This window comes from Variovorax sp. S12S4 (assembly GCF_023195515.1).
Taxonomy (GTDB): Bacteria; Pseudomonadota; Gammaproteobacteria; order Burkholderiales; family Burkholderiaceae_C; genus Variovorax.
Window position 1 is genome coordinate 3,071,392 of the sequence record NZ_JALPKR020000002.1, and the last position, 56,148, is coordinate 3,127,539.

Genomic DNA, 56,148 nt, shown 5'->3' on the forward strand with positions numbered 1-56,148 from the left:
TCGAGAACGGCGGCACGGTCGTCATCGGTGGTATCTTCGAACTCACCGAAACCAATGACGAATCGCGCGTGCCGGTGCTGGGTGAAGTGCCCTACCTTGGGGCACTGTTCCGCAAGCGCGAACGCGTTGCCAACAAGACCGAAATGCTCGTCTTTATCACTCCGAAGATGATTACCGACCGCAACGCCGCGCGCTGACGCGCGGGCGTAGCAGCCACCGCGTGGCGGTCGCACTCGTCGGGTTGCCCGGCGCCGGTAAATCCGCAGTGGGGCGGCGCCTGGGCGCCCGCCTCAATCTTCCGTTCGTCGATACCGACCACGTGATCGAGCAGCGCATCGGCTGCTCGATTCGCGATTACTTCGAGCGGGAAGGCGAAATCGCTTTCCGGGACCTCGAGCAAACGGTAATAGCCGACCTTTGCGCACAGCCTCACGGCGTGCTTGCCACGGGAGGCGGAGCGGTTTTGCGGGAGGTCAATCGCAAGCAGTTGCGGGACCACTTCCACGTGATCTACCTGCGCTCTTCCCCCGAAGACCTGTTTCGCCGCTTGCGGCATGACGTCAAGCGGCCTCTCTTGCAGGTGGCCGATCCGCTTGGACGCCTGCGCGAACTGCACGATGCGCGCGACCCGTTCTACAGGGAAACGGCCCACGACGTGGTCGACACGGGCCGCCCGTCGATCGCCATGCTGGTGAACATCATCGTCATGCAACTGGAGCTCGCCGGCATCGTGGCGCCGGGCGCCCACCCGGAAGAACCCGCCGCCTGAGCAACCGGTCCGCAGCGCCTAAACTCGCTGCATGCCATTGCCCGCACCTTCCGCACCGCCAGAACGCGTCGATATCCAGCTCGGCGAGCGCAGCTACCCCATCCTGATCGGCGCCGGCCTGCTCGGCGAATCTTCGAGCTTTGCCGCGGCGCCCGACGCTGCGAGCGCGCTGATCGTCAGCAACACCACGGTGGCACCGCTCTATGCCAAGGCGCTGCACGCGGCCCTGGCCGACCGTTTCCGCACGGTGCACCTTCTCGAATTGCCCGACGGCGAGGCGCACAAGAACCTGCAGACGCTGAACCTGATCTTCGATGCGCTGCTCGGCCATGGCAGCGACCGGAAAACCGTGCTGTTCGCCCTGGGCGGCGGCGTGGTGGGCGACATGACAGGCTTTGCCGCCGCCAGCTACATGCGCGGCGTGCCGTTCGTCCAGGTGCCGACCACGCTGCTGGCGCAGGTCGACTCGTCGGTGGGGGGCAAGACCGCCATCAACCACCCGCTGGGCAAGAACATGATCGGCGCGTTCTATCAGCCGCAGCTCGTGGTTTGCGACCTGGGCACGTTGCAGACGCTGCCGCCGCGGGAGCTGAGCGCGGGCCTGGCCGAAGTCATCAAATACGGGCCCATCCACGACATGGCGTTCTTCGACTGGATCGAAGCGAACATCGATGCGCTGGTGGCCCGCGACCCCGCCGCGCTGGCCTACGCCGTCAAGCGCAGCTGCGAGATCAAGGCGCTGGTCGTGGGGCAGGACGAGCGCGAAACGGGCCTCCGCGCCATTCTCAACTTCGGCCATACCTTCGGGCACGCCATCGAATCGGGCCTGGGCTACGGCGAATGGCTGCACGGCGAAGCGGTCGGCTGTGGCATGGTCATGGCTGCGCACCTGTCACAGCGGCTTGGCGGCGTCGATGCCGCCTTTGTCGAGCGGCTCACGCGGTTGATCGAACGCGCCGGCCTGCCGACGGTCGGCCCGGCACTGGGGGCCGACCGGTACCTTGAACTGATGCGGGTCGACAAGAAGTCCGAAGCCGGCGAGATCCGCTTCGTGGTCATCGACAAGCCGGGCTCCGCCGCGGTCAGCAGCGCGCCAGATGCGCTGGTGCGCGAGGTGCTCGCGCAGTGCTGCAGCGCCGGATGAGCGCAGCGCCAAGGGTGCGCCGATGAGTCTTGCGGCCTATGCCTGCCACCCCGCGCGCTCGCGCGGGCGCCGCCATGCCGAGCCGCCCGCGCCGACGCGTGATGCCTTTCAGCGCGACCGCGACCGCATCGTGCACTCCACCGCGTTCCGGCGCCTGGTCTACAAGACGCAGGTGTTCCTGAACCATGAGGGCGACCTGTTTCGTACCCGGCTCACGCATTCGCTCGAGGTGGCGCAGCTTGGCCGTTCCATCGCGCGTGCCTTGCGCCTCAACGAAGACCTGGTGGAGGCAATTGCCCTGGCGCACGATCTCGGTCACACGCCGTTCGGCCACGCGGGGCAGGATGCGCTCAACGCCTGCATGGAAAGCCACGGCGGCTTCGAGCACAACCTGCAGAGCCTGCGCGTGGTCGATGCGCTGGAGCACCGCTACCCGCAATACGACGGCCTGAATCTCAGCTTCGAGACCCGCGAGGGCATTCTCAAGCACTGTTCGCGCGCCAATGCCGAACGCCTGGAGGCCGCCGAACCCAACGGCGTGGCCCGGCGCTTCCTCGACCGCACCCAGCCGGCGCTCGAGGCGCAGCTGTGCAACCTGGCGGACGCCATTGCCTACAACGCGCACGACATCGATGACGGCGTGCGCTCGGGGCTCATCAGCGTCGAGCAGCTCGGCGAGGTGGAGCTGTTCGAGCGCTACCGCCGTGAGGCACTCGCCGAGTACCCCGGGCTGGAAGGGCGGCGCGTGCTCTACGAGACGATCCGGCGCATGCTGAGCGCCCAGGTCTATGACGTGATCGACGCCACCCGTGCGGCGGTCGAAAGTGCAGCTCCGGTCGATGCCGACGGCGTCCGCAACTCACCGCCGCTCGTCGCTTTCAGCGAAACCATGCAGTCCCAATCCAGCGAGCTCAAGAGCTTCCTGTTCCGCAACCTCTATCGGCATCCGCAGGTGACGCAGACCACCGACCAGGCGCAGCAGGTCGTGCGGGAGCTGTTCGACGCGTACCTCGAGCGGAGTGCCGAGATGCCCGCTTCCTACGCCGACCGGCGCGACCGGCATCGCGCCGTGGCCGACTACATCGCCGGCATGACCGATCGGTTCGCCATGCGCGAGCACGAAAGGCTCACCGGCCGGCGGGGCATCGGGTGAGTTCGGTGGCCGCCGTCTCCGCGCGCGTTCCAGCCGCCGCCTTCGCCGTCCTTTTCGGCGGCGTGAGCGCTGCGCTGCACCTGGGCAAGCTGCCGCCCGCCGTGCCGGCCCTGCAGGCGTCGCTCGGCATCAGCCTGGTCGAAGCCGGTTTTCTGCTGTCGCTGGTGCAAGTGGCCAGCATGACTCTCGGGCTGGTGATCGGGCTTGCGGCCGACACCATTGGCCTTCGGCGCAGCATGCTCACGGGGCTGCTTGTGCTGGTTGTTGCCAGCCTGCTCGGCGGCGCCGTCGGCACCGGCCTCTTCGGCGATGCGCACGCGGTGCGGTGGCTGCTGGTTCTGCGCGCCGCCGAAGGCATTGGCTTTCTGCTGGCGGTCATGCCGGGGCCAGGGTTGATCCGCGCGCTCACGCCGGCCGGAGCGGACAAGGCCGCGCTCGGACTGTGGGGTGCGTACATGCCGCTTGGCGTCGCGCTTGCGCTGCTGCTCGGTCCGGCGTTGATCGCCTGGGGCGGTTGGTCCGACTGGTGGTGGGCACTGTCCGCCGTTTCAGCCGGCGTGGCGCTCTGGCTGTGGCTGGCCGTACCTTCTGACAAGGTTCGTTCTACCGCTGCGGGCGGCGCAACGGCGGGGTGGTCGTCGCGGCTGCGCACGACAGTGGGTGCGCGCGCACCCTGGATGATCGCGCTGACCTTTGCCGTGTATTCCGCCCAGTGGATGGCGGTGATCGGCTTCCTTCCGGCCATTTATGCCGGCGCGGGTGTCCCGCCAGGCTGGAATGCGGTGCTCACCGCGATTGCGGCCGCGATGAACATCGTCGGCAACGTGGCGGGCGGGCGCTGGCTGCAACGCGGCGTTGTGCCCGAGCGCCTGCTGCAGCTGGGCTTCGGGGCCATGGCGCTGGGAGGCGTGGCAGCTTTTGCGCAAATGGGGCAGGGCGCCGACGCGCTCGGCCTGCCGCCAGCGCTTCGCTATGCCGCTGTCTGCCTCTTTTCGTTGGGCGGCGGCATGGTGCCGGCAACGCTGTTCCTGCTCGGGGTCCGCATGGCGCCGGGGCCCAGCACCGTCTCGACCACGGTCGGTCTCATGCAGCAGGCCTCTTCCCTGGGGCAGTTCCTGGCGCCGCCCGCGGTGGCATGGGTGGCTCACCGCGTCGGCGGCTGGCACTGGACATGGACCGCCACACTGGCATGTTCGCTGGCCGGCATGGCCATGGCGCGGCACCTTGGACGAATACGCCTTGCGGCGGCAGTGGCATGACGGGCGCGGCGACAATCGAGGCCATGCAGGCCGAGGCCGATACCCGCCGCTGGCTCGAACGTGCGGTGATCGGACTCAACCTGTGTCCCTTTGCCAAGGCGGTTCATGTCAAGGCGCAGATTCACTTCGCCGTGTACATGCCGGCCGACGACACCGCGCTGATCGAAATGCTTCTTGCCGAGGCCAATGAACTCGCCGCGCTCGATGCCTCCGTGCGCGACACCACCTTGCTGATAGCACCCAACACCTTGGCGGATTTTCTGGACTTCAACGATTTCACCGCACGCGCCGAACGCAAGCTTGCCCGCGCGGGCTTCGACGGCGTGTTCCAACTGGCGAGCTTCCATCCGCAGTTCCAGTTCGGCGGCACCAAGCCCGACGACATTTCGAACGCAACCAACCGTGCGCCTTACCCTACGCTGCATCTGTTGCGCGAAGACAGCGTGAGCCGGGCAGTCGAGGCGTTCCCGGAGGCCGAGACCATTTTCGAACGCAACATCGAAACGCTCGCAGCACTGGGCCCCGAAGGCTGGGCCGCGCTCGACGTGGGCCCCGGGAGCGCCAGGCGATGAATGCACACGCAACCAAGACTGTGAAGACCGCAAAGACCGCCAAGGCCGAAGCCGAGTTGTCCGAGGTTCTGCGCCCGGGCCAATCCGTCGAGCTCTTGAAGGAGCTGCACATCCTTACGCGTGAGGGCCGGCTCAACCAGGATTCGCGGCGCAAGCTCAAGCAGGTGTACCACCTGTTCCAGTTCATCGAGCAACTGCTGCGTGAGCTGCCGGGCGGCGGCGCCGAGGCCACGCTGGCCGACCACGGCGCGGGCAAGTCGTACCTCGGGTTCATCATCTACGACCTGTTCTTCCGTTCGCGCGAAGGCGGGCACGTCTACGGCATTGAGACGCGCAGCGAACTGGTGGAAAAATCGCGCGCGCTGGCAAGGCAGCTCGGATTCGACCGCATGTCGTTCCTGAATCTCACCGTCGCCGAATCGGCGAACGCGAGCGAATTGCCCGAGCGGATCGACGTGGTCACCGCGCTGCACGCCTGCGATACGGCCACCGACGATGCCATTGCCTTCGGCCTCGCGAAGAAGGCGCGCTGCATGGTGCTGGTGCCTTGCTGCCAGGCCGAGGTGGCCGCCTGCCTGCGCGAAACCAAGGCGCTCGCGCTGTCGCGCACGCCATTGGCCGAACTGTGGCGCCACCCGCTGCACACCCGCGAAATCGGCAGCCAGCTCACCAATGTGCTGCGTTGCCTGTATCTCGAAGCCAACGGCTACAGCGTCACCGTGACCGAACTGGTGGGCTGGGAGCACAGCATGAAGAACGAGCTGATCCTGGCGCGCCACACCGGGCAGCGCAAGGCCGCAGCAGCCGCCCGGCTGGGGAGTTGCTGGCGCAGTTCGGCCTCGATGCCTTGGGCGAGACGCGCTTTCGCCTGAGCTGAATCCGCGAGCACGCGCCGCCTTCAAGCCATGGCCCGTCTCCCCCGCCTCACGCTGGCCGACATGCCGCACCACGTGATCCAGCGCGGAAACAACCGCCAGGCAATCTTTGTCGACCGTGCGGATCACGAGCGGCTGCTCGCCCTGCTGGCCGACAACGCCGTGCGCTTCGGCATCGCGCTGCACGCCTATGTGCTGATGGACAACCACTTCCACCTGCTGGCAACGCCCAGCACCGCCACCGGACTGCCGCAGTTCATGCAGTCGGTGGGGCGCAGCTATGTGCGCTACTTCAATGACCGCCACGGCCGCAGCGGCACCTTGTGGGAGGGGCGCTACAGGTCGACGCTGATCCAGAGCGATCGCTATCTGCTGACCTGCATGGCGTACATCGACCTCAACCCCGTGCGGGCCGGCATGGTCGCGGACGCGCGCGACTTTCCATGGTCCAGCCACGGCCACTATGCCGGCCTGCGGCACGACAAACTGCTCACGCCGCATCCGCTCTACTGGGAGCTTGGCAACACGCCCTTTGCCCGCGAGGCTGCATATGTCGAATTGGTGCGCGCGGGCGTGCGTTCCGCCGATCAGGGCACTCTGACCGAAGCCACTTTGCGCGGGTGGGCGGCCGGCGACGCGGATTTTCTTGCTTCGCTTCAAAAATCGACCGAGCGGCGGGTGGCCAAGGCGAAGGCCGGTCGGCCCCCATCTATCGCCAACTCCTGAGCCTAAAGCGCGGTGAACGGCGCAATGTTGGAGCTACCCTGCTCCTCCTTTTAATATGTCCCCAATTTAATTCTGACAAGAATACTCGGAATTTAATAAGAATCTGACCCCTATTAAAGTGTTTGGCATTCTTTGTGCATCGCAATATCCTTCTCTTCCCTGCGAAAAACTGAAGGAGTGCGCCATGACGACGGCTGCCGAGATCGAACATCTCCAACAACACGGTCTGTATTCGGGTGCCGACGAGCACGATGCCTGCGGCGTCGGCTTCGTGGCGCACATCAAAGGCGAGAAAAGCCATGCGATCGTGCTGCAGGGCCTGAAGATCCTCGAAAATCTCGACCATCGCGGCGCAGTGGGCGCTGACAAGCTCATGGGCGACGGCGCGGGCATCCTGATCCAGCTGCCCGACCATCTGTACCGCGAAGAAATGGCCAAGCAGGGCGTCACGCTGCCGCCCCCCGGCGAATACGGCGTCGGCATGATCTTCCTGCCCAAGGAACACGCGTCGCGCGAAGCCTGCGAGCAGGAAATGGAGCGCGCCATCAAGGCCGAAGGCCAGGTGCTGCTCGGCTGGCGCGACGTGCCGGTCAACCGCGACATGCCGATGTCGCCCACCGTGCGCGCCAAGGAGCCGCTGCTGCGCCAGGTGTTCATCGGCCGTGGCAACGACGTGATCGTGCAGGACGCGCTCGAGCGCAAGCTCTACGTCATCCGCAAGACGGCCAGCGCCAACATCCAGCGTTTGAAGCTCAAGCACAGCAAGGAATACTACGTTCCCAGCATGTCGAGCCGCACCGTGGTCTACAAGGGCCTGCTGCTGGCCGACCAGGTGGGTACCTATTACCTCGACCTGCAGGACAAGCGCTGCATCTCGGCCCTTGGCCTCGTGCACCAGCGCTTCTCGACCAACACTTTCCCTGAATGGCCGCTGGCCCACCCGTACCGCTATGTCGCCCACAACGGCGAAATCAACACGGTCAAGGGCAACTACAACTGGATGAAGGCGCGCGAAGGCGTGATGTCTTCGCCCGTGCTCGGCGCCGACCTCCAGAAGCTGTACCCCATCAGCTTTGCCGGCCAGTCCGACACCGCCACGTTCGACAACTGCCTCGAGCTGCTGACGATGGCGGGCTACCCCATCAGCCAGGCGGTGATGATGATGATTCCCGAGCCCTGGGAGCAGCACGCCACCATGGACCCGCGCCGCCGCGCTTTCTATGAGTACCACGCCGCCATGCTCGAGCCGTGGGACGGCCCGGCCTCCATCGTGTTCACCGACGGCCGCCAGATCGGCGCCACGCTCGACCGCAACGGCCTGCGTCCCTCGCGCTACTGCGTGACTGACGACGACCTGGTCATCATGGCTTCGGAATCGGGCGTGCTGCCCGTGCCCGAGCAGAAGATCGTGCGCAAGTGGCGCCTGCAGCCCGGCAAGATGTTCCTGATCGACCTGGAGCAGGGCCGCATGATCGACGACGAGGAGGTCAAGGCCACCCTCGCCAACAGCAAGCCCTACAAGCAGTGGATCGAAAACCTGCGCATCAAGCTCGACAGCGTGAAGGCCGAACCGGTCTCCGCTCCCGTCAGCCAGGTCGCGCTGCTCGACCGCCAGCAGGCCTTCGGCTACACCCAGGAAGACATCAAGTTCCTGATGAGCCCGATGGCGCAGGCCGGCGAAGAAGGTATCGGCTCCATGGGTAACGACAGCCCGCTGGCCGTGCTCTCCAGCAAGAACAAGCCGCTCTACAACTACTTCAAGCAGTTGTTCGCGCAAGTGACCAACCCGCCGATCGACCCGATCCGCGAAGCGATCGTGATGTCGCTGGTGTCGTTCATCGGCCCCAAGCCCAACCTGCTGGACATCAACCAGGTCAACCCGCCGATGCGGCTCGAAGTGAGCCAGCCGATTCTCGACTTTGCCGACATGGCCAAGCTGCGCGACATCGGCAAGTACACGCAGGGCAAGTTCAAGAGCTACGTGCTCGACATCACCTATCCGCTCGCCTGGGGCGACGAGGGCGTGGAGGCCAAGCTGGCCTCGCTGTGCGCCGAGGCGGTCGACGCCATCAAGGGCGGCCACAACATCCTCATCGTGAGCGACCGCGGCGTGAGCCCGACGCAAGTCGCGATTCCCGCCGTGCTGGCGCTGTCGGCCGTGCACCAGTACCTGGTTCGCGAGGGCCTGCGCACCACGGCCGGCCTGGTGGTCGAGACCGGTTCGGCGCGTGAAGTGCATCACTTCGGCGTGCTGGCGGGCTACGGCGCGGAAGCCGTGCACCCCTACCTGGCCATGGAAACGCTCGCGGCCATGCATGCCGACCTGCCGGGCGACATGAGCGCCGAGAAGGCGGTCTACAACTACGTCAAGGCCATCGGCAAGGGTCTGTCGAAGATCATGTCGAAGATGGGTGTCAGCACCTACATGAGCTACTGCGGCGCGCAGCTGTTCGAGGCCATCGGCCTGAATACCGCCACCGTCAACAAGTACTTCACCGGCACGGCCAGCCGCGTCGAGGGCATCGGTGTGTTCGAGATTGCCGAGGAAGCCATCCGCATGCACAAGGCGGCTTTCGGCGACGATCCGATTCTTTCCAACATGCTCGACGCCGGCGGTGAATATGCCTGGCGCACGCGCGGCGAAGAGCACATGTGGACGCCCGACGCCATTGCCAAGCTGCAGCACAGCACGCGCTCGAACAACTGGAACACGTACAAGGAATACGCGCAGCTCATCAACGACCAGAACCGCCGCCACCTCACACTGCGCGGCCTGTTCGAGTTCAAGCTGGATCCGGCCAAGGCCATTCCGGTCGACGAGGTCGAGCCCGCGGCCGAAATCGTCAAGCGCTTTGCCACCGGCGCGATGTCGCTCGGTTCGATCAGCACCGAAGCGCACTCCACGCTCGCCATTGCCATGAACCGCATCGGCGGCAAGAGCAACACGGGCGAGGGCGGCGAAGATCCGGCGCGCTACCGCAACGAACTCAAGGGCATTCCGATCAAGCAGGGCGACACGCTCAAGAGCGTGATCGGCGCGGCCAACGTCGAGGTCGACCTGCCGCTGAAGGACGGCGACTCGCTGCGCTCGCGCATCAAGCAGGTGGCTTCGGGCCGCTTCGGCGTTACGGCCGAGTACCTGCATTCGGCCGACCAGATCCAGATCAAGATGGCGCAGGGCGCCAAGCCGGGCGAGGGCGGTCAGCTGCCCGGCGGCAAGGTCACCGAGTACATCGGCAAGCAGCGTTACGCGGTGCCGGGCGTGGGTCTGATCTCGCCGCCGCCGCACCATGACATCTACTCGATCGAAGATCTGGCACAACTGATTCACGACCTGAAGAATGCTGCGCCGCACGCAAGCATCAGCGTCAAGCTGGTGAGCGAAATCGGCGTGGGCACCATCGCGGCCGGCGTTGCCAAGTGCAAGAGCGACCACGTGGTGATCGCGGGCCATGACGGCGGCACGGGCGCATCGCCTTGGTCGTCTATCAAGCACGCGGGCAGCCCATGGGAAATCGGTCTGGCCGAAACGCAGCAGACGCTGGTGCTCAACCGCCTGCGCAGCCGCATCCGCGTGCAGGCCGACGGCCAGATGAAGACCGGCCGCGACGTCGCCATCGGCGCGCTGCTGGGCGCCGACGAGTTCGGCTTTGCCACCGCGCCGCTGGTGGTCGAAGGCTGCATCATGATGCGCAAGTGCCACCTGAACACCTGCCCGGTGGGCGTGGCCACGCAAGACCCGATCCTGCGCAAGAAGTTCTCGGGCAAGCCCGAGCACGTCGTCAACTACTTCTTCTTCGTTGCGGAAGAAGTGCGCCAGATCATGGCCCAGCTCGGTATCCGCAAGTTCGACGACCTGATCGGCCGCGCCGACCTGCTCGACATGCGCAAGGGCATCGAGCACTGGAAGGCCTCCGGCCTGGACTTCAGCCGCCTGTTCGCGCTGCCGACGGTGCCGGCGGAAGTGCCGCGCTACCACGTCGAAAACCAGGACCACGGCCTGGACAAGGCGCTGGACGTCAAGCTCATCGAAAAGTCGCGTCCCGCCATCGAGCGCGGCGAGAAGGTGCAGTTCATCGAGGTGGCGCGCAACGTCAACCGCTCGGTGGGCGCCATGCTGTCGGGCGCGCTGACGAAGGTGCATCCGCAGGGCCTGCCCGACGATTCGATCCGCATCCAGCTCGAAGGCACGGGCGGCCAGTCGTTCGGCGCCTTCCTGGCGCGCGGCATCACGCTGTACCTGATCGGCGATGCCAACGACTACACCGGCAAGGGCCTTTCGGGCGGCCGCGTGGTGGTGCGCCCCAGCCTCGACTTCCGCGGCGAAGCCATCCGCAACACCATCGTCGGCAACACCGCGCTCTACGGCGCGACCACCGGCGAAGCCTATCTGTGCGGCGTGGCCGGCGAGCGTTTCGCGGTGCGCCTCTCGGGTGCCACGGCGGTCGTCGAAGGCACGGGCGACCACGGCTGCGAATACATGACCGGCGGCACGGTCGCGGTGCTCGGCAAGACCGGCCGCAACTTCGCGGCTGGCATGAGCGGCGGCGTGGCTTTCGTCTATGACGAAGACGGCCAGTTCGCCACGCGCTGCAATCTCTCGATGGTGTCGCTCGACAAGGTGCTGACCTCGGCCGAGCAGACCGCGAGCGTGCATCGCAAGATCTGGCACGGCGGCGAGACCGACGAGGCCCAGCTCAAGAAGCTGCTCGAAGAGCACCACCGCTGGACCGGCAGCAAGCGTGCGCGCGAACTGCTCGACAACTGGGCCGTGGCCCGCACCAAGTTCGTCAAGGTGTTCCCGAACGAATACAAGCGTGCGCTCGCCGAGCTGCACGACCGCAAGGTCGAGCTCACGAGCAGCGGCAACAACGCGCACATCGGCCTCGAGCCGCACGCGATCGCCGCCGCACCGCAGGCCACCCCGGCCGCAGTTTGAAGATCAACCAAAAACAGAACTAGCTCCCACACGGCATGCAGCACGTGAAACTGTCACAGCCCCTTCGGGGAACACCGCGGAACCGGCTTTGCCGGGCCGCAGGTGTTGACCCCTTGAGGGGGGAGGCGGCTACACGCAGTGAGCAAGCAACGGGGGTGTAAAAGGAATCGCGATGGGAAAGATCACCGGCTTCATGGAGCATGAGCGCATCGAAGAGGGCTACAAGCCTGTCGAAGAGCGCGTCAAGCATTACAAGGAATTCGTCGTCGGCCTGACGAACGAGCAGGCCAAGGTACAGGGCGCACGCTGCATGGACTGCGGCACGCCGTTCTGCAACAGCGGCTGCCCGGTCAACAACATCATTCCGGACTTCAACGACCTCGTGTACCGCAACGATTGGCAGAACGCCTTCGCGGTGCTCGACTCGACCAACAACTTTCCGGAGTTCACCGGCCGCATCTGCCCCGCCCCTTGCGAGGCCGCCTGCGTGCTCAACGTGAACGACGACCCGGTCGGCATCAAGTCGCTGGAGCACGCCATCATCGACCGCGCCTGGGACGAAGGCTGGGTGGCGCCGCGCGTCGCCAAGCACAAGACGGGCAAGAAGGTGGCCGTGGTGGGTTCGGGCCCGGCTGGCATGGCCGCGGCGCAGCAGCTCGCGCGCGCCGGCCATGACGTGACGCTGTTCGAGAAGAACGACCGCATCGGCGGCCTGCTGCGCTACGGCATCCCCGACTTCAAGATGGAGAAGACGCACATCGATCGCCGCGTCGATCAGATGAAGGCCGAGGGCGTGACCTTCCGCACCGGCGTGATCGTCGGCGCCGCGAAAGACCCGCTGGGCAAGGGCTCCAAGGTGACCAACCTCGCCAAGGAAACCGTCACGCCCGAGCAGCTGGACAAGGAGTTCGACGCCGTACTGCTCACCGGCGGGGCCGAGCAATCGCGCGACCTGCCGGTGCCGGGCCGCGACCTGGACGGCATTCACTTCGCGATGGAGTTCCTGCCCCAGCAGAACCGCGTCAACGCCGGCGACAAGGTCAAGAGCCAGCTGCGCGCCGAAGGCAAGCATGTCATCGTCATCGGCGGTGGCGACACCGGCTCCGACTGCGTGGGCACCAGCAACCGCCATGGCGCAGCCAGCGTCACGCAGTTCGAGCTGATGCCCCAGCCGCCCGAAGAAGAAAACCGCCCGCTGACTTGGCCCTACTGGCCGATCAAGCTGCGCACCAGCTCCAGCCACGAAGAAGGCTGCGAGCGCGAGTTCGCCATCTCCACCAAGGAGTTCATCGGCGAAAAGGGCAAGGTCACCGGCCTCAAGACCGTCCGCGTTGAGTGGAAGGACGGCAAGATGCAGGAAGTGGCCGGCAGCGAGCAGATCCTCAAGGCCGACCTCGTGCTGCTGGCGATGGGTTTCATCAGCCCCGTGGCCACCGTGCTGGATGCCTTCGGCGTCGAGAAGGATGCACGCGGCAATGCCAAGGCCACCGTCGATTTCATCGGTGGCTACGCCACCAACGTGCCCAAGGTGTTCGCGGCAGGCGATATCCGCCGCGGCCAGTCGCTCGTGGTGTGGGCGATTCGCGAGGGGCGGCAGGCTGCCCGCTCGGTGGACGAGTTTTTGATGGGATTTAGCGACTTACCTCGCTGATTTTTGTTTCAGTTTTGCGGGGCCCGTCACGGCCCCGCTATCATTTGCGGAAACCGCATGCCGGGATGCCTGTCAAGGCGCCCGGCTTTTTTATTGAGATGGACCCAGCCGCACTGCCACACCCCTTTGTAGAGTTCCGCGACGTTACGTTCGGCTATGGCGCACGTGCGATTCTCGACGGGGTGTCCTTTTCCGTCCCGCGCGGCAAGGTCACCGCGCTCATGGGGGCCTCGGGCGGCGGCAAGACCACCGTGCTGCGGCTCGTCGGCGGACAGCAACGGGCCCAGCGCGGCGAGGTGCTGTTCGACGGTCAGGACGTCGGCAAGTTCGATGCCGCGGCTCTCTATAAAGCGCGGCGGCGCATGGGCATGCTCTTTCAGTTCGGTGCCTTGTTCACCGACATGAGCGTGTTCGACAACGTGGCTTTTCCCTTGCGCGAGCACACGCAGCTGTCGGAAGCGCTGGTGCGCGACATTGTCCTCATGAAGCTCGACGCGGTGGGCTTGCGCGGCGCGCGCGACCTCATGCCCAGCGAAGTGTCCGGCGGCATGGCCCGGCGTGTGGCCTTGGCGCGTGCCATTGCGCTCGACCCCGACCTCGTGATGTACGACGAGCCTTTTGCCGGCCTCGACCCGATTTCGCTCGGCACGGCGGCGCGGCTGATCCGCCAGCTCAACGACACGCTGGGGCTGACCAGCATCGTTGTCTCGCACGATCTCGAAGAAACATTCCGCATCGCCGACCACGTGATCATCCTCGCCAACGGCGCCATCGCGGCGCAGGGCACGCCCGACGAAGTGCGGCAAAGCGCCGATCCGCTGGTTCACCAGTTCGTCAATGCGCTGCCCGACGGGCCCGTGCATTTTCATTACCCTGGCGTTGGAATCGAAGCAGATTTCGGCAACGAAGGGGAGCGCGCATGACCTGGTGGAAGCCGGCGGACGTGGGCTTTGCCGTGCGCAGCAAGCTCGCCGATATGGGCTATGGCGCCAAGCTGTTCGTGCGCCTGGCGTTCCAAGGCGCGCAGAGCCTGCGGCGCTTCAGCCTGGTGCGCGACCAGATTCACTTTCTCGGCAACTACTCGCTCGCCATCATTGCGGTGTCCGGCCTTTTCGTGGGCTTTGTGCTGGGCCTGCAGATGTATTACGCGCTGCAGCGCTACGGTTCTTCCGAGGCGCTCGGCCTGCTGGTTGCCCTGAGCCTGGTGCGTGAGCTCGGCCCCGTGGTGGCTGCCTTGCTTTTCACCGGGCGTGCCGGTACCTCGCTGACTGCGGAAATCGGCCTCATGAAGGCCGGCGAACAGCTCAGCGCCATGGAAATGATGGCGGTCGACCCAGTGCGGCGCATTCTGGCCCCGCGTTTCTGGGCCGGCGTCATCACCATGCCGCTGCTCGCGGCCGTGTTCAGCGCGGTCGGCATCATGGGCGGCTACGTGGTGGGCGTGCTGATGCTGGGTGTCGACCCCGGCGCGTTCTGGGGCCAGATGCAGGGCGGCGTCGATGTCTGGCGCGACGTGGGCAACGGCGTGATCAAGAGCATCGTCTTCGGTTTTACCGTGACCTTCATTGCGCTGCTGCAGGGCTACGAGGCCCAGCCCACGCCTGAAGGCGTCTCGCGCGCGACCACGCGCACGGTGGTGATGGCGTCGCTGTCGGTGCTCGGCCTCGACTTCCTGCTGACCGCCATGATGTTCAGTATTTGAAGGGGCCTTGGCTCCAATCGTTCTAGAGAGTGCAAACCATGCAACGTTCCACTAACGACATCTGGGTCGGCCTGTTCGTCCTGATCGGCGGCGCGGCGCTTCTGTTTCTCGCGCTGCAATCGGCCAACCTGCTGAGCCTGAATTTCCAGAAGACGTACAACGTCACCGCGCGCTTCGACAACATCGGCGGTCTCAAGCCGCAAACCGCGGTCAAGAGCGCGGGGGTGGTGGTCGGCCGTGTGGAATCCATCTCATTCGACGACAAGTCCTTTCAGGCCAGCGTGACGCTGGCATTGCAAAACCGTTACAGTTTTCCCAAGGACAGCTCGCTCAAGATCCTGACCAGTGGCCTGCTCGGCGAGCAGTACATCGGAATCGAAGCGGGTGCCGAGGAGAAGAACCTGCAAGCCGGCGACACCATTACCGCGACCCAGTCGGCCGTGGTGCTGGAAAACCTGATCAGCCAGTTCCTCTACAGCAAGGCGGCCGAAGGAAATACTTCGACGCCGGGAACAGCCAACAAGAAATGAAAACAAGCCCTTTTTCCTCAAATGCTATGAATAACATAGCGAATTACGCCCGCTGGATGAGCGTGGCAACGGTCTTTGCGGTACTTGCAGGCTGCGCGAGCGGCCCCCGCGCCAATCCGGCCGACCCTTTCGAGCCCTTCAATCGCGGCGTCACCAGTTTCAATGACAAGGTCGACGAAGCGGTGCTGGTGCCCGTGGCCACGGCTTACCAGCGCGTGCTGCCCTCGATGGTGCGTACCGGCGTGAGCAATTTCTTCGGCAACCTGGGTGACGTCTGGAGCTTTGCCAACAGCGTGGCCCAGCTCAAGCTGCAGAACAGCGCCGAAACCTTCATGCGGGTCAACGTCAACACTTTCTTCGGGCTCGGCGGCCTGCTGGACATTGCCACCGAAGCGGGCATCGACCGCCACGAAGAAGACTTCGGCCAGACGCTCGGCCGCTGGGGCGTGGGCGCAGGCCCGTACGTCGTGCTGCCGCTGCTCGGCCCTTCGACCCTGCGCGATACCGCAGCCTTGCCTGTCGACCGGGCCGGGAGCGTGCTCGGGAACATGAACGACGTCGCGTGGCGCAATTCGCTCTCCGTGCTGGAAGTCGTCGACACGCGGGCCAAGTACCTGCGTGCCGGCCGCCTGCTCGATGATGCGGCGCTCGACAAGTACACGTTCACGCGCGACGCCTTCCTGCAGCACCGCCGCAACGACGTCTACGACGGCAATCCGCCGGACGACGAAGGCGGAAAGTAAGAGCCATTAGCGGGCGGAAAAGAAGCTGTTTGCCGCCGGATGAAGCCTTTTCTGCTTGCATCCGGTTTCAAGGCTTCACCTGCGCTTCAGGGAACCCGGTCGGCTCCAGACCCGTCGAACACGTTCTTTCCAGGAGGCGCGCCTTTAGTGCTCGCCTTGCGGATTTTCAAACTTGAGGGAATTGCCATGAACAACAATATCTTGCAACGACGCAGCCTTGGCCGCCTGGTACTCGCGAGCGCGCTGCTATTCGGCGCTGCCGCTGCTTTCGTGCGCCCCGCGCAGGCCGCCGACGAAGCGCCAGATGCGCTGGTCAAGCGGCTGTCGACCGATGTGCTCGAAACCATCAAGGCCGACACCTCCATCAAGGCAGGCGACATCAGCAAGATCATGCTGCTGGTCGACAGCAAGATCATGCCCAACGTCAATTTCCAGCGCATGACGGCCTCCGCCGTGGGCCCGGCATGGCGCCAGGCCACGCCCGAGCAGCAAAAGCGCCTGCAGGAAGAATTCAAGACTTTGCTGGTGCGCACTTACGCCGGCGCGCTCGACCAGGTGAGCGACCAGACCGTCACGGTCCGTCCGTTCCGTGGTTCGCCCGACGACACCGAAGTGCTGGTGCGCACCGAGGTCAAGGGCCGCGGCGACCCGGTGCAACTCGACTACCGGCTCGAGAAAACGCCCGGCCAGGGCGGCGGCTGGAAGGTCTACAACCTCAATGTGCTGGGCGTCTGGCTCGTTGATACCTACCGCACCCAGTTCTCGCAGGAAATCAACGCCCGCGGCATCGATGGCCTGATTGCAGCGCTGGCCGCGCGCAACAAGGGCAACAGCGGCAAGAGCTGACGCCATGCTGGTGCTGCCGACCAAACTCACCCACGACGAGGCCCCCGCCTGCATGCGCATGCTGCAGCAGGGGCTGGCGGGGCAGACCGACACCTCCACAGTGGTCGACGCCGGCGCGCTGACGCAGTTCGATTCGTCGGCGCTGGCCGTGCTGCTGGAATGCCGGCGTGAATCGAGTGCGCTCGGCCGCGGCTTTGCCGTGAAGGGCCTTTCGCCTCGGCTGCGCGAGTTGGCCGCCTTGTACGGCATTGCGGGTCTTTTGCCCGCAGCGCCCTGAGCGCGGGGCAGCCGGACTGTAGCCGCGTCAGGGCATCTGGCCGCGGCGCAGCAGCTTGCGGGGCGGGCCCGTAAAATCGCCGGCTCCCATGCCCGCGATCTCATTCCAATCGGTCTCCAAGACCTATCCCCCCTCCAGACAGCAACGGGCCCAAGGCAAACAAGGGCTGCGCGCCGTCGACGAGGTCAGCTTCCAGATCGAACCGGGCGAGTTCTTCGGCCTGCTCGGCCCCAACGGCGCAGGCAAGACCACGCTCATCAGCATGCTGGCCGGCTTGTCTCGCCCCACCGCCGGGGCCATCAGCGTGCATGGCTTCGACGTGCAGCGCGACTATGCCGAGGCCCGGCGCCAGCTCGGCATCGTGCCGCAGGAGCTGGTGTTCGATCCCTTCTTCAATGTGCGGGAGTCGCTGCGCATCCAGTCGGGCTACTTCGGCATCAAGAACAACGAGGCCTGGATTGACGAGTTGCTGCAAAGCCTCGGCCTGGCGGACAAGGCGACGGCCAACATGCGCCAGCTCTCGGGCGGCATGAAGCGCCGGGTGCTGGTGGCGCAGGCACTGGTACACAAGCCGCCCGTGATCGTGCTCGACGAGCCCACCGCCGGGGTCGACGTGGAACTGCGCCAGACGCTCTGGCAGTTTGTCGCCAGGCTCAACAAGGAGGGCAGCACCGTGCTGCTCACCACGCACTACCTCGAGGAAGCCGAGGCCCTGTGCAGCCGCATTGCCATGCTCAAGTTGGGCCGCGTGATTGCGCTCGACCGCACCAGCGAACTCCTGAAGTCCGCCGCCAGCAACGTGCTGCGCTTCAAGACCGATGCCATGCTGCCCTGGGCCATTGCCCAGCACGCGCGCATTACCGGGCGCATCGTGCAGCTGCCGGCGCAGAACGCGCATGAAGTCGAACAACTGCTGGCCGCCATCCGCGAAGCCGGCGTCGTGGTGGAAGACGTGGAAATGCGCAAGGCCGATCTTGAAGACGTGTTCATCGACCTGATGGCGGGTGAGCAAACGCCGCTGGAGGTCTCGCGATGATGGCAGTGACAGGTTGGCGCGCGCTGCTTTATAAAGAAACGCTGCGCTTCTGGAAGGTCGGCTTCCAGACCGTCGGCGCGCCGGTGCTCACCGCGCTGCTCTATCTCATGGTGTTCGGCCATGTGCTCGAAGACCACGTGAAGGTCTACGGCTCGGTCGGCTACACCGCCTTCCTGGTGCCGGGCCTGGTGATGATGAGCGTGCTGCAGAACGCCTTCGCCAACAGCTCGTCGTCCATCATCCAGAGCAAGATCATGGGCAACCTGGTCTTCGTGCTGCTCACGCCGCTGTCGCACTGGGGCTGGTTCTTCGCCTATGTGGGCTCTTCGGTGATCCGCGGGCTGGCCGTGGGCCTCGGCGTGTTCGTGGTGACCATGTTCTTCGCCATGCCGAGCTTCGTTGCGCCGCTCTGGATCCTGGTGTTCGCGCTGCTGGGCTCCGCAATGCTGGGCACGCTGGGGCTCATTGCCGGGCTCTGGGCCGAAAAGTTCGACCAGATGGCCGTGTTCCAGAACTTCCTGATCATGCCCATGACCTTTCTCTCGGGCGTGTTCTATTCGATTGGCTCGCTGCCGCCGTTCTGGCAGTCGGTGAGCCACCTCAACCCGTTCTTCTACATGATCGACGGCTTCCGCTACGGCTTCTTCGGGGTCAGCGACGCTTCGCCCTGGCTCAGCCTGGGGATCGTTGGCGGCGCCTGGCTGGTGGTGAGCGCCATTGCCGTCCACTTGCTGCGAATCGGCTACAAAATCCGAGGCTGACCGCCTTTTTCCAGAATTCCATGACCGCCGAACAACTCCAGGCCCTGATCCAGTCCCACCTCCCTTGCGAGCACATCACGCTCGAAGGGGACGGCCGCCACTGGTACGCCACCATCGTCTCGGCCGAATTCGAGGGCAAGCGCGCCATTCAGCGGCATCAGCGGGTCTACGCCACCCTCGGTGCGAAAATGCATACCGACGAGGTGCATGCGCTCTCCATGAAGACCTACACGCCGGCCGAATGGGCGGCGTTGGAAAAATAACTCTCCGGCCCCGCGGGGCCTGATTTCGCTGGAAATTCGATGGACAAACTTCTGATTCGCGGCGGGCGCCAGCTTCGCGGCGAGGTACTCATTTCCGGCGCCAAGAACGCAGCCTTGCCGGAGCTTTGCGCCGCGCTGCTGACCGACCAGCCCGTGACGCTGCACAACGTGCCGCGCCTGCAGGACGTGTCGACCATGCTCAAGCTGGTGCGCAACATGGGCGTGGTCGCCGAGCGTGACGACAACGGCACGGTGCAGCTCAATGCGGGCGACCTCGCCAACCCCGAGGCGCCCTACGAACTGGTGAAGACGATGCGGGCCTCGGTGCTGGCACTCGGCCCGCTGCTGGCCCGCTTCGGCCGTGCCAAGGTGTCGCTGCCGGGCGGCTGCGCCATCGGTTCGCGGCCCGTCGACCAGCACATCAAGGGCCTGCAGGCCATGGGTGCCGAGATCGTGGTCGAGCACGGCTACATGATCGCCAGCCTGCCGGCCGGCCGCACCCGCCTGAAGGGCGCGCGCATCCTGACCGACATGGTTACCGTGACCGGCACCGAGAACTTCCTCATGGCCGCCGCGTTGGCCGAGGGCGAAACGCTGCTCGAAAACGCCGCGCAAGAGCCCGAAATCGTCGACCTGGCCGAAATGCTGATCCGCATGGGCGCGAAGATCCAGGGCCACGGCACCAGCCACATCCGCATCCAGGGCGTCGAAAAGCTGCACGGCTGCGAACACGCCGTGGTGGCCGACCGTATCGAGGCCGGCACCTTCCTGTGCGCCGTTGCGGCCACCGGCGGGGACGTGTTTTTGCGCCACGCCCGCGCCGACCACATGGACGCGGTGATCGACAAGCTGCGCGACGCCGGCTGCACCGTGGCCGCGGAAGAGGGTGGCGTGCGCATCAGCTCCAAGGCCCCGGCCAGCGAACACCTCAAGGCGCAGAGCTTCAGCACCACCGAATACCCGGGCTTCCCGACAGACATGCAGGCCCAGTTCATGGCCCTGAACGTGATTGCGCGCGGCGCCTCGATGGTCACCGAGACCATCTTCGAGAACCGCTTCATGCATGTGAACGAAATGGTGCGCCTGGGCGCGACGATCCACGTGGAGGGCAAGGTCGCCATGGTCGAGGGCGTGCCCCAGCTTTCGGGCGCCACCGTGATGGCCACCGACCTGCGCGCCTCGGCCAGCCTGGTCATTGCCGGCCTGGTGGCCGACGGCGAGACATTGGTCGACCGCATCTATCACCTGGACCGCGGCTACGACCGCATGGAAGCCAAGCTGCGCGGCATCGGGGCCGACATCGAGCGCGTGGCGGGAGCCGCCGCATGATCACGCTGCGCATCACGGGAGTCGCAATCGTGATCACGCTTGCATCACAGGAGTCGCAATCGTGATCACGCTTGCTCTGTCCAAAGGCCGCATCTTCGAAGAGACGATGCCCCTGCTGGCCGCCGCCGGCATCGAGGTCACGGAAGACCCGGAAAAATCGCGCAAGCTGATTCTTGCCACCACGCGGTCCGATGTGCGCGTGGTGCTGGTGCGCGCCTCCGACGTGCCCACCTACGTGCAGTACGGCGGTGCCGACCTGGGCGTGACCGGCTCCGACGTGCTGCTCGAGCACGGCAACCAGGGCCTGTACCAGCCGCTCGACCTGCGCATTGCGGCCTGCCGCCTCAGCGTGGCCGTGCGCGCCGACTACGACTACGCCTCCGCCGTGAAGCAGGGCTCGCGCCTGCGCGTGGCCACCAAGTACGTGGGCCTGGCGCGCGACTTCTTCGCCAGCAAGGGCGTGCACGTCGACCTGATCAAGCTCTACGGCAGCATGGAACTCGCGCCGCTCACGGGCCTGGCCGACGCCATCGTCGACCTGGTCTCGACCGGCAACACGCTGCGGGCCAATCACCTGGTCGAGGTCGAACGCATCATGGACATCAGCGCGCGCCTCGTGGTCAACCAGGCCGCGCTCAAGCTCAAGCGCGAGCCGATCCGCCGCATCATCGACGCCTTTGCTTCCGCCATTCCGGCGGCAGCCATGCCCTGACAAGTTTCATACCCAGCCTCATGACACTGAAAGCAGCCCCCGCCCGTCTCTCCACGACTTCAGCCAGCTTCGACGCTGAATTCAAGGCGCGGCTGCATTGGTCCGCCGACGCGGACGCGGCCATCGAGAAGGTGGTGGCCGACATCCTGGCCGACGTGCAGAAGCGGGGCGACGATGCGGTGCTGGAGTACACCAACCGCTTCGACAAGCTCGGTGCCAAGACACTGCCCGAACTGGAGTTGACGCAAGCTGAGCTGAAGGCCGCCTTCGAATCGCTGCCCGCCGCGCAGCGGAACGCGCTTGAAGCCGCCGCGCGCCGTGTGCGCAGCTACCACGAGGCCCAGAAGAAGGCGAGCGGCGAAAGCTGGAGCTATCGCGATGCCGACGGCACGCTGCTCGGCCAGAAGGTCACGCCGCTCGATCGCGTCGGCATCTATGTGCCGGGCGGCAAGGCAGCCTATCCGTCGAGCGTGCTGATGAACGCGATTCCGGCGCACGTGGCCGGCGTGGCCGAAATCATCATGGTGGTTCCGACGCCGCGTGGCGAGAAGAACCCGCTCGTGCTTGCCGCCGCCTACGTGGCCGGCGTGACGCGCGGCTTCACCATCGGCGGCGCGCAAGCCGTGGCCGCGCTGGCCTACGGCACTGCCACCATTCCCGCGGTCGACAAGATCACCGGCCCGGGCAACGCCTATGTGGCGGCCGCCAAGCGCCGCGTGTTCGGCACCGTGGGCATCGACATGATCGCGGGGCCGAGTGAAATTCTCGTTCTGGCCGACGGCACCACGCCGCCCGACTGGGTGGCCATGGACCTGTTCAGCCAGGCCGAGCACGACGAGCTCGCACAGAGCATCCTGCTGTGCCCCGACGCAGCGTATATCGACCGCGTGCAGGCCGAAATCGATCGCCTGCTGCCCGCCATGCCGCGCGCCGAAATCATTGCCGCCTCGCTCAGTGGCCGCGGCGCGCTCATCCATACGAAGAGCATGGAAGAGGCCTGCGAGATCAGCAACCGCATCGCCCCCGAACACCTGGAAGTCAGCAGCAGCGAGCCGAACCGCTGGGAGCCGCTGCTGCGCCATGCCGGCGCGATCTTCCTTGGCTCCTTCACCAGCGAAAGCCTCGGCGACTACTGCGCCGGCCCGAACCACGTGCTGCCGACCAGCGGCACGGCACGTTTTTCGAGCCCGCTCGGCGTCTACGATTTTCAGAAGCGTTCGAGCCTCATCGAAGTGAGCGAAGCCGGGGCCCAGGTGCTCGGCCCTATTGCGGTGACGCTGGCTGAAGGCGAGGGTCTGCAGGCGCACGCCGAAGCTGCGCGGATGCGCCTGCGCAAGATTTGAAGTTTCATAAATAGAAAACCGCTCGGGAGGAGCAAGCCAGATGATTCATCGTCTTCATAGGTCGCGTTTTTTCAGATTTACCGCAGGCCTGGTGGCAGGCGCGGCTTTGCTCGGCGCCTGCAGCCAGATGCCGCAGGCGCCGCGCAACGAGTCGGCCGCCCTGTCCGCAACGCCCAGTGCCGCCGCCGCTGCCGCGCCGGCACAGCTTGGCACCCAGTGGGGCGAGGGCATCGAATCGAAGACCCGCACGGTCAATGCGAAGCGGATCTCGGCGCAGCCCGACGAAGTGGCCTTGCTGGGCTACAACGAGGCCTCCACCGTGCGGCGCGAGGCCGGCAACAACCCCGAGCGCCGGCTCAACCTGCAGCTGGCGCAGGGCGATGTCGAATGGTCGGTGCTGGATGAGAACGGCCGGCCCTTGCCGATGCAGCGTGCACGCCGCAGCAGCAGCGAGATGTTCCGACTCGCGGGCATCGAAGGCGCGCGCTATACGCTGCGCTTTCGCAACCTCAGCGACCGAAGCTACGAAGTGATCGCCACCGTCGACGGCCTGGACGTGCTGAACGGCAAGCCCGGCAGCCTGCGCAACGGCGGCTATGTGCTGGGCCCGCAGCAGGTGCTCGACATCGAGGGCTTCCGCAAGAGCCAGAGCGAGGTCGCGGCCTTCCGTTTTGCCGCTCCGGGCCGCGCCTATGCGGCGAACACCGAGGCAGGCGACGTGCGCAACATCGGCGTGATCGGCGCTGCGCTGTTCGAGCTCGAGTTGCCCGAGGCACAACGCCGTCCGCGTCGCAATGCCGCGCCAGTGCAGCCTAGCGCCTTCCCGGCCGACGAGGCGTTTGCGCCGCCGCCGCGCTACCGCAAGTAACGACATGAGCCGTGCCGCCGTCCTGCTGCTGCCGCGCCTTTCGGTGCTGTTGCTCGCACTGGCGGCCGGTGCCGGCGCGCAGGCCATGAGCATCCGCGAATTGCGCACGCTCGAAGCCAACGAGAAAGACGGCAAGGCCTACGCGAGCTACTACCTCGTCGGCGTGCTCGAAGGCCTGCGCGAAGGCGTGGAGGCATCGCAGCGCAACGGGCAAAAGCCCGTCTTCTGCGTTGAAGGCCGCCGCCTCGAGCCGTCGATGGCGCGCTCCCTCTATCAAACCGAGCTGACCCGCAACGCCGACAGCTATGAAGCCGACATGCCCGTGCAATTGGTCATGTCCGGCGCCCTCAAGAACAGCTACCGCTGCACCCGATGACCACTTCGCCTACCGCCCGCCCGATCGACCGCATCCGCTCCGACGTGCAGTCCATGCACGCCTATGCGGTGCAGGACGCGCGCGGCTTCGTCAAGCTCGACGCCATGGAGAACCCGTTCGGCCTGCCGCCGGCATTGCAGGCCGAGCTCGGCGCACGGCTGGGCGCGCTGGCGCTCAACCGCTACCCGGGCGAGCGGGGAGGCGACCTGCAGCGCGCGCTGGCCGCGCATGCGCACATGCCCGAAGGTTTCGCGCTGATGCTGGGCAACGGCTCCGACGAACTGATTTCGCTCCTGGCCATTGCCTGCGATGTGCCGGGCGCCACGTTGCTTGCTCCCGTGCCCGGCTTCGTGATGTACGCCATGAGCGCCCAACTGCAGGGCCTGCGCTTCGCCGGCGTGCCGCTCACGGCCGATTTCGAACTCGACGAGGCGGCGATGCTCGCTGCCATTGCGCGCGAGAAGCCGGCCATCGTGTACCTGGCCTATCCGAACAACCCCACCGCCAACCTCTGGGACGATGCCGTCATCGAGAAGATCGTCGAGGCCCAGGGCGCGCAGGGCGGCCTGGTGGTGATCGACGAGGCCTACCAGCCCTTTGCCGCCAGGAGCTACATCGACCGCATCGCGCGGCACGGCCATGTGCTGCTGATGCGCACGCTCAGCAAGTTCGGCCTGGCCGGCATCCGCCTCGGCTACCTCATGGGACCGGCCGAACTGATCGCGCAGATCGACAAGGTGCGCCCGCCCTACAACATCAGCGTGCTCAACTGCGAATGCGCGCTGTTCGCGCTCGAGCATGCCGAAGTGTTCGAGGCCCAGGCCCGGCAGATCCGCGAGGAGCGCCACCGCCTCATGATGGGGCTGGGCCGGCTCGCGGGCGTGAAGACGTGGCCGAGCGACGCCAACATGATCCTCGTGCGGGTGCCCGATGCCGCCAAGACCTTCGAGGGCATGAAAGCACACGGGATTCTGGTGAAGAACGTTTCTAAAATGCACGAACTGCTCGCAAATTGCCTGCGCCTCACCGTCGGAACGTCCGACGAGAATGCGCGGATGCTCGCGGCACTCGAAGCCTCACTATGACCACCCCCCAAACCACCGACACGGGCACCGCCGCGCGCACCGCATCGGTCACGCGCAACACAGCCGAAACCAAGATCACCGTCAGCGTCAACCTCGACGGCACGGGCAAGGCCAAGCTCTCCACCGGCATCGGCTTTTTCGACCACATGCTCGACCAGATCGCCCGCCACGGCCTGATTGACCTCGACATCGACTGCCAGGGCGACCTGCACATCGACGGCCACCATACCGTGGAAGACGTGGGCATTACCCTCGGCCAGGCGGTTGCCAAGGCTGTGGGCGACAAGAAGGGCATTCGCCGCTACGGGCATGCCTATGTGCCGCTTGACGAGGCGCTGAGCCGCGTGGTCATCGACTTTTCGGGCCGCCCGGGTCTGGTGATGCACGTGCCGTTTACCAGCGGCATGATCGGCACCTTCGACAGCCAGCTCACCTACGAGTTCTTCCAGGGCTTCGTCAACCACGCCTTCGTCACGTTGCACATCGACAACCTGAAGGGCGTGAACGCGCACCACCAGTGCGAAACGGTGTTCAAGGCCTTTGCACGCGCAATGCGCGGCGCGCTGGAGCTCGATCCGCGCTCCGTGGGCGTCATCCCCTCGACCAAGGGTTCGCTCTGAAAATCTCCAGCGAACAGCTATGAAATCTGTAGCAAATACCGTCGCAGTCGTCGACTACGGCATGGGCAACCTGCATTCGGTGTCGCAGGCCGTGCGGCATGCGGCCGACCAGGTGGGAGTCGAGGTTTTCGTCACCTCCGATCCCGAGGGGGTGCGCAAGGCCACCCGCGTGGTGCTGCCGGGCCAGGGCGCCATGCCCGACTGCATGCGCGAGCTGCGCGATTCCGGCCTGCAGGAGTCGGTGCTCGAGGCTGCGGCGAACAAGCCGCTCTTCGGCGTGTGCGTGGGCATGCAAATGCTGCTGTCGCGCAGCGACGAAGGGCCGACGGACGGCCTGGGCCTGATTCCCGGCGAGGTCGTCAAGTTCGATCTGGCCGGCCGTCTGCAGCCCGACGGCAGCCGTTTCAAGGTGCCCCAGATGGGCTGGAACCAGGTGCGCCAAGCCCGGCCGCACGCCGTGTGGGCGGGCATTCCCGACCAGAGCTACTTCTACTTCGTGCACAGCTTCTACGCACGGCCGGCGGACTCCCGGCACAGCGTGGGCGAGGCGGATTACGGGGCATGCTTTACCGCAGCCATCGCACGCGATAACATTTTTGCCACCCAGTTCCACCCGGAGAAGAGTGCGGACCACGGGTTGCAGCTGTACCGAAATTTCCTCCACTGGAATCCCTGACCTTATATTTCCGACCGGGCCGAACCTTCCTCAGCCCGGATTCCGCACACTCGCGTCACTTCCATGCTCCTCATTCCCGCCATTGATCTCAAAGACGGCCATTGCGTTCGCCTCAAACAGGGCGACATGGACCAGTCCACCATCTTCAGCGAAGACCCCGCCGCCATGGCGCGCAAGTGGGTCGAGGCCGGCGCGCGGCGGCTGCACCTGGTCGATCTGAATGGCGCCTTCGCCGGAAAGCCGCAGAACCACGCGGCCATCAAGGCGATCCTGCGCGAAGTGGGCGACGACATTCCGGTGCAGCTGGGCGGCGGCATCCGCGACCTGGACACCATCGAGCGCTACATCGACGACGGCCTGCGCTACGTGATCATCGGCACCGCCGCGGTCAAGAACCCCGGCTTCCTGAAGGACGCCTGCGTGGCCTTCGGCGGCCACATCATCGTGGGGCTCGACGCCAAGGACGGCAAGGTGGCCACCGACGGCTGGAGCAAGCTCACGGGCCACGAGGTGGCCGACCTGGGCAAGAAGTTCGAGGACTACGGCGTCGAATCGATCATCTACACCGACATCGGCCGCGACGGCATGCTGTCGGGCATCAACATCGATGCGACCGTGAAGCTCGCGCAGGCGCTGACCATTCCGGTGATCGCCTCGGGCGGCCTGTCGAACATGGCCGACATCGACCAGCTTTGCGCGGTCGAGTCCGAAGGCGTCGAAGGCGTGATCTGCGGCCGCGCCATCTATTCGGGCGACCTCGACTTCGCCGCCGCGCAAGCCCGCGCGGACGAACTCGCCGGCGTCTGACGCCTCTTGTGTAGCGCGGCGTGCTCTCCGCGCTTGCCATTGCCAACTACCGGTCGCTGCGCCAGCTGACGGTGCCGCTCGGCCGGCTCACGGTGGTGACAGGGCCCAACGGCAGCGGCAAATCCAGCGTGTACCGCGCGATGCGGCTCCTGGCCGACATCGCCAATGGCGGCGTGATCCGCTCGCTGGTGCGCGAAGGCGGGCTTGCTTCCACCCTCTGGGCCGGCCCCGAGCGCTTTTCAGCCGCCATGCTGCGCGGCGATACCCCGGTGCAGGGCACCGTGCGCACCGAGCCCGTGAACCTGCGGCTTGGGTTCTCCGGCGTCGAGACGACTGACTTTGGCTACGCCATCGACATCGGCCTGCCGGTGCCGCGCGAAACAGCCTTCGGCGGAGATCCCGAAATCAAGCGCGAAGCCATCTGGAGCGGCCCGGTGCTGCGGCCCGCCACCCAGCTGGTCGACCGCAAGGGCGCCTCGCTGCGGCTGCGCGGCGAGCGCAGCGGAAGCTGGGAGCCTGTGGGCCGGCCCATCGCCCAGTTCGCCAGCATGATGACGGAGTACGCCGATCCGCATGCCGCGCCCGAGATGCTCACGCTGCGCGAGCAGATGCGCTCCTGGCGCTTCTACGACCACTTCCGCTCCGACGCCGATGCGCCCGCACGCCAGCCGCAGCTCGGCACCTACACGCCGGTGCTCGCCAACGATGGCGCCGATTTGGCCGCCGCGCTCCAGACCATTCGCGAGATTGGCGACAGCAGTGCGCTCGACCGCGCCGTGGACGACGCGTTTCCCGGTGCGCGCATCCAGGTGCGGGTGAACGAAGACCGCTTCGAAACGCTGATGCACCAGCACGGCCTGCTCCGGCCGTTGACGGCGGCGGAGCTTTCCGATGGCACCCTGCGCTACCTGCTCTGGATCGCTGCGCTCCTCACGCCCCGGCCGCCGGCGCTGCTGGTGCTCAACGAGCCCGAGACCAGCCTGCACCCCGACCTGTTGCCCGCGCTCGGGCGGTTGATCGCGCAGGCCGCGCGCGGGTCGCAGATCATCGTCGTGTCGCATGCCCCGCGGCTGATTGCCGCGCTCGAGGACAGCGACGACCTGCAATCGGTGGTGCTCGAGAAGCGCTTCGGCGAAACCCGCATCGCCAACCTCGACATGAGCGAGATACCGCACTGGGCCTGGCCGGCGCGCTAACCGCCGGCCCGCCTATTCGGCCTTGACCGCCATCGTCTGGATGATCGCCTGCAGCTGCGCGCTCATCGGCAGGTCGATGCTTTCTCCGGTGGGCAGCTTGCGCAGGAACCAGCGCTTGTACTGGCGCTCGATCTCGCCGTCCTGCGCCAGCACCTGGAAGGCGTCGTTGATCACCTTGGCCAATTGCGCATCGCCCTTGCGGTACATGATGCCGTAGGGGTCGTAGGAGAGATAGTCGCCGACCACCTCGTACTGGGCCTTGGCGGCTTCGCGCGCGATCAGGCCATGGAGCAGCACGTCGTCGGTGGCAAAGGCATCGGCCTGGCCGCTTTTCACGAGCCCGAACGAATCGGCGTGGTCGCGTGCCACCAGCAGGTCGATGCCGAGCCTGAACTTCTGCGAGAGCTCGCGCAGCGTCTTCTCGTTGGTGGTGCCCGCGGTGACGGCCACCCGCTTGCCGGCCAGATCGCGGAACGACTTGATCGGCGATCCTTTCTTTACCAGCACCTTGGTGCCCGAGACGAAGATCGTGGGCGAGAAGCTCACGCGCTTCTGCCGCTCGAGGTTGCTGGTGGTCGAACCGCATTCGAGATCGACCGTGCCGTGTTCGACCGCATCCATGCGCGAATCGGAGGTCACAGGCACCCACTTGATTGCGAGGCTCTTGTTCACTGCCTCCTCGATGGCCGTGACCAGTTCGCGGCAGAGCTCGATCGAATAGCCGATGGGTTCGTTGCGTGCATTGAGAAAGGAAAACGGCACCGACGATTCGCGGTAGCCGATGGAGACGGCGCCGCTCTCGCGCACCTTGGCCAGCGTGCCGGTGAGCGTAGGGGGCGCTTCCTGCGCCTGTGCGGAGGCTCCCATGGCAAGGGTGGCCGCCGCAAGCAGGCCGGCAATGAAAACCGGCAGCGTGGGCCTGGGCTTCATGGCGAGCCTCACGCGTGGGCCGGATGGGCGAGGGTGGCGGCAGCCTCCTCGTCCAGCGCCTTGGCGTTCACCTCTGCGTCGCTCTCGGAGAGCAACTGGCCCTCCCACTTGGCAACCACCGCGGTGGCAATGGAATTGCCCACCGCATTGGTGGCGGAGCGCCCCATGTCCAGGAAGGTGTCGACGCCCAGGATCAGCAGCAGGCCGGCTTCCGGAATGTCGAAGTGGTTGAGCGTGGCGGCAATCACCACCAGCGAGGCGCGCGGCACGCCGGCCATGCCCTTGGAGGTGAGCATCAGGATGAGCAGCATGGTGATCTGCGTGCTCAGCGGCATGTGGATGTTGTAGGCCTGCGCAATGAAGAGCACGGCAAAGGTGCAGTACATCATCGAGCCGTCGAGGTTGAACGAATAGCCCATCGGCATCACGAAGCTCGAGATCTTGCGCTTCACGCCGAAACGGTCGAGCGCCTGCAGGATCTTCGGGTAGGCCGCTTCCGAACTGGCCGTGGCGAACGACAGCAGAAAGGCTTCCTTGATGAGCGCCATCAGCTTGAACACCCGGCGTCCCAGGAACGACACGCCTGCAAGAATCAGCACGCCCCACAGCACAAAGAGGCCCAGGTAGAAGTCGCCCATGAAAACGGCGAACTTCAGCAGGATGCCCAGCCCGTTCGTGGCAACGGTGGCGGCCATGGCGGCGAGCACCGCAAGGGGCGCCAGCTTCATCACGTAGCCGGTGATCTTGAGCATCGCGTGGGAGAGCTCGTCGATGGCGGCCACCAGCGTCTTGGCCTTGTCGCCGAGCGAAGCGAGCGCCACGCCGAAGAACATCGAGAACACCACGATCTGCAGGATCTCGTTGTTGGCCATGGCCTCGGCAAAAGACTTGGGCACCAGGTGGCTCACGAAATCCTTGAGGGTGAACTTCGCGGTGGCCAGGTTGGCCGAGGCGCCGATGTCCGGCAGCGGCAGCCCCAGGTTCTCGCCCGGCTTCAGAAGGTTGGCCATCACCAGGCCGATGAGCAGCGAGATGAGCGAGGCGGTAAAGAACCAGCCGAGCGACTTGCCGAACACGCGGCCCACCGACTTGGCGTCGCCCATGTGCGCAATGCCCACCACGAGCGTGGAGAACACGAGCGGGCCGATCAGCATCTTGATGAGGCGCAGAAATACGTCCGACACGATCGACACGTACCCTGCAATCTGCGCAGCCGCTTTCTTGTCCGGAAAGCTCGTGAAGATCATGTAGCCGACAAAAATGCCGAGCACCATGGCAATGAGGATCCAGATGGCGGCCGGCAGCTTTTTCTTCATGCGTTTCTCTTCGATGTGTAGGTATGGTTTTAGGTTGCGCGCGGACCTGCCGGCGGCTCTTCTTTGTGCGGCGGCAAAAGGGTATCCAAGAAGGCCCCCTGCGTGCAACCAGCAGCACCACGGCTTCGATGAGGTCTTAAGTGTCCATTGCCGCTTTCGGCTGCGGGAATTTCCGCTGCCTACAATTCCCGCATGGACATCAATCCGATCGAGTTTCGCGGCCAGCCGGCGCTTCGCGCCAGCGGTGCCGACGGCAGCGCTTTCACCGTGTCTCTACACGGGGCGCAGCTGCTTTCCTGGACCACGGCGGATGGCGTCGAACGGCTCTACCTGAGCCCGCGCGCCGTGTTCGACGGAGCGGCCGCAATCCGCGGCGGGGTACCCATTTGCTGCCCCCAGTTCAACCAGCGCGGCATGTTGCCCAAGCATGGTTTCATGCGCAATCTGCCTTGGGAAAACCGTGGCATCGACGCCGCATCGGGCGAGCTGACCTTGCGGCTGCGCGACAGCGAGGCCACGCGCAAGCTCTGGCCGCACGCTTTCGAGGCACGCCTGCAGATCGGCATGGGCTCGGGCCGGCTGCGCGCCGCGTTGACGCTGCTCAATGTAGACCATGCGCCGTTCAGCTTTGCGGCGGCGCTGCACACCTACCTGCGCGTCGACGACATTGCCGATGCGCGGCTGGAGGGGCTGGAAGGCGCCAACCGCTGGGATTCGCTGCGCGACGACCGCCATGTGGAAACCGCGCCCGCGCTACGTTTCGATGCGGAGTTCGACAGCGTCTATGCCGCGCCCGCCAAGCCGCTGCGCCTGGTGCAGCCCAGCGGCACGCTCGAAATCACGCAAAGCGCGAGTTGCAGCGAAACCGTGGTGTGGAACCCGGGCGCGGTGCTTGGTGCGAAACTCGCCGACATGCCTGAAGACGGCTACCGGCACATGCTGTGCGTGGAAGCCGCGCGCATCGACGAGCAGGTGCTGCTCTTGCCCGGTGCCCAGTGGCAGGGCTGGCAGCAGCTTCGCGTTCTCTGACTTTTCCTCTCGACCCACCATGCTCGCAAAACGCATCATTCCCTGTCTCGACGTTACCGGCGGCCGCGTGGTCAAGGGCGTCAACTTTCTCGAACTGCGCGATGCCGGCGATCCGGTCGAGATTGCCGCGCGCTACAACGCGCAGGGCGCCGACGAACTCACTTTTCTCGACATCACGGCGACCAGCGACGGCCGCGACCTGATCCTGCCGATCATCGAGGCGGTCGCCTCGCAGGTCTTCATTCCGTTGACTGTTGGCGGCGGAGTGCGCACCGTGGCCGACGTGCGCCGGCTGCTCAACGCCGGTGCCGACAAGACCAGCTTCAACTCGGCGGCCATTGCCGATCCGCAGGTGATCAACGACGCCTCGCAGAAATACGGTTCGCAGTGCATCGTGGTGGCCATCGACGCCAAGCGCCGCAGCCCCGAGGAAGCCGCCACCCGCGGCGCAGGCTGGGACGTGTACAGCCATGGTGGCCGCAAGAACACCGGGCTGGACGCCGTCGAATGGGCGACCGAGATGGTGCGCCGGGGCGCCGGCGAAATCCTGCTCACGAGCATGGACCGCGACGGCACCAAGAGCGGCTTTGACCTTGAACTCACCCGCGCGGTGAGCGACGCCGTGAACGTGCCGGTCATTGCGTCGGGCGGCGTGGGCAACCTCGACGACCTGGCCGACGGCATCCAGACGGGCGGCGCCGACGCGGTGCTGGCCGCCAGCATCTTTCACTACGGCGAGCACACCGTGGGCGAGGCGAAAGCCCGCATGGCCGCGCGGGGCATTCCCGTGCGCACGTGATCCGCTTCGCAGCCGCGCGGCGATGGGACAATACCCTTCATGAATTGGCTTGACGAAGTGAAGTGGGACGCGAACGGCCTGGTGCCCGTGATCGCGCAGGAACAGGGCAGCAACGACGTGCTGATGTTCGCCTGGATGAACCGCGAGGCGCTCGAAAAGACCGCCGAGCTGGGCCGCGCCGTGTATTTCAGCCGCTCGCGCGACAAGCTGTGGTTCAAGGGCGAGGAATCGGGCCATGTGCAGACGGTGCACGAAATCCGCCTCGACTGCGACAACGACGTGGTGCTGCTCAAGGTCACCCAGCTCGGCCACGAGCCCGGCATTGCCTGCCATACCGGGCGCCACAGCTGCTTCTTCAGCAAATACGAGAACGGCCAATGGACCGCGGTCGAACCGGTCTTGAAAGACCCGGAGTCGATCTACAAATGACAGCCACAGTGAACACTTCCGACGCCCTTGCGCGCCTTGCCGCCGTCATCGAAAGCCGCCTGCCCGCGCACGGCGGCGACCCGGAGAAGAGCTACGTGGCGCGCCTGCTGCACAAGGGCCCCGACGCGTTTCTCAAGAAGATCGGCGAGGAAGCCACCGAGGTCGTCATGGCGGCCAAGGACGCCGACCATGGCGGCGACCGCACGAAAATAGTGAACGAAGTGGCCGATTTGTGGTTCCACACCATGGTGGCGCTGGCGCACTACGGTTTCTCGCCCGGCGAGGTCATTGCGGAGCTCGAGCGCCGCGAGGGCACCAGCGGCATCGAGGAAAAAGCCCTGCGCAAGGCGCAGGCCCGCGAGGCATCCAACGATTGAAAGGACACCGCCAATGGCCAACGACATCGTGAACGTGGAACCCGACGACTCCCTCAAGACCTGGGGCTGGGTCAGCTACATCCTGCACCTGATCGTGGCCATCTGCGCTGTATTGCCCGGCGCCCAGGCTTCGGTGGTGCTCCTGCTGGTGGCCCTGGTGATCGACTTCGTCAAGCGCGACAACGCGGCGGGCACTTGGCAGGCGTCGCATTTCAGCTGGCGCATCCGGTCGGTGGTGTGGGCCGGCCTGCTGTACGTGGTCACGTCGTGGCTCTGGCTGCTGTTTCTGGTGCCGGGCTGGATTGCCTGGAGCCTGATCTCGCTGTGGTTCCTCTACCGGATCGTGAAAGGCATGATCCGCATGAACGACAACCGTCCCATGGACCCCAAAGATGTCATCTGATCCGAACTGCGTCTTCTGCAAAATCATCGAAGGCAAGATCCCCTCGCGCAAGGTCTACGAAGACGACGAACTGTTCGGTTTTCACGACATCGCGCCCTGGGCGCCGGTGCATTTCATGCTGGTGCCCAAGAAGCACATCGCCTCTATGGCGCAGCTCACGCCCGACGACGCCGCGCTGATGGGAAAGATCATGACGCTGGCCCCCAAGCTGGCGGTGGAGCAGGGCTGCAGGCCCTATCCGGAGGGCGGCTGGCGCGTCGTCATCAATACGGGCGCCGAGGGCGGGCAGGAGGTGCACCATCTCCATGTCCATGTCATGGGCGGTCCCCGCCCATGGCTTCGTGGCTGAACATTAGGCCAAACTGTCACATTTCGCCCGACTAAAATCGGACACATTCTTAGGAGTCTTCCATGGGTTCATTTTCAATCTGGCACTGGCTGATCGTGCTGCTCGTCGTGGTCATGATCTTCGGCACCAAGAAGCTGCGGAACATGGGTTCCGACCTGGGCGGCGCCGTCAAGGGTTTCAAGGACGGCATGAAAGACGGCGGCACCACTGCCGACGCACCCGCTTCGTCGGCCCCTGCCGCCCAAGTGACCGGCCAGCCGGCCAACAGCGACAAGTCGGCGATCGACGTCGAAGCGCGTCAGAAGTCCTGAGCGCGGGTTTTAAGTGCTCGACCTCGGTATTGAGAAGCTGGCGCTGATCGGCGTCGTGGCGCTGATCGTCATCGGGCCCGAAAAGCTGCCCAGGGTGGCGCGCACGGTCGGCACCCTGCTGGGCAAGGCGCAGCGCTATGTGAACGACGTCAAGGCCGAGGTCAATCGCTCGATGGAACTCGAAGAGCTGCGCAAGATGAAAACCACCGTGGAGGATGCTGCGCGCGACGTCGAGCACAGCATCCAGACGGGCGCGACCGATCTTGAAAAGCAGTTCTCCGGCTCGGGCGAAACCCTTTCGGCGCTGGCCGAACCGGAGCCTTCGGTGCCCGAGTACAGGCATCCGCGCAAGAACTGGCGCCTGAAGCAGGGCGCCACGCCGCAGTGGTACAAGGCCCGCAACGGCGTTCGCACCAAGGCGCTGTCGGGTGCCGCCCGCGTTGCCCGTTTCCGTCCCCACAAGATCAACTAGCGGCTTTTACAACCGCGTTCCTCGTGCGCCGCACGCCGGCCGAAGCCACGCTTTCTCCTGCTCTCTTTCCCTTCCAATGGCCGATTCCGACAACAAGAACAAAGACGCAGAAGACGAATTGGCGGGCACCGAACAGCCGTTCGTGCAGCACCTGGTCGAACTCCGCGACCGGCTGCTTTATTGCGTCTACGGCCTGGTGGTCGCGGGCGTGCTGCTGGCCATCTGGCCAGGGCCGGCCGGGCTGATCGACCTTATTGCCATGCCGATCCAGGCCCACATGCCGCCGGGCGCCAAGCTCATCGCGGTGGGCGTGTTCTCGCCTTTCTTCGTGCCGCTCAAGGTGCTGATGATGACGGCCGTGCTGCTGGCGCTGCCTTGGCTCATGTACCAGGCCTGGATGTTCGTGGCGCCGGGGCTCTATAGCCATGAAAAGAAATTCGCGCTGCCGCTGATCTTGTTCGGCAGCCTGCTGGCCTATGTCGGCATCGCCTTTGTGCAGTTCTTCGTGCTGGACAAGATGTTCGGCTTCATTCAGCAATTCACGCCGCCGAGCGTGAATGCCACGCCTGACATCTCGTCATACGTGGAGGCCATCTTGTCGCTCTACATCGCGTTCGGCGTCGCGTTCCAGGTGCCGATCGTCGTGATGCTGCTGGTGAAGTTCGAGATGGTGACCATCGAAAAGCTGCGCTCGTTCCGCGGCTACTTCATCGTGGTGGCCTTCGTCATCGCCGCGGTGCTCACACCGCCCGACGTGGTGTCGCAGCTCGCGCTGGCGGTGCCGATGTGCCTGCTGTACGAGGTCGGCATCATCGGTGCGCGCTACTTCGCAATGGGCACCAAGAAGCCGTCCGAAGAGGAAGAAAGCGCCGATTCCTCGGCCTCCTCCTGATCGATCGCTATTCGGTTCCGGCGCCTCGGCGCCTCGGCGGCTACTCGGGCTGGTTGGGCATTTGCCGAACGGGGCTCTTGGGCCGCAGGCCCGGCGTCACGTCCAGTTCCATCTTGTCAGTGCCGCGCTGCAGCGCAAAGCGTGCGGTGCTGCCCGGCTTCAGGCCGGCCACGGCGGTCAGCAGGGCCTGCACGTTGTCGGTCTTCTTTTCCCCGACCGAAGTGATCACGTCGCCGGGGCGGATGCCGGCCTTGGCCGCGGGCCCGTTCTGGAGCACGCCGGTGATGATGACGCCGGTATCGGCCTTCACGCCGAAGGTCTCGGCCAGTTCGGGCGAAAGCTCGTTCGGCTCGACGCCGATCCAGCCGCGGCGCACCTGGCCTTCCTTCACGATGCCTTCGAGCACGATCTTCGCCATGGACACCGGAATGGCGAAGCCGATGCCCATGCTGCCGCCCGAGCGCGAATAGATGGCGGTGTTGACGCCCTGCAGGTTGCCGTTGACGTCGATCAGCGCACCGCCCGAATTGCCGGGGTTGATGGCCGCGTCGGTCTGGATGAAGTTCTCGAAGTTGTTGATGCCGAGCTGGTTGCGCCCCAGCGCCGAGACGATGCCGCTGGTCACCGTCTGGCCCACGCCGAAGGGATTGCCGATGGCCAGCACCTGGTCGCCCACCTGCAGGTCGTCCGAGTTGCCCAGCACGATGGCGGGCAGCTTGTCCATTTCGATCTTGAGCACGGCAAGGTCGGTGTCGGGGTCGGTGCCGATCACCTTGGCGCGCGTGTGGCGGCTGTCGTTGAGCGTGATCTCGATCTCGTCCGCGCCCTCGACCACGTGGTTGTTGGTGAGGATGTAGCCCTCGGAGCTCACGATGACGCCGCTGCCCAGCCCCACCTGGGGCTGGTCGCCCTGGTCACCGAAGAAAAACCGGAACCACGGGTCGTTGCTGCGCGGATGGCGTTGCGCCGCCTTGCTGGTGTTGATGCTCACCACCGCCGGAGAAGCCTTCTTGGCCGCCGCGCTCAGGCTGCCCGCGGGCGCAACCGCCGGCGCACCGGCCGGTGCCTCGACGATCGAGACCACGCCGCCGAGCGAGGTGGAGCGCCGGTTGATCCACTCGGGCTTGAGGGTCGCAACAACAAAATAGGCCGCCAGGAGGACGGTCACGGCTTGGGCAAAGAGCAGCCAGGTGCGTTTCATGAAATTTGTTAGCGGGTAAGCACGCCGTCCGGTGCGGCGCTACAGGCTCGATTGTCCCTCAACCCCCGGCCGCCGGAAAACCGCGCCGGCCGGTCGAGATTGGCGCAGGCCTCAGGCGCCAATACGGGATAACCCTTAGCATCGCGAAGCGAGCCCACACGGCTCCGGATTCCGGCCTTCCGCCACGCCCACCCGGCGCACGCGGCCAGGTGTTTCGCCGGCGCGCTGCCTTTCCGCTTTCAATCCCTGGCGGTCCTGCGTGCGGCAACGACTTCCCTGCCAGCCATGACTTCTCAAGCCCTTTCTCCGGACGGCACCCGGCCGGTTCCGGCCCGCACGCTCGACTCCCGCGACTACAAGACCCTTGCCCTGTCCGCTCTTGGCGGAACGCTGGAGTTCTACGACTTCGTCATCTACGTTTTCTTTGCCACCGTGCTGGGGGCGCTTTTCTTTCCGGCCGACATGCCCGACTGGCTGCGGCAGCTGCAAACCTTCGGCATCTTTGCCGCCGGCTACCTGGCCCGGCCAGTGGGCGGCATCGTCATTGCGCATTTCGGCGACCTGCTTGGCCGCAAGCGCATGTTCACGCTGTCGATCTTCCTGATGGCGGCGCCCACGCTGGTCATCGGCCTGTTGCCCACCTATGCCAGCATCGGCATTGCCGCACCCTTGCTGCTGCTGGCCATGCGTGTCCTGCAGGGCGCGGCCATCGGCGGCGAAATGCCCGGCGCATGGGTGTTCGTCGGCGAGCACGTGCCGGCGCAGCGCTATGGCTTCGGCATCGGCACGCTGACCTCGGGCATCACCGGCGGCATCCTGCTCGGCTCGCTGGTTGCGGTGGGCATCAACCGCTACTACCTGCCCGCGGAGGTGAGCGACTTTGCGTGGCGCATTCCCTTTGTGCTGGGCGGCGTGTTCGGGCTCGTCTCGGTGTACCTGCGCCGTTTCCTGCACGAGACACCGGTCTTCAAGGAACTGGCGGACCGCAAGACCGTTGCGCGCGAGTTGCCGCTGCGCACGGTGCTGCGCGAGCACCGCGCGGCAAGCATCTATGTGGGCCTGCTGACCTGGGTGCTGTCGGCCGCCATCGTCGTGGTGGTGCTGTACACGCCCACCTACCTGCAGAAGGTGCATCACATTCCGGCCGCGCTGGCACTCGAAGCCAACGCGCTGGCCACGCTGACCCTGACCATCGGCTGCGTGCTGGTCGGCTGGGCCTGCGACCGCATCGGCACGCGCGCGGTCATGCTCGTCGGCTGGGGCGGATTGTTCGCGACCGCGTACCTGTTCTACACGGGGCTGCCGGGTACGCCGGCCACGCTCTTCTGGCACTACGGCCTGGTGGGCCTCTTCGTGGGCACCATTGCCACGGTGCCGATTGCCGGCGTGCGCGCGTTCCCGGCGCCGGTGCGCTTCACCGGCCTTTCGTTTGCCTACAACATGTCGTACGCCGTGTTCGGCGGTCTGACGCCGGTGATCCTGACCGTCTGGCTCCAGCACGACGCCATGGCCCCGGCGCACTACGTTGCAGTGCTCGCCGGGCTGGGTTTCCTGCTGGCGCTGTGGCCCCTGGCGGCACGCGGCCATGCCATGCGCGATGGAGGCGGGAGCGCGACAATGTCGCGATGAGCACCACCCGCCACGAACTGCTGCACGCCTTCGACCTGCTTCTTGCGCCTTCGCGCTTCAAGGACTACGGGCCGAACGGCCTGCAGGTCGAGGGCCGCACCGTGGTGCGGAAAATCGTCTCCGGCGTCACGGCGAGCCGCGCGCTGATCGAAGCCGCCATTCACGCCGAGGCCGACGCCATCTTCGTTCACCACGGCCTGTTCTGGCGCGGCCAGGACAGCTGCGTGACCGGCTGGATGAAGCAGCGCCTCGGCCTCTTGCTCGGCGATGACGTCAACCTCTTTGCGTACCACCTCCCGCTCGACGCGCACCCCGAGCTCGGCAACAACGCCCAGCTGGGCCTGCAGCTCGGCCTGCTTGCGCATGCCGGCTCCACCGGGCGCTTTGGCGAGCAGGAACTCGGTTTTCTGGGCGCGCGCGAAAACGGCGAGAGCTTTGCCAGCGCCAAGGAACTCGCGGCGCACGCAGAAAAGGTTCTCAAGCGGCCCGTCACGCTGGTGGACACCGCCCACAAAGCCATCAAGAACATCGCGTGGTGCACGGGCGGTGCGCAAGGCTATTTCGAGGCTGCCATTGCCGCCGGGGCCGATGCTTTCATCACCGGCGAGATCTCCGAACCCCAGGCCCACTATGCACGCGAGATGGGCGTCGCCTTCCTGGCTTGCGGGCACCATGCCACCGAGCGCTATGGCGCGCAGGCCGTAGCGGCCCATGTGGCGGCCCAACTCGGGCTGAAGCACGAGTTCATCGACATCGACAACCCCGCATGAACGGCAAGGCTCCTGCTGCTGCCGGCGCACCCTTGGCGGTGACGCTCGGCGACCCCGCGGGCATTGGCCCGGAAATCATCGTCAAGGCATTCCGCCAGGCGCCTGACGCCGCGCGCGGCGCCTTCGTGGCCGGCGACGTGGGCACCATGCGCCGTGCGTCCCAGGCCCTGGCGCTGCCGGGGCAGCCGGCATGGCCGGTGGCGGAAATCGAGCACCCGGCCGAGGCGGCCGCCGTGCCGCCGGGCTGCATTCCCGTGCTGCAGGTGGTGGCGCAGCCCGCGCACATCGTGCGCGGGCAAATCAGCGCCGAAGCCGGGCGCGTCGCGGGCGAGTGCGTGGTCTGGGCCGCGCGGGCGGCATTGCGGGGCGACATCGCGGCCATAGTGACAGCGCCGCTGCACAAGGAAGCACTGGCCGCGGCCGGCTTTCCTTACCCGGGCCATACCGAGCTGCTGCAGGCCGAGGCCGCCGCGCATGCGGGCGTTGCCGTGGACGGCATGCCGGTGCGCATGATGCTGGCCAACGACGACCTGCGCACTGTGCTCGTCAGCATTCACATGTCGCTGCGCGACGCCATCACCGCGGTGAGCTTCGGCAATGTGCTGGAAACGCTGCGCATCACCCACCGTGCCTTGCACCGCATGCTCGGGCGGGCGCCGCGCATCGGCGTGGCCGGCCTCAATCCGCATGCGGGTGAGGGCGGCCTCTTCGGCAGCGAAGAGCGCGACATCATTGCGCCCGCCATTGCGGCCGCGCGTGCCGAGGGCATCGACGCCGGCGGTCCGCATGCGCCCGACACCGTCTTCATGCGCGCGCGGGCCAAGGCCGGCGTGTCCGGGAGCGGCGAGTTCGATGTGGTGGTGGCGATGTACCACGACCAGGGGCTGATTCCGGTCAAGTACCTGGGCGTGGAAAAGGGCGTGAACGTGACGCTGGGCCTGCCGCTGGTGCGCACCAGCCCGGACCACGGCACCGCGTTCGACATTGCGGGCAAGGGCCTGGCCGACGCCTCGAGCCTCGTCGAGGCGTTGCGCATGGCCAGGACGCTGACGAGCGGCTAAGGGCGATTCTTCAGGCTGTCGCGAATCTCGCGCAGCAGGGCAATGTCTTCCGGCGGCGCCACCGGGGCCGCGGGCGCCTCGGCATGGTGCTTGCGCAGCTTGTTGATCTGCTTGACCATCATGAAGATGATGAAGGCAAGGATGACGAAATTGACCGCAATGGTGATGAAGTTGCCATAGGCCAGCACCGGCACGCCGGCTTTCTTCAGGTCGGCCAGGTTGTTGGCCACGCCCGCAGGGACGGAACCCAGCACCAGGTACAAATTGGAGAAATCGAGCTTGCCGAACACCAGCCCGACCACCGGCATGATGATGTCGCTGACCAGCGAGTCGACGATCTTGCCGAACGCCGCGCCGATGATCACGCCCACCGCGAGATCGACGACATTGCCCTTGACGGCAAATTCCTTGAATTCACTGAGGATGCTCATGATTTCGATGTGCTGGGGCGCACCGGTGTTGAAGATGCCGCGAGTATGCCTGTGGAACAATCGGCCCGCCTGGAACTCGATCGACACATGGCTGTAGTTCGAAAGAGTTCCCCGGCGGATGGCTGGCTTTAATGATAACGAATCAAATCACCGAGCCACCGCACCGACAGGGCGCAATTCCATTTCAAATCGATGAATAGTTTTTGGTTAATGGTCACCGGATTGGGTGACAGCGGCTTTCTATTGCCCGCCGCATTGTGGATTGCAATTTGGTTGGCGGTCGACCGCAGCACGCGTCCCGCCGCGGTGCATTGGGCGCTCCTATTTGGGGGATGCGGCCTTGCCGTGATGCTGTCCAAGCTGGCTTTTCTGGGCTGGGGCATTGGCAGCGCACGTTTCGATTTCACAGGCTTTAGCGGCCATACCGCATTGGCAACGAGCGTGTGGACAGTTGTTTTTTGGCTGGCGGCCCTGCGGTTTGCACCGTTCTTGCGCATTGCGGCGGCCATTGCGGGATGGGCGTGGGGCGTCGCTGTCGGAGTGTCGCGGCTGGCGCTTGAAGTGCACTCCACCGCAGAAGTAGTGACAGGCGTTGTGCTCGGCACGGTTGTGAGCGCAAGCTTTCTCTGGTTGCAGCGCGACAGGCTGACCATCGTCTCGTTGCGAACGCCTGGCTGGCTCGCAGCGGGTGTCGTGGTGCCGCTGTTGCTTTTCGTCATCGTGGGGCGGCCCGCGCCCACTCAGTACGCGCTGGAATCCGTTGCCGCCTGGATGGCGGGCATCGAGCGCCCCTACAGGCGCAGCGATCTTCTGCGTGGCCGCCAACCCGCCCGCGCGCCCGTAGGGAATTCACAGGTGCTTACAAAAGAGCAAACCTTTTAGACGATCGGCCAATACGCATCAATTGTCGCTTGAATGCCACAATTGATGCCGTCAATGGGTTAATTGATAGTTCACATTTGCAAACCGCGCGCAGCGGCTTTGCATGTCCCACGAAGGTCTTCATTCCCCAATGAAACACGGCCCTTCGGCATTGCGGTCGAACATTCCCCTGCGCAGCCTCGGGATATTCCACAGATAGACACAGTTTTTTCGTCTATTCAACGGAAAACAGGGGATGCGCGGGCAGCGACAATTCGGCCGGCGCGCCTGACGACAACGCGAAGGCTCGCTTTCACGAACCGTGACAAAAAGGTCGAGGCCAAATGCGGATTGGGCTCGGGCCTTGCATATGAATCACGGAATGTCGAAAAAACCAATTTGTGCAATGGGGATCAATTTGACACGCTACGTGCACCCGTCAGGGTGGGGTTTAGCCCTAGTCGGCGCGTTATTGCTGCAGGGTTGCGCACCGGGCTTCAGTTCTGTGTCCGCCTACGAGGCCGACCAGAGCCTGCCCCCGGAATTCCAGTACCTGCCGGCCGACGGCGCACCGGATGGGGTCATCACCTCGATTTCACCCGCGCTCATCCGCGCGATGGCCGAGGCGCAGCCTACGGCCGTACCGTCCGAGGTGAAGGCGCTTTTCGGCGAGGCGCCGGTCTACACCATCGGGCCCGGCGACGTCGTGGGCGTGATCGTGTACGACCATCCGGAACTGCTGCCCAACGCGGGCGCGGTCATCACGCAGCAGGCCGACCCCACGGGCATCAGCGTGGCGCCCGGCTTCATCGTCGGCGCGGACGGGCAGATCACCTTTCCCTACATCGGGCGCGTCAAGCTCCAGGGGCTGACCGAAATCGAGGCTTCCGATCTCATTGCCAAGCGCATTGCGGCCTACATCCGCGATCCGCAGGTGACGGTGCGCATCCAGTCCTTCAGAAGCCGCCGCGCCTTCGTCGAAGGCGAGGTGCGGAACCCGGGGCTGCAGATCTTCACCGACGTGCCGATGACGCTGGCCGAGGCCATCAGCCGTGCCGGCGGCATCACCGCGAACGGCGACCGTTCACTCGTTACGCTGCAGCGCGGCGGCAAGTCCACGCTCATCAACCTCACGAACCTCCAGGACCTGGGCGCCGACGCAAGCCAGATTCCGCTGCGCAACGGCGACGTGATCCAGGTGCGGCACCGCGACGAGAGCAAGGTGTTCGTGATGGGCGAAATCTCGCGTCCCTCGGCCCTGCTCATGCACAACGGGCGGCTCAGCTTGAACGAAGCGCTGGGCGAGGCCGGCGGCCCCAACCTGGCTTCCGCCAACACCGGGCAGGTCTACGTCATTCGCAACAACGCCAGGGGCTTGCCGGCCATCTTCCACCTGAATGCGAAGAACCCGGCTGCGCTGGCACTGGCCGAGCGCTTCCCGCTGCAGCCGCGCGACGTGGTCTACATCGATTCCGTGCCGCTCGTGACCTGGAACCGCCTGGCCAGCCTGATCCTGCCCGCGGCGCAAGTCATCAACGCCGGCGACGAGGTCTGGAGCCGCCACAGATGAAATCCATCCTGACCGTCTGCATCGGCAACATCTGCCGAAGCCCCATGGCGGAAGGCCTCCTGGCCGCCGGGCTGCCGCACCTCCGGGTGGTGTCGGCCGGTACGGGCGCGCTGGTCGGCAAGCCGGCCGATGCCATGGCGCAAAGGCTCATGCAGGCGCGCGGCATCGACATCTCGGCTCACGTCGCGCAGCAGGTGAGCCAGTTGCTGTGCCGCCAGGCCGACCTGATCCTGGTGATGGACATGGAGCAGCGCCGCTACCTCGAAGCGACCTACCCGTTCGTGCGCGGCAAGGTCTTTCGCATTGCAGAGGCCGCCAAGCAGGACGTGCCCGACCCCTACCGGAAAGACGAGGCGGCCTTCGAGCATGCCCTGGCCCTCATCGACGTGGGCGCCAGGACCTGGATCGATCGCATTCTGAAAATTACAAAACCCGAGCAGCAACCGACATGAACGCACCCCAGCAAGCCGCCCTGCCGATGCCAGCGCTGGAAGAAGAGGGCGAAGGAATCAACCTCGTCGAGTACCTCGACATCCTCGTGGACAACCGCTGGCTCATCGCCATCGTGACCGCGGCGGCCTTGTTCCTCGGCGTTGCCTATGCCTTCTTCGGCAAGCCCATGTACGAAGCCAATGTGGCGGTGCAGGTGGAAGACTCCGGCAACTCGGCGGGCAGCTTCCTGGGCGACGCAGCGTCTTCGTTGCTGAGCGTGAAGACCCCCGCCGCGGGCGAAATCGAGATCATCAAGTCGCGCGCCATCCTGGCGCAGGCGGTGGAAAACACCAAGCTCTACATCAGCGCGCAGCCCCGCTATGCGCCCGTGGTGGGCAGCTGGCTTTCGCGGCGCGCCACCGATCTTTCGAACCCCGGCTTCATGGGCCTGTCGGGTTACGTGACCGGCACCGAGAAGATCGTCGTTCCCCAGTTCGACGTGCCGGCCGATCTCGAAGAGCAACAGTTCTCTCTGACTGTACAAGCCGACAACCGCTACGAGCTGGCCCACCCCGGCATCGAGACCCCGCTCCAGGGCGCCATCGGAACCCCGCTGGTTGCGAATCTTCCGGGCGGCAGCTTGCGGCTCCTGGTCAGCTCCGTCAGCGCCAAGCCCGGGGCCCAGTTCCGGCTGGTCCGGTTCTCGAAGCAGCTGACGCTGCTGTCGCTGCAGGACGGCCTCAAGGTCGTTGAAAAGGGCAAGCAGTCGGGCGTGATCGACGTCAGCTGGAAGCACCCGAGCCCTGAAAAGCTGACGCAGCTGCTCAACGAGATCGGCCGCCTTTATGTGCGCCAGAACATCGAGCGCAAGGCTGCCGAAGCCGAAAAGACATTGGGCTTTCTCGATACCGCGCTGCCCCAGTTCAAGAAGCAGCTCGAGCAATCCGAAGACCTCTACAACCGCTACAGGAACGAGAACGGCACCGTCAGCCTGGACGACGAGGCAAAGAATGCCCTGACGCAGACGGTCGATCTGCAATCCAGGTTGCTCGAAGCGCAGCAGAAGCGGCGCGAGCTCTCCGCGCGCTTCACGGACAAGCATCCGAGCATCCAGACACTGGACACGCAAATCTCGGCGTGGAAGGGCGAAATCGCCTCGGTCGATTCGCGCATCCGCAAGATGCCGCTGCTGCAGCAGAACACCGTGCAGATGCAGCGCGACATCAAGGTCAACACCGACCTCTATGTGTCGCTGCTCAACAGTTCGCTGCAGATGCGGCTGGCCAAGGAAGGCAAGGTCGGCAACGTGCGCCTGCTGGACGACGCCATCATTCCGGAAGAGCCCGTCTGGCCCAAGAGGCCGTTGATCCTCGCCCTGGCATTGCTCTTGGGGCTGATGGCCGGCGTGGCGGCCGCCATTGCAAGGAACTCGTTCTTCGGCGGCATCCGCAATCCGAGCGAGATCGAAATGCACACCGGGCTCAGCGTCTACAGCAGCATTCCCCTGAGCGGCGCCCAGCGGATGATCGACCGAAGCATCGAGAACAAGGCGCCCGGCTTGCACATCCTGGCGCTGCAGCATTCGGAAGACCCCGCGGTGGAGAGCCTGCGCAGCCTGCGAACCGCCCTGCAGTTCGCCATGCTGGAGGCGCCCAACAACCGCCTGCTCATCTCGGGTGCGACGCCCGGGGTCGGGAAGACTTTTGTTTCCGTCAATTTCGCGGCAATTACCGCCGCGTCGGGCAAAAAGGTTCTCCTGGTCGATGCCGATTTGCGCAAGGGCCGGGTTAATCAATTCTTCTCAATGTCTCGATCTTCCGGTTTATCCGAATTGATCGCGGGCACATTGAGCCTCGAAAAAGCGGTTCGTCCGTCGGTTCTGCCGAATCTGGACGTGATAACGACCGGGGTGCTTCCGCCCAACCCCGCCGAATTGCTCCTGAGCGACTCTTTTTCGCAACTTTTGGAAAAACTGTCGCCAAGCTATGACCTGGTGATCATCGATACGGCGCCGGTGTTGGTGGCTGCCGACACGGCTTCGGTGGCACCGCTCGCAGGCTCGCTGCTGCTGGTGGCCCGCGCCGAGAAAACCCAGCTGGGCGAATTGAACGAGAGTGTCCGGAGATTGGCGCACGCGGGCTGTTCAGCCAATGGCGTTATTTTGAATGCTATGGACTTATCGCGGCGCCACGCCGGTAGCAGCAGCTACAAATATGGCGGTTACCGTTACATACACTATAAATATAAAAACAACAGGGATACCACCTAGTTGGCCACGCTATATCTGTGAAAATTAGGCCAGAGTGTGGAATTTATCACTCGAAGCACTAGATTGGTGCCTTTGCCCAAAACCTAATAACAAAGGCCTAGGGCTAAGTACTTCGTTCTTTTGTATTACGTGGTTGAGTCGCTTGGATTGCGCAATGGTATTTGTTGCGCAGCGTCCTTCAAGGCTCCCGGGCCGGACCGTATCGGGTCTGAAGCCCGAGCCGCAACTTATCACCGACCCGCTAGGGGCAAGCATTTGCTTGTAAGACGAAAGGTGCTCCAGAAATGAGAGTTCTTAAGCTAAAAACTTGCCTCCGCTGCAAATGTGAGAACGGGGCATTCCTATGACCAATTTCCGTTCGGAGGAATTGACCGCGCCCAGCAGCGAAGAAATGCATTCCGAATTCTCGGACACGGCGTGGGAAAGGGTCAATCACCCGGCCATGCTGCGCATTGCCAAAAGAGCGGTGGATATTGCCGCATCTCTTTTCTTTTTACCGCTTTCGGCTGGCTTTACGTCTTGCTTGCCATTGGCGTTTTTCTGAGTTCCGGAGCTCCCGTTCTTTATTCGCAGCCGCGTTATGGACGGGGAGGGCGCGTGTTCAAGTTCTACAAGTTCCGCTCCATGCTGCCCAACTCCGCCCAGATCCTCGAGGAGCACCTCAAGAACGATCCCGTGGCGCGCCAGCAATGGGACGACTATCAAAAGCTCGAGAACGATCCCCGCATTACCCGCTTCGGCAAGTTCATCCGCAAGACTAGCCTGGACGAATTGCCGCAGTTCTGGAATGTGCTGGTTGGAGACATGAGCCTGGTCGGCCCCCGGCCCTGCATGCTCGATCAGAAGGGCCTCTATGGCGCCGACTGGTCGTTCTATTGCGCCGTGCGGCCCGGAATCACGGGCCTGTGGCAAGTGAGCGGCCGCAATCAGCTGAGCTACAAAAAACGCGTGGCGCTGGACGTCACCTATGTCGAGACGCTCTCCGTGGGAAGGGATATCGGCATTTTCATCAGGACCATCTGGGTGGTGGCTGTAGGCCACGGTTCTCGGTGACGCTCATTCAAAGATGAAAAAGATCCTGATTTGTGCGGTGCCGTTCAGCGACAACCTGGGAGACGGGGTGATCGCGGCATCGTTGGCCCACATCGCGGGAATGAAGTACCCGCGGGCGAGCGTCGAGTTTCTGGACATTGCCGGCCGGGTGGGCTTCGAGGAAGAAAACCTGCGAGGTGGGGGCGCTTTCCGGCTTTTCGCAAAGCTGCCTTCCCTGCTTCGGTCGCTGATCGTTTTTCTTTACTGCCTCAAGGGCTACTTTCTGGTCTGGCGAAAGAACTGGAAAGCCGCCATCAGCGATGCGGACCTGATCGTCATTGGAGGCGGTCAGCTGTTTTGCGACGTGGCGCTCAATTTTCCGGCGAAGCTTTTTCTCCTGAGCCGGCTTCTGCGCGGAAAACGGGTGGTGGTGGTGTCGGTCGGGGTCACGGCCCGGTGGTCGTTTCTGGGCCGCTTCCTCGTCAAGCGCTTCATCAGCAATGCGAGACCGGTTTTCTACGCTACGCGCGACAAGGAATCGGCAAACAACCTGCATACCCATTTCGGAATTCCGAGGGGAAGCATCAGGGTGGTTCCCGATCCCGCGCTGGTTTGTGCCGATGCGTTCTCCGAAGAACTTTCGCCGGAGAAGAACTGGGACATCGGCATTTGCGTGAGCAGCCTCGACGCGCTGGTCATGAACTCCGAATACGCGAACGCCAACTCGACGGAGTCGGCCAGGTTCTTTTCAACGCTCGCCGAATCGCTGCGGGCGGAGGGAAAGCGGGTGCTGTATTTCACCAATGGCGCGTCTGAAGACAACAAGATCCTGAACGAGATTTCTGCGGAATCGAACGCGCCGAAATCCAGCTTCCTGGTTCCGCGGCATCCAGATGAACTCGTTTCATTGATCAGCGCTTGCTCGTGCATCGTGGCGCACCGGCTGCACGCAAACATCGTGGCCTACAGCCTGAACATTCCGTCGATTGGAATGAATTGGGACAAGAAGGTCGAATCCTTCTTCGAGTTGACGAAGCGAAAACGCTATCTCTTCGACCTGTCGCCTCGCGTGGAAAAACTCGAAGCCTCGGTGTTGGGCGTTCTGAACGAAAAGACTCCGGACCGGCAAACACTCGATCTGCTCAGGGGCGAGGTGGTGGCCGGAATTCATGCCTTGATCTGACTGCGCAGGCCATGAAAATATTGCACATTGCCGAAACCCTCAAGGGCGGGCTGGAAACCTATCTGCGGATGGTTTCCGGCTTTCAGCAGAACTCCCCCGTGATCACCCAGGCGAAGTTCGTCTTGCCCGGACCGGTGGAGTGGCTCAGTTCACAAGACACCCACGTGGTGCCCACGGCGCGCAGCCCCTTGGCGCTTGCGAGCTACGCCGCGGAAGTCAGGAAGATCATCCGGACCGAGCGGCCCTCGGTTCTTCATCTCCACAGTTCGATTGCCGGCGGGGTGGTGCGCGCCATGGCGCTGCTCGGCCAGGTGCCGCAAGAGACAAAGATCGTCTATTGCTCGCACGGTTGGGCATTCGACCAGATCGGCCCTTCGTACAAGAAGTCGATCTATCGCTGGGCCGAATGGCTGCTTTCGTATTGGACCGACGCGATCATCTGCATCAGCGACCATGAGCTGCGCATCGCCGAAAAATTCGGCATCAAGCGATGCAGGTGCATTCCGAACGGAATCACACCCGCGGCGCTGGGTCATGAACAGGTTGCTGCCCCGGAAGAAGTTTCGCCGCGGCAAAGACAAATCTTGTTCGTGGGTCGGCTCGACCGGCAGAAGGGCATTGACCTGCTGCTCGATTCCTATGCCCGCGTGCGGCCAAGATTCAAGCTGGCCATCGTCGGCGGCGCTGTTCGAAACGATCTTTCCCTGGCCCATTCCGATGAGATCGAGTTCAAGGGTTGGCTCGAAAAGGACGAACTCGACGCCGCATACCGGTCTTGCGACGCGGTCATCGTGCCCTCGAGATGGGAAGGCTTCGGCTTTGTCGCTGTGGAGGCAATGGCACGAGGCAAGCCGGTTTTTGCCTCCGCCGTCGGCGGGCTGGTCGACATTGTCGAAGACACGAAAAACGGACGGCTGTTTCCGCTCGATCGCCTGGACGAAATGCTGCGCGAAATCGATCAGATCCCGAATGAAGACCTGGTGCGAATGGGGCAGAACGGGCGAAAGATCTTCGAAGAAAAATACACCGCCGACCGAATGAACTCGGCCATCGTCGATCTCTACAAGGAGTCGGTACTTTGATGAGATCTTCATCCATGGTTGGAATCGTCAGGCTCTTCTGTGCGGTGATGATGCTTGCCGCAATCTCGCTCCCGGCACAGGCGCGGGGCGTCAGCGAGCTGAGCACCGAATATCCGACCGCGCTGAGCGTGCAGATCGATCCGGGCGACATATCGGACGAAGACCTGAACGAAATCAGGGCGGCGGGATTCGAGTTCGTCCGGTTCGGCGTGCGGCCGCCGCTGAAAAGCGTCAACCCCGCAATGATCGATTACTCGAAGCTGATCCGGCGCGTACGCAATGCCAGGCTCGAAGCCATCGTGACGCTGTTCGGCGGCAGGGAGATCTGGGGGCACGATTCGTCGGACCAGCAGGCCGGTGGGCAGAAGGAAAAGCTGTTCGCGAACTTTGCGGCCGAATTCATGAACGCACACGCCGCCGACGTGGCGGTGTGGGAGCTGTGGAACGAGCCCGACCACAAGACCTTTCTGAACCCGGCGCTTTTCTCGAACTTTGAAACTGCCACGGCCGAGTTTTGCCGCAGCATCGCGCAGTTGAAGAACCCGCCGAAGATCGTCATGGGCTTCGGTTTTGCGAAGCTTCCCTTCAACCAGGGGCAGGTTCCGCCTCAACTCGAAAACGCTTTCGTCTCGGGAGCCAAGGCCAACTGCCTGACGGACGTATCGATCCATCCATACCGCTCGGTGCCTGAAACGGCGGTTGCCGACTACGGAAAGCTGCGCACAAAGCTCGACCAGATGCAACTCGGCAAGGTCGGCATTGTTGCTTCGGAGTGGGGTTATGCGTCCTACCTGCCGGTGCGTGACCGCAATGCACAGGCCTCGCTGATCTTGCGCGAGTACCTGACCAATGTGGCCGCCGGCATCAAGCTCTTGAATCTCTATGCATGGAAGGACCGCGGAACCTCCGTGGTTTCGAGAGAAGACAACTTCGGGCTCAAGTCCAAAGGGGGCGAGAAGAAGGAAGCCTTCTCCAGTCTTTCTGAATTCCTCAAGATCGCCAGAAACTCCAGAAAGGTTTCTTACGACAACGCCTCCGGCCTGAACAAGCTGGTGCTGAGTCGCGGAAATTCATTGCTGCATGTGGTGTGGACGCAAAGCTCGGAGCAGAACGTTCTGATGGCGGCCGACAAGGGAAAGAAGTGCACGCGCGTCGACTTCTTTCCGCAGGTGCGCCACGGGAGCTGCGGCAGTCCGGTCGAAGGGGGCTTTGCCGTGAAGGCAACCACTTATCCGGTTCTGTTCTCGCTGTCGGACTAGTGAATGGCGTCGTTCGCGGGAATCCGAAAACGCCTGGGAGGTCCGATCTATGCAGTTGCAGACCAGTGCATCTATAGCGCGAGCCAACTGCTGCTGAGCTTTGCGTTGGCGCGGGCGTTGTCGCCTTCGGACTTCGGCATTGCTTCGGCTTTTCTCGCAATCGTCAGCTTCCAGTACATCCTGCATACGGCGGTGGTGCATGAGCCGCTGTTGATCAAGCGCTACTACGCAAGTCGCTCGGCCGCCTGGTGGAGCTGGGCGCTGGTTGCCGCGGTGTCCATTGCCGGCTTTCTGGTGTGGCAGTTCACCGGGTTTCCGGGGCCGCTGAACTGGGCCGGCGTGGCATTGATCATCGGCTACGAGATCTTCTGGATTTCTCGCAGCATCCTGCTCGTCGGGCGCCGGTTCGCGGTGCTCTGCATATCGGGCGTCCTGATCAGCATCGGCTATGTGGCGGTGCTGATCGGCCTGAAGCCCGCTTCCTGGACGCAGGCCCTTCTATGGATTGCCGTCATCCAGCTGCCGTTCTCGCTCCTGATCGCAGGCAGCCTGAAAAACGTGATTGCGCCCCTGCCGGCGCCGGCCAATGCGCAGACGCTGACCCTCAAGGAGGCGTCGGCCTATGGTTGGAAGGCGAGCCTGTCGCAGCTCATGAGCTGGATCATGACGGGCGGCGCCATCTTGCTGCTGGGTTCTTCGGCCGATTCGGCGCAGGGCGGCTTGCTGAAGATCTACATCACCTTCTTGCTGCCCATGCAGTACGTGCTGCTTGCGCTGGGCTACTACATCCTGCCGAAGCTGGCGACCAACTGGAAATCCGACCATCGGAAAGACGCTTTTCGCCTGTTCATCAAGTTCGTCGCCTTCGGATTCGTGGTGGCGGAAATCGGCGGCGTATTGCTGGGCCTGCTGGGGCCTCATCTGGTGGTGCTGGCCTTCGGCAAGAACTACGGTGGAATGGATTTTTCGCCGTTTTTCTACGCGCCCGCAATCTTCGGCCTCACGATGTGCCTGCGGACCGGCTTCAGGGCCGCTGGCCGCCCTGGCGCTCTCTTGTGGTGCTCTATCTTCGGTGCGCTGGTGTTCGCGGCGTGCATGCTCATGGCCAAGCCCCCGATCTCCTACATCCAGACCATCAACGCCATGACGCTGGGCTTTGCCTGCATGGCGGTCGCAATGATGGCCTGGCTGTTCTTCATCATGCGCGCCCCCGCTGCGCCGCAGGCTCGCTGAACCTGGCGACGCAAGGGGCGCAAGGGACAGAAGGGGCGAAAGGGCGCGAGCCCTAGCGCCGTTCGAACTTCAGGATGTTGTCGCCAGTGCCCGGGGCACCGCTGTCCGGCGGGCCGAACTTGAATGCGCTCGGGTCGCGCGCGGACGTCATTTCGTACAGCGGGTGGATGCGGCCCAGGCGCGCACCGCCGTCGCGCACCAGCGGTGCCCATGCGAAGTTGGCGGTGAACTTGTTCGAGCGCGGCAGCAGCGCATCGAAGGGCACCGAGATGTAGATGCCCTTGTCGAAGCTGCCTTCGCCGAACTGCCTTGCCGAGATGTTGGTCTTGGTGGCGTAGGCGCCGAGCACCACGCCGTTGTCGAAGCGGCGGCTGATGTCGATGGTGACCCCGCGGTCGCCCGCCAGGTACTGGCCCGCGCTGATCTTGGCCAGGACGCCGTTCCAGCCGGTGTCCCAGTAGAGGGTGGCGTGGCCGGTGTTGACCTTGTAGTCGCGCAGGCCGAAGTCCTGGTCGAAGTCGCGTTGCCGCACATGGTTGAAGTCGATGCCGATGGCCATGCGGCTGCGCCATGGCCGATAGAGCCATTCCGCGCCGACGCCCGCGTACATGCTTTCCAGCGCACCGCCGTACACGCTGTAGTACTGGTTGTCCGTAAGCCGGCCGACGTGCGTCAGCTGCAGCACCGGCATGGTCAGACGCTTGGCCGTGACGAACTCGCGCTGCAGGGTTCGCACGCGGGGCAGGTTGCTGGGCGCCGTGTAGGTGAACTTGTCGAAGTTGTCGAGCAGGCGCAGGTTCAGCGCACCGTTCACCCACGTGCTTGGCGTGAAGCGGTATTCGGCAACCGCCTGCACGCCGATCTGGTAGAGCACGAACGCATTGGGGCCGCCCAGGATCTGGCCGAGGCTGGGTGTCAGGCCGATGCTGAACTTGGGGGTGCGGCGCTCCCACGGCGCGAGCGCCTTGTTGTCGTCCGCAATGCCGGGCGCGTCCCGCGATGCGATGGCCGCATTGGCATTCGAAATGTTGGCCGGCTGGAAGTCGGCGCCGATGGGCGGGGGCGCATAGTCGCGCTGGCTGGCCGCACGCGCTTCGCTCGGCGTTTGCGCCTGGTAGTGCGCCGTGACCCATTCGTTCCGGTCGACCACTTGCGCATGCATGGGCAAGCCGCGTTCCGAGTAGTGCAGGACGAAGTTCTTGATGGTGCCCGGCGCGTCGCGGTGCAGCACGGCAATGATCTGCTCGACGCGCGCGTTGCGGTACACGGTGGCGCTTTCTGTGATCCACACGTGCAGCATCTGGCCCTGCGGCGCAATGCGCTGGACGGTCCACTCGGTGCGGCTTTCGATATCGGCCGCGGTGGCCGCCCAGCCTGGCGACGTGGCGGGCGGTGTCGGCGAAAAGCGCGGCGCCGGCGGGTCCGCCGTCTTGGGCATCTGCATGTTCGCCAGGTTGGTTTGCAGCGTGAGGCCCACCATCACCTTGTTGCCGCGCTCCAGGCCGGCCGAGAAGGTCACGCCGGGGGCGTAGCGGTATTCCAGGCCGATATTGATCGGCGAGCGCCGCGGCTGGTCGTTGTTGAGCGGCTCGTTCTTGTAGTTGTTGCCTTCGAACTCGAGCTTGAGCGTCAGCGGGTCCCAGGGCGTGCGCCACTGCACGCCGCCGAAGAGCGCGGTAGGGCCGCGAAAGAGCCGGCCGAAGTTGGCGCCGCCCCATGTCGTCTCGCTCACGCGGGTCTTGAAGCGGCTGCTCAGCAAGCCGAAGGGATTGCTGATGTTGCCGCTGCTCCCCATGTAGCCCCAGCCGATGCCGAGGCTGAAATCCAGGTCGCCGTGGCGCTTGCTCGCCACCAGGTACTCGGACGAAAAGAGACCGGTACCGCCGATGTCGCGAAAGCCCAGCGCCACCTCGGGGAGGTAGGCCGACTCTTTCCACAGCCGCGCCTTGAAGTCGATGCTCTTGTCCTTGTAGTCCTGGTTGCTCAGGCCGATGCCGTAGATGCGGTTGCCGATGGACGTGTAGCGGAAGCCGGCTTCCAGCCAGTCGAGCGGCTGGAACATCACGTTCAATCGCGTATAGGGCGAGACATGCGTGATGGAGGTGCGCATGTCGCCCGTCTGGCCCATGCGGGCCGAGGGCGTCTGCAGCAAGCCGGTTTCGCCCCAGTCATTGCCGCTGGGCTGCAGCGGGCGGTACTGCGGTGCCGCCTCGGGGCGCACCGAAACCGTGGTGGGCTGGAAGGGGGTGGCCGGGGGAGAGGGCTCTGCCGCCAATGGAATGGGAATGGCCGCAGGTGCCGCCACATCAGATGCGGCAACCGCTGGGGGCGTAGCCGTAGCCGGAGCTCCTGCCACGGCAGGCCCCTGCGGCGATGGTCCCTGCGTGGCCAAGAACTTGATCATCCCCTCGGAAACTGCCTCCAGGTCGTCCTTGCCGCGGGGCGCCGCCCATACCCAGGCGCCGGGCGCCGGCTCGTCCGACGGATGCGCATTCCACTTTGCCATGCCGACACGCGCGGTGCGGCCGTCGGGCTGCGCCACCCAGGCCCAGTCGTGCTTGCCTTCGGGATCGCAGGCCGCCACGTAGTCCCATGCCGTGCGGCCGGGTTCGTGCGCCACCTGGCAGAGCCGCCCGTCGGGCTGCACCACCGAAATGGTGTTCAGGACCGGCGGAGGCGCAATGAGCTGCTGCCCGGCCGTGAGCACCGGGTCTTCTTCGGGGTGCGCCTCGAGCCAGCGCGGGTCCACGATGCCGAGCGCAACCCGGCCCGTGACGGGAAGGTTCTGCAGCCATGCGATCAGCTGCTGGCGCTGGGCGTGTTCGGCCCGGGGGCGCGCCGCCTGGCGGCCTCGAGCCGCAGCAGCACCTGGTTCTTCAGGAACTGCTGCGCCAGCCGCTCCTGTGGAACGCGCCATGACAAGCCAGGGGCGGCCGATTCCGTCGGCTGCCGCAGCAGCCACGCACTCAGCCGCTCGCCCGGGCGAATGTCGGCGTCGTTGGCCGGCGTCTTGTTGTCGACGGGGCCGCTGCCCAGGGGCTGGGCCGCCGCGGCGCAACTGGCCGCGAGCGCGCAGGCCACCACCGCGCGAAGAGGCCAGGGTTTTCTGCCGGAGCCACGAAGAAGCAAACGGCTCATGTACCAGCGCTCGCCGCTGCGACGGGTGCTGGGGAAGAAGGCGTCCACTGCTCGAAGCTCATACACAGATCATTGGAAATACATTGCTCGGAATAAACGACCCGAGGGGTGCCGCCCGCTTGCGAAACGCCGAAGCGCGCGGGGGGCAGCGAGGCGCTTGCCGGCCGGGAAACGCTGCGCTCCTCGTACCAGCGCAGGGAAGCAGCGGGCGTGCCAGCCAAGGCGACTTGCTGCGGTGCGGCAATCGGCGCCAGCACGATCTCGTCCCGAATACCGAAACGGTAGCCCGGCATCATGTCGCGCTGGCGTTGGTAGGCTTTCGCGGAAGGCGGGCTGCTCGCATCGGCAGTCCAGGCGGGCAGGCCCGAAAACCGCACCTCCCGCCAATCGGTGGAAAGACCGGTGGTTCCCACCAGGCGTCCATCGAGCAGCCTGACGACCTCGCCGCTGCCGCTGTACCAGACTTCGACCGCGCCTTCAGGGCGCTTGTCTATATAGCCGAGCACCATGAACACCGTCTGGTCGCCGGTGGCTACGCGCAAATAGCGGTAATTGGGATTAAAGGCGGGCGGGGGCGCCGAAGGCGCGCCGCTATATATATGCCGTGCCGTTGCCAGCATGGCAGAAGATCCGGAAGAACAGCCGCCAACGCCCAAAAGAAATGCCGCCAAAAGACAGCATTCAACAAGTCGCGTGGCGTGGCCAACGCGCGGACTTTTCAGCGAATGCCCTCCCGTCAGGAGGGCCCGCACGATCAATTCGTGCCGGTGGTACCTGTGCCGGTGCCGCCCGTACCGCCGGTGCCGCTGCCGCCACCGCTGTTGCCGCCGTTGCCACTGGCCACGGCAGCTGCCAGGCCGACGCTGGCTGCGATGCCGCCAGCCTGTCCGGCGGTAATGCGGCCGAATGCGGAATTGGTTGCGCCGGTAGCGCTGGCCGGCTGCGGGCCGGGCGTTTGAACGGGAGGCGTCGGGGTCGGGGCTTGCGCCAGAGCCGAAGAAATGCTCAAGGCTGCAATGGCGGTTGCGAACACCAATGGCTTAATTCTCATGGCAAACATCCTCTCAATTGACGATTAACAGTTGAGAGAAGATTAGCAGCTAGCGAAGTGTGCCGCAACTAATTTAGCCTTTTGCAACCATTTGCCGGTGCAAATCGTTGTGACGAAATGTCGTCTAAATAAGTTGCAAATAAATACTAATTAATTGTTCTTAGTCGATCTTCCAGAGCGCCCGCCGGCGACGCATTCGCACGTGCTCGGGCCTGGCGGCGTTGAATATGCCCGCAACAGCCCGCTACAATCGCCGGTTGACCCTGCTCCAGCGAAGAAGACTTAGAGGATCCCCATGAGTGACATGACCTCCGGCTCCCCCCGGATCGACACAAGCAAGCGGACGTGGTTAATCGCATCCAGCTGTGCCGGCGTAGCGGG

The 56,148-nt window shown here is 64.7% G+C and carries 57 protein-coding genes and 2 pseudogenes (2 of these 59 cut by a window edge); 52 read left to right on the top strand and 7 right to left on the bottom strand.

Annotated features, from left to right (window positions below):
• From pilQ to M0765_RS15250, 29 genes and pseudogenes are all read left to right on the top strand, one after another.
• Nucleotides 1-197: the 3' end of a type IV pilus secretin PilQ gene (gene pilQ, locus M0765_RS15110; protein WP_258504397.1), read on the top strand. Its footprint begins 1,948 nt before the window's first position; only the last 197 of its 2,145 coding nucleotides appear in the window; its start codon lies off the left edge, out of view; it ends in the stop codon at nt 195-197.
• 23 nt (nt 198-220) lie between these two features.
• Nucleotides 221-769, top strand: coding sequence for a shikimate kinase (locus M0765_RS15115; protein WP_258504398.1), 549 nt, complete (start codon nt 221-223; stop codon nt 767-769).
• A 31-nt stretch (nt 770-800) separates the two neighbouring features.
• The gene (gene aroB / locus M0765_RS15120) at nt 801-1,913 is read left to right on the top strand and encodes a 3-dehydroquinate synthase (RefSeq protein WP_258504399.1); all 1,113 of its coding nucleotides are present in this window, start codon (nt 801-803) and stop codon (nt 1,911-1,913) included.
• 22 nt (nt 1,914-1,935) lie between these two features.
• On the top strand, nt 1,936-3,066 hold the full coding sequence (locus tag M0765_RS15125; RefSeq protein WP_258504400.1) for a deoxyguanosinetriphosphate triphosphohydrolase: 1,131 nt from the start codon (nt 1,936-1,938) through the stop codon (nt 3,064-3,066).
• A gap of 5 nt (nt 3,067-3,071) precedes the next feature.
• Nucleotides 3,072-4,325: an MFS transporter gene (locus M0765_RS15130; protein WP_446751558.1), complete on the top strand. Its 1,254-nt coding sequence runs from the start codon at nt 3,072-3,074 to the stop codon at nt 4,323-4,325.
• Nucleotides 4,322-4,897, top strand: a complete 576-nt coding sequence (locus M0765_RS15135) for a DUF1415 domain-containing protein (protein ID WP_258504402.1) — start codon at nt 4,322-4,324, stop codon at nt 4,895-4,897. Before M0765_RS15130 ends, M0765_RS15135 begins: the two co-directional genes overlap by 4 nt.
• Nucleotides 4,894-5,774 (top strand): annotated as a pseudogene (locus M0765_RS15140) (class I SAM-dependent methyltransferase). The gene M0765_RS15135 and the pseudogene M0765_RS15140 overlap by 4 nt, the downstream one beginning before the upstream one ends.
• A 28-nt stretch (nt 5,775-5,802) precedes the next feature.
• Entirely contained in the window at nt 5,803-6,498 is a 696-nt protein-coding gene (locus M0765_RS15145) for a transposase (RefSeq protein WP_258504403.1), read from the top strand.
• A 184-nt stretch (nt 6,499-6,682) separates the two neighbouring features.
• Nucleotides 6,683-11,437, top strand: coding sequence for a glutamate synthase-related protein (locus M0765_RS15150; protein WP_258504404.1), 4,755 nt, complete (start codon nt 6,683-6,685; stop codon nt 11,435-11,437).
• Nucleotides 11,438-11,609: 172 nt separating this feature from the next.
• Nucleotides 11,610-13,088 (top strand): glutamate synthase subunit beta, encoded by a 1,479-nt coding sequence (locus M0765_RS15155; RefSeq protein ID WP_258504405.1) that lies wholly within the window; start codon nt 11,610-11,612, stop codon nt 13,086-13,088.
• Nucleotides 13,089-13,153: 65 nt separating this feature from the next.
• A complete protein-coding gene (locus tag M0765_RS15160) occupies nt 13,154-14,011 on the top strand; it encodes an ABC transporter ATP-binding protein (protein ID WP_258504406.1) in 858 nt (285 codons plus the stop codon).
• Nucleotides 14,008-14,790, top strand: coding sequence for a lipid asymmetry maintenance ABC transporter permease subunit MlaE (gene mlaE, locus M0765_RS15165; RefSeq protein WP_126745528.1), 783 nt, complete (start codon nt 14,008-14,010; stop codon nt 14,788-14,790). The genes M0765_RS15160 and mlaE overlap by 4 nt, the downstream gene beginning before the upstream one ends.
• Nucleotides 14,791-14,828: 38 nt before the next feature.
• Nucleotides 14,829-15,320 (top strand): outer membrane lipid asymmetry maintenance protein MlaD, encoded by a 492-nt coding sequence (mlaD, locus tag M0765_RS15170; RefSeq protein WP_126745807.1) that lies wholly within the window; start codon nt 14,829-14,831, stop codon nt 15,318-15,320.
• 26 nt (nt 15,321-15,346) lie between these two features.
• A complete protein-coding gene (locus tag M0765_RS15175) occupies nt 15,347-16,063 on the top strand; it encodes an MlaA family lipoprotein (RefSeq protein WP_258504407.1) in 717 nt (238 codons plus the stop codon).
• 186 nt (nt 16,064-16,249) lie between these two features.
• Nucleotides 16,250-16,909, top strand: coding sequence for an MlaC/ttg2D family ABC transporter substrate-binding protein (locus M0765_RS15180; protein ID WP_258504408.1), 660 nt, complete (start codon nt 16,250-16,252; stop codon nt 16,907-16,909).
• 4 nt (nt 16,910-16,913) lie between these two features.
• Nucleotides 16,914-17,186: an STAS domain-containing protein gene (locus tag M0765_RS15185; RefSeq protein ID WP_258504409.1), complete on the top strand. Its 273-nt coding sequence runs from the start codon at nt 16,914-16,916 to the stop codon at nt 17,184-17,186.
• Between the two features lie 88 nt (nt 17,187-17,274).
• Nucleotides 17,275-18,222: an ABC transporter ATP-binding protein gene (locus tag M0765_RS15190; protein ID WP_258504410.1), complete on the top strand. Its 948-nt coding sequence runs from the start codon at nt 17,275-17,277 to the stop codon at nt 18,220-18,222.
• A gap of 5 nt (nt 18,223-18,227) precedes the next feature.
• The gene (locus M0765_RS15195) at nt 18,228-18,983 is read left to right on the top strand and encodes an ABC transporter permease (protein ID WP_258508276.1); all 756 of its coding nucleotides are present in this window, start codon (nt 18,228-18,230) and stop codon (nt 18,981-18,983) included.
• Between the two features lie 20 nt (nt 18,984-19,003).
• Entirely contained in the window at nt 19,004-19,246 is a 243-nt protein-coding gene (locus M0765_RS15200; RefSeq protein WP_012746311.1) for a BolA family protein, read from the top strand.
• A gap of 39 nt (nt 19,247-19,285) precedes the next feature.
• Entirely contained in the window at nt 19,286-20,575 is a 1,290-nt protein-coding gene (murA, locus tag M0765_RS15205) for a UDP-N-acetylglucosamine 1-carboxyvinyltransferase (protein ID WP_258504411.1), read from the top strand.
• A gap of 61 nt (nt 20,576-20,636) precedes the next feature.
• Nucleotides 20,637-21,287, top strand: coding sequence for an ATP phosphoribosyltransferase (gene hisG, locus M0765_RS15210; protein ID WP_258504412.1), 651 nt, complete (start codon nt 20,637-20,639; stop codon nt 21,285-21,287).
• Between the two features lie 20 nt (nt 21,288-21,307).
• Entirely contained in the window at nt 21,308-22,630 is a 1,323-nt protein-coding gene (gene hisD / locus M0765_RS15215; protein ID WP_258504413.1) for a histidinol dehydrogenase, read from the top strand.
• Between the two features lie 40 nt (nt 22,631-22,670).
• A complete protein-coding gene (locus M0765_RS15220) occupies nt 22,671-23,498 on the top strand; it encodes a hypothetical protein (RefSeq protein ID WP_258504414.1) in 828 nt (275 codons plus the stop codon).
• A 4-nt stretch (nt 23,499-23,502) separates the two neighbouring features.
• Nucleotides 23,503-23,874 carry a hypothetical protein gene (locus tag M0765_RS15225; RefSeq protein WP_258504415.1) on the top strand — a complete coding sequence of 124 codons (372 nt, stop codon included), beginning with the start codon at nt 23,503-23,505 and terminating at the stop codon, nt 23,872-23,874.
• Nucleotides 23,871-24,959 carry a histidinol-phosphate transaminase gene (hisC, locus tag M0765_RS15230; RefSeq protein WP_258504416.1) on the top strand — a complete coding sequence of 363 codons (1,089 nt, stop codon included), beginning with the start codon at nt 23,871-23,873 and terminating at the stop codon, nt 24,957-24,959. The genes M0765_RS15225 and hisC overlap by 4 nt, the downstream gene beginning before the upstream one ends.
• A complete protein-coding gene (hisB, locus tag M0765_RS15235) occupies nt 24,956-25,579 on the top strand; it encodes an imidazoleglycerol-phosphate dehydratase HisB (protein ID WP_258504417.1) in 624 nt (207 codons plus the stop codon). The genes hisC and hisB overlap by 4 nt, the downstream gene beginning before the upstream one ends.
• A 19-nt stretch (nt 25,580-25,598) precedes the next feature.
• Nucleotides 25,599-26,255, top strand: coding sequence for an imidazole glycerol phosphate synthase subunit HisH (gene hisH, locus M0765_RS15240; protein ID WP_258504418.1), 657 nt, complete (start codon nt 25,599-25,601; stop codon nt 26,253-26,255).
• Nucleotides 26,256-26,318: 63 nt separating this feature from the next.
• Nucleotides 26,319-27,062, top strand: a complete 744-nt coding sequence (gene hisA, locus M0765_RS15245) for a 1-(5-phosphoribosyl)-5-[(5-phosphoribosylamino)methylideneamino]imidazole-4-carboxamide isomerase (RefSeq protein ID WP_126745541.1) — start codon at nt 26,319-26,321, stop codon at nt 27,060-27,062.
• 20 nt (nt 27,063-27,082) lie between these two features.
• Nucleotides 27,083-28,258 carry an AAA family ATPase gene (locus M0765_RS15250; RefSeq protein ID WP_258504419.1) on the top strand — a complete coding sequence of 392 codons (1,176 nt, stop codon included), beginning with the start codon at nt 27,083-27,085 and terminating at the stop codon, nt 28,256-28,258.
• 12 nt (nt 28,259-28,270) lie between these two features.
• On the opposite strand, the gene M0765_RS15255 is transcribed toward M0765_RS15250, so the two are convergent.
• Nucleotides 28,271-29,188 carry an amino acid ABC transporter substrate-binding protein gene (locus tag M0765_RS15255; protein WP_258504420.1) on the bottom strand — a complete coding sequence of 306 codons (918 nt, stop codon included), beginning with the start codon at nt 29,186-29,188 and terminating at the stop codon, nt 28,271-28,273.
• A gap of 8 nt (nt 29,189-29,196) precedes the next feature.
• Nucleotides 29,197-30,504 carry a dicarboxylate/amino acid:cation symporter gene (locus tag M0765_RS15260; RefSeq protein ID WP_258504421.1) on the bottom strand — a complete coding sequence of 436 codons (1,308 nt, stop codon included), beginning with the start codon at nt 30,502-30,504 and terminating at the stop codon, nt 29,197-29,199.
• Nucleotides 30,505-30,696: 192 nt separating this feature from the next.
• Here M0765_RS15260 and M0765_RS15265 point away from each other — a divergent pair, with 192 nt between their 5' ends.
• The 9 genes from M0765_RS15265 to tatC all read left to right on the top strand — a co-directional run bounded on the left by M0765_RS15265 (nt 30,697) and on the right by tatC (nt 35,565).
• Complete coding sequence (locus tag M0765_RS15265) at nt 30,697-31,533, top strand: D-hexose-6-phosphate mutarotase (RefSeq protein ID WP_258504422.1); 837 nt, start codon at nt 30,697-30,699, stop codon at nt 31,531-31,533.
• A 19-nt stretch (nt 31,534-31,552) separates the two neighbouring features.
• Nucleotides 31,553-32,332, top strand: coding sequence for an imidazole glycerol phosphate synthase subunit HisF (gene hisF, locus M0765_RS15270; RefSeq protein ID WP_126745545.1), 780 nt, complete (start codon nt 31,553-31,555; stop codon nt 32,330-32,332).
• Nucleotides 32,333-32,362: 30 nt separating this feature from the next.
• Nucleotides 32,363-32,761, top strand: a complete 399-nt coding sequence (gene hisI, locus M0765_RS15275) for a phosphoribosyl-AMP cyclohydrolase (RefSeq protein WP_258508278.1) — start codon at nt 32,363-32,365, stop codon at nt 32,759-32,761.
• The gene (locus tag M0765_RS15280) at nt 32,758-33,138 is read left to right on the top strand and encodes a phosphoribosyl-ATP diphosphatase (protein ID WP_126745547.1); all 381 of its coding nucleotides are present in this window, start codon (nt 32,758-32,760) and stop codon (nt 33,136-33,138) included. The genes hisI and M0765_RS15280 overlap by 4 nt, the downstream gene beginning before the upstream one ends.
• A gap of 13 nt (nt 33,139-33,151) precedes the next feature.
• Complete coding sequence (locus M0765_RS15285) at nt 33,152-33,541, top strand: DUF4870 family protein (RefSeq protein ID WP_258504423.1); 390 nt, start codon at nt 33,152-33,154, stop codon at nt 33,539-33,541.
• A complete protein-coding gene (locus M0765_RS15290; RefSeq protein ID WP_157612537.1) occupies nt 33,531-33,890 on the top strand; it encodes a histidine triad nucleotide-binding protein in 360 nt (119 codons plus the stop codon). The genes M0765_RS15285 and M0765_RS15290 overlap by 11 nt, the downstream gene beginning before the upstream one ends.
• Before the next feature lie 62 nt (nt 33,891-33,952).
• Nucleotides 33,953-34,201 carry a Sec-independent protein translocase subunit TatA gene (gene tatA, locus M0765_RS15295; protein ID WP_126745550.1) on the top strand — a complete coding sequence of 83 codons (249 nt, stop codon included), beginning with the start codon at nt 33,953-33,955 and terminating at the stop codon, nt 34,199-34,201.
• 13 nt (nt 34,202-34,214) lie between these two features.
• Nucleotides 34,215-34,673, top strand: coding sequence for a Sec-independent protein translocase protein TatB (tatB, locus tag M0765_RS15300; protein WP_126745551.1), 459 nt, complete (start codon nt 34,215-34,217; stop codon nt 34,671-34,673).
• A 76-nt stretch (nt 34,674-34,749) separates the two neighbouring features.
• Nucleotides 34,750-35,565 (top strand): twin-arginine translocase subunit TatC, encoded by an 816-nt coding sequence (gene tatC, locus M0765_RS15305; RefSeq protein WP_258504424.1) that lies wholly within the window; start codon nt 34,750-34,752, stop codon nt 35,563-35,565.
• 40 nt (nt 35,566-35,605) lie between these two features.
• Here tatC and M0765_RS15310 read toward each other — a convergent pair whose 3' ends face one another.
• Entirely contained in the window at nt 35,606-36,766 is a 1,161-nt protein-coding gene (locus M0765_RS15310) for a S1C family serine protease (protein ID WP_258504425.1), read from the bottom strand.
• A gap of 285 nt (nt 36,767-37,051) precedes the next feature.
• Between M0765_RS15310 and M0765_RS15315 the strand changes: the two genes are divergently transcribed.
• Genes M0765_RS15315 through pdxA form a run of 3 tightly spaced genes read left to right on the top strand, consistent with a single transcriptional unit; the run spans nt 37,052 to nt 40,226 of the window.
• Entirely contained in the window at nt 37,052-38,395 is a 1,344-nt protein-coding gene (locus tag M0765_RS15315; RefSeq protein WP_258504426.1) for an MFS transporter, read from the top strand.
• Nucleotides 38,392-39,165, top strand: a complete 774-nt coding sequence (locus M0765_RS15320) for a Nif3-like dinuclear metal center hexameric protein (protein WP_258504427.1) — start codon at nt 38,392-38,394, stop codon at nt 39,163-39,165. Before M0765_RS15315 ends, M0765_RS15320 begins: the two co-directional genes overlap by 4 nt.
• Nucleotides 39,162-40,226 carry a 4-hydroxythreonine-4-phosphate dehydrogenase PdxA gene (pdxA, locus tag M0765_RS15325; protein WP_258504428.1) on the top strand — a complete coding sequence of 355 codons (1,065 nt, stop codon included), beginning with the start codon at nt 39,162-39,164 and terminating at the stop codon, nt 40,224-40,226. Before M0765_RS15320 ends, pdxA begins: the two co-directional genes overlap by 4 nt.
• On the opposite strand, the gene mscL is transcribed toward pdxA, so the two are convergent.
• Entirely contained in the window at nt 40,223-40,657 is a 435-nt protein-coding gene (gene mscL / locus M0765_RS15330; protein ID WP_258504429.1) for a large conductance mechanosensitive channel protein MscL, read from the bottom strand. The genes pdxA and mscL overlap by 4 nt on opposite strands.
• 192 nt (nt 40,658-40,849) lie before the next feature.
• Here mscL and M0765_RS15335 point away from each other — a divergent pair, with 192 nt between their 5' ends.
• The 10 genes from M0765_RS15335 to M0765_RS15380 all read left to right on the top strand — a co-directional run bounded on the left by M0765_RS15335 (nt 40,850) and on the right by M0765_RS15380 (nt 51,578).
• Nucleotides 40,850-41,539 (top strand): phosphatase PAP2 family protein, encoded by a 690-nt coding sequence (locus tag M0765_RS15335; RefSeq protein WP_258504430.1) that lies wholly within the window; start codon nt 40,850-40,852, stop codon nt 41,537-41,539.
• Nucleotides 41,540-41,924: 385 nt separating this feature from the next.
• Nucleotides 41,925-43,088 carry a polysaccharide biosynthesis/export family protein gene (locus tag M0765_RS15340; protein ID WP_258504431.1) on the top strand — a complete coding sequence of 388 codons (1,164 nt, stop codon included), beginning with the start codon at nt 41,925-41,927 and terminating at the stop codon, nt 43,086-43,088.
• Nucleotides 43,085-43,540: a low molecular weight protein-tyrosine-phosphatase gene (locus tag M0765_RS15345; RefSeq protein WP_258504432.1), complete on the top strand. Its 456-nt coding sequence runs from the start codon at nt 43,085-43,087 to the stop codon at nt 43,538-43,540. The genes M0765_RS15340 and M0765_RS15345 overlap by 4 nt, the downstream gene beginning before the upstream one ends.
• On the top strand, nt 43,537-45,789 hold the full coding sequence (locus M0765_RS15350) for a polysaccharide biosynthesis tyrosine autokinase (protein ID WP_258504433.1): 2,253 nt from the start codon (nt 43,537-43,539) through the stop codon (nt 45,787-45,789). The genes M0765_RS15345 and M0765_RS15350 overlap by 4 nt, the downstream gene beginning before the upstream one ends.
• Nucleotides 45,790-46,132: 343 nt before the next feature.
• Nucleotides 46,133-46,333, top strand: coding sequence for a hypothetical protein (locus M0765_RS15355; protein WP_258504434.1), 201 nt, complete (start codon nt 46,133-46,135; stop codon nt 46,331-46,333).
• Nucleotides 46,309-46,842 (top strand): sugar transferase, encoded by a 534-nt coding sequence (locus M0765_RS15360; RefSeq protein WP_258504435.1) that lies wholly within the window; start codon nt 46,309-46,311, stop codon nt 46,840-46,842. Before M0765_RS15355 ends, M0765_RS15360 begins: the two co-directional genes overlap by 25 nt.
• A 13-nt stretch (nt 46,843-46,855) precedes the next feature.
• On the top strand, nt 46,856-48,004 hold the full coding sequence (locus M0765_RS15365; RefSeq protein WP_258504436.1) for a polysaccharide pyruvyl transferase family protein: 1,149 nt from the start codon (nt 46,856-46,858) through the stop codon (nt 48,002-48,004).
• 68 nt (nt 48,005-48,072) lie between these two features.
• Entirely contained in the window at nt 48,073-49,086 is a 1,014-nt protein-coding gene (locus M0765_RS15370) for a glycosyltransferase (protein WP_258508279.1), read from the top strand.
• Nucleotides 49,086-50,345: a hypothetical protein gene (locus M0765_RS15375; protein ID WP_258504437.1), complete on the top strand. Its 1,260-nt coding sequence runs from the start codon at nt 49,086-49,088 to the stop codon at nt 50,343-50,345. Before M0765_RS15370 ends, M0765_RS15375 begins: the two co-directional genes overlap by 1 nt.
• Nucleotides 50,346-50,348: 3 nt before the next feature.
• Entirely contained in the window at nt 50,349-51,578 is a 1,230-nt protein-coding gene (locus M0765_RS15380) for a lipopolysaccharide biosynthesis protein (RefSeq protein WP_258504438.1), read from the top strand.
• A gap of 52 nt (nt 51,579-51,630) precedes the next feature.
• Here the strand turns inward: M0765_RS15380 and M0765_RS15385 are convergent.
• The 3 genes and pseudogenes from M0765_RS15385 to M0765_RS15400 form a co-directional block, all read right to left on the bottom strand.
• A pseudogene (locus M0765_RS15385) lies at nt 51,631-54,716 on the bottom strand (YjbH domain-containing protein).
• Complete coding sequence (locus M0765_RS15395) at nt 54,713-55,336, bottom strand: YjbF family lipoprotein (protein ID WP_258504441.1); 624 nt, start codon at nt 55,334-55,336, stop codon at nt 54,713-54,715. Before M0765_RS15395 ends, M0765_RS15385 begins: the two are co-directional and overlap by 4 nt.
• A gap of 134 nt (nt 55,337-55,470) precedes the next feature.
• Nucleotides 55,471-55,767, bottom strand: a complete 297-nt coding sequence (locus tag M0765_RS15400; RefSeq protein ID WP_258504442.1) for a hypothetical protein — start codon at nt 55,765-55,767, stop codon at nt 55,471-55,473.
• A 295-nt stretch (nt 55,768-56,062) separates the two neighbouring features.
• Between M0765_RS15400 and petA the strand changes: the two genes are divergently transcribed.
• Nucleotides 56,063-56,148 carry the 5' end (the start) of a ubiquinol-cytochrome c reductase iron-sulfur subunit gene (gene petA, locus M0765_RS15405; RefSeq protein ID WP_258504443.1) on the top strand. The gene runs 532 nt beyond the window's last position, so the window shows 86 of its 618 coding nt (coding positions 1-86); its start codon is at nt 56,063-56,065; the stop codon falls past the right edge of the window.

Bases quoted from the DNA above. Each gene is read 5' to 3' on its own strand.
- aroB (WP_258504399.1), top strand. From the start codon at position 801: ATGCCATTGCCCGCACCTTCCGCACCGCCAGAACGCGTCGATATCCAG.
- M0765_RS15125 (WP_258504400.1), top strand. From the start codon at position 1,936: ATGAGTCTTGCGGCCTATGCCTGCCACCCCGCGCGCTCGCGCGGGCGC.
- M0765_RS15135 (WP_258504402.1), top strand. From the start codon at position 4,322: ATGACGGGCGCGGCGACAATCGAGGCCATGCAGGCCGAGGCCGATACC.
- M0765_RS15145 (WP_258504403.1), top strand. From the start codon at position 5,803: ATGGCCCGTCTCCCCCGCCTCACGCTGGCCGACATGCCGCACCACGTG.
- M0765_RS15150 (WP_258504404.1), top strand. From the start codon at position 6,683: ATGACGACGGCTGCCGAGATCGAACATCTCCAACAACACGGTCTGTAT.
- M0765_RS15155 (WP_258504405.1), top strand. From the start codon at position 11,610: ATGGGAAAGATCACCGGCTTCATGGAGCATGAGCGCATCGAAGAGGGC.
- M0765_RS15160 (WP_258504406.1), top strand. From the start codon at position 13,154: ATGCCTGTCAAGGCGCCCGGCTTTTTTATTGAGATGGACCCAGCCGCA.
- mlaE (WP_126745528.1), top strand. From the start codon at position 14,008: ATGACCTGGTGGAAGCCGGCGGACGTGGGCTTTGCCGTGCGCAGCAAG.
- mlaD (WP_126745807.1), top strand. From the start codon at position 14,829: ATGCAACGTTCCACTAACGACATCTGGGTCGGCCTGTTCGTCCTGATC.
- M0765_RS15175 (WP_258504407.1), top strand. From the start codon at position 15,347: ATGAATAACATAGCGAATTACGCCCGCTGGATGAGCGTGGCAACGGTC.
- M0765_RS15180 (WP_258504408.1), top strand. From the start codon at position 16,250: ATGAACAACAATATCTTGCAACGACGCAGCCTTGGCCGCCTGGTACTC.
- M0765_RS15185 (WP_258504409.1), top strand. From the start codon at position 16,914: ATGCTGGTGCTGCCGACCAAACTCACCCACGACGAGGCCCCCGCCTGC.
- M0765_RS15190 (WP_258504410.1), top strand. From the start codon at position 17,275: ATGCCCGCGATCTCATTCCAATCGGTCTCCAAGACCTATCCCCCCTCC.
- M0765_RS15200 (WP_012746311.1), top strand. From the start codon at position 19,004: ATGACCGCCGAACAACTCCAGGCCCTGATCCAGTCCCACCTCCCTTGC.
- murA (WP_258504411.1), top strand. From the start codon at position 19,286: ATGGACAAACTTCTGATTCGCGGCGGGCGCCAGCTTCGCGGCGAGGTA.
- hisD (WP_258504413.1), top strand. From the start codon at position 21,308: ATGACACTGAAAGCAGCCCCCGCCCGTCTCTCCACGACTTCAGCCAGC.
- M0765_RS15220 (WP_258504414.1), top strand. From the start codon at position 22,671: ATGATTCATCGTCTTCATAGGTCGCGTTTTTTCAGATTTACCGCAGGC.
- M0765_RS15225 (WP_258504415.1), top strand. From the start codon at position 23,503: ATGAGCCGTGCCGCCGTCCTGCTGCTGCCGCGCCTTTCGGTGCTGTTG.
- hisC (WP_258504416.1), top strand. From the start codon at position 23,871: ATGACCACTTCGCCTACCGCCCGCCCGATCGACCGCATCCGCTCCGAC.
- hisB (WP_258504417.1), top strand. From the start codon at position 24,956: ATGACCACCCCCCAAACCACCGACACGGGCACCGCCGCGCGCACCGCA.
- hisH (WP_258504418.1), top strand. From the start codon at position 25,599: ATGAAATCTGTAGCAAATACCGTCGCAGTCGTCGACTACGGCATGGGC.
- hisA (WP_126745541.1), top strand. From the start codon at position 26,319: ATGCTCCTCATTCCCGCCATTGATCTCAAAGACGGCCATTGCGTTCGC.
- M0765_RS15255 (WP_258504420.1), bottom strand. From the start codon at position 29,188: ATGAAGCCCAGGCCCACGCTGCCGGTTTTCATTGCCGGCCTGCTTGCG.
- M0765_RS15260 (WP_258504421.1), bottom strand. From the start codon at position 30,504: ATGAAGAAAAAGCTGCCGGCCGCCATCTGGATCCTCATTGCCATGGTG.
- M0765_RS15265 (WP_258504422.1), top strand. From the start codon at position 30,697: ATGGACATCAATCCGATCGAGTTTCGCGGCCAGCCGGCGCTTCGCGCC.
- hisF (WP_126745545.1), top strand. From the start codon at position 31,553: ATGCTCGCAAAACGCATCATTCCCTGTCTCGACGTTACCGGCGGCCGC.
- M0765_RS15280 (WP_126745547.1), top strand. From the start codon at position 32,758: ATGACAGCCACAGTGAACACTTCCGACGCCCTTGCGCGCCTTGCCGCC.
- M0765_RS15285 (WP_258504423.1), top strand. From the start codon at position 33,152: ATGGCCAACGACATCGTGAACGTGGAACCCGACGACTCCCTCAAGACC.
- M0765_RS15290 (WP_157612537.1), top strand. From the start codon at position 33,531: ATGTCATCTGATCCGAACTGCGTCTTCTGCAAAATCATCGAAGGCAAG.
- tatA (WP_126745550.1), top strand. From the start codon at position 33,953: ATGGGTTCATTTTCAATCTGGCACTGGCTGATCGTGCTGCTCGTCGTG.
- tatC (WP_258504424.1), top strand. From the start codon at position 34,750: ATGGCCGATTCCGACAACAAGAACAAAGACGCAGAAGACGAATTGGCG.
- M0765_RS15310 (WP_258504425.1), bottom strand. From the start codon at position 36,766: ATGAAACGCACCTGGCTGCTCTTTGCCCAAGCCGTGACCGTCCTCCTG.
- M0765_RS15315 (WP_258504426.1), top strand. From the start codon at position 37,052: ATGACTTCTCAAGCCCTTTCTCCGGACGGCACCCGGCCGGTTCCGGCC.
- M0765_RS15320 (WP_258504427.1), top strand. From the start codon at position 38,392: ATGAGCACCACCCGCCACGAACTGCTGCACGCCTTCGACCTGCTTCTT.
- pdxA (WP_258504428.1), top strand. From the start codon at position 39,162: ATGAACGGCAAGGCTCCTGCTGCTGCCGGCGCACCCTTGGCGGTGACG.
- mscL (WP_258504429.1), bottom strand. From the start codon at position 40,657: ATGAGCATCCTCAGTGAATTCAAGGAATTTGCCGTCAAGGGCAATGTC.
- M0765_RS15335 (WP_258504430.1), top strand. From the start codon at position 40,850: ATGAATAGTTTTTGGTTAATGGTCACCGGATTGGGTGACAGCGGCTTT.
- M0765_RS15340 (WP_258504431.1), top strand. From the start codon at position 41,925: ATGGGGATCAATTTGACACGCTACGTGCACCCGTCAGGGTGGGGTTTA.
- M0765_RS15345 (WP_258504432.1), top strand. From the start codon at position 43,085: ATGAAATCCATCCTGACCGTCTGCATCGGCAACATCTGCCGAAGCCCC.
- M0765_RS15350 (WP_258504433.1), top strand. From the start codon at position 43,537: ATGAACGCACCCCAGCAAGCCGCCCTGCCGATGCCAGCGCTGGAAGAA.
- M0765_RS15355 (WP_258504434.1), top strand. From the start codon at position 46,133: ATGACCAATTTCCGTTCGGAGGAATTGACCGCGCCCAGCAGCGAAGAA.
- M0765_RS15365 (WP_258504436.1), top strand. From the start codon at position 46,856: ATGAAAAAGATCCTGATTTGTGCGGTGCCGTTCAGCGACAACCTGGGA.
- M0765_RS15370 (WP_258508279.1), top strand. From the start codon at position 48,073: ATGGTTTCCGGCTTTCAGCAGAACTCCCCCGTGATCACCCAGGCGAAG.
- M0765_RS15375 (WP_258504437.1), top strand. From the start codon at position 49,086: ATGAGATCTTCATCCATGGTTGGAATCGTCAGGCTCTTCTGTGCGGTG.
- M0765_RS15380 (WP_258504438.1), top strand. From the start codon at position 50,349: ATGGCGTCGTTCGCGGGAATCCGAAAACGCCTGGGAGGTCCGATCTAT.
- M0765_RS15395 (WP_258504441.1), bottom strand. From the start codon at position 55,336: ATGCTGGCAACGGCACGGCATATATATAGCGGCGCGCCTTCGGCGCCC.
- M0765_RS15400 (WP_258504442.1), bottom strand. From the start codon at position 55,767: ATGAGAATTAAGCCATTGGTGTTCGCAACCGCCATTGCAGCCTTGAGC.